This window comes from Candidatus Accumulibacter necessarius, from assembly GCF_036625085.1.
Map to the genome: position 1 here is coordinate 287,208 of NZ_JAZKUM010000002.1, position 55,189 is coordinate 342,396.

Here is a 55,189-nt window from a genome sequence, read left to right on the forward strand (position 1 = left end):
ACAGCGGTTTGACACGATCCTGCGTGTGGCGCAGGCTATTGTGGAACGTCAGCGGCAGTTCCTCGATCACGGTGAAGTCGCGATGAGGCCGCTGGTATTACGTGAAATTGCCGAAGTGCTTGGCCTCCACGAATCGACCATCTCGCGGGTGACCACCCAGAAGTACATGGCGACACCACGCGGGATTTTTGAATTGAAGTATTTTTTTGGCAGCCACGTCAGCACGGACGCTGGCGGAGCGTGTTCAGCAACGGCCATTCGTGCGCTGATCAGGCAAATGATCAGCGCGGAAGAGCCCAACAAGCCTCTCTCGGATAGCCAGATATCCGAGGTTCTTGGTCAGCAGGGCATTGTCGTCGCACGGCGAACAATTGCAAAATACCGTGAAGCGCTCAGTATCCCGCCGGTCAACTTACGCAAGTCCATTTAGAAAGAAGGAGCCACATCATGAACCTGCAAGTCAGTGGACACCACCTCGAGATCACGCCAGCGCTGCGCGATTACGTTACCGGCAAGCTAGAACGGATCACTCGTCATTTTGATAACGTGATAGACGTTAACGTGATTCTGTCGGTGGACAAGCTGAATCAGAAGGCCGAAGTGACGGTCCATCTCGCTGGCAAGGATGTCTATGTGGAGTCAGTCGATGAGGACCTCTACGCAGCTGTCGATGGTCTCGTAGACAAGCTTGAGCGCCAGGTGCAGAAGTACAAGCAGAAGTTGCAGGATCACCATCGCGGAAACAAGATCACTGACCACATCGTTGCCGAGTGATCCCGGTGTAGCCCGCCCGGCCGGGTCGGCAGTTGAGCCCGTCCGGGTGCTTCATTGCCTGAGTCCATTGATCCACGTCCCCCTTTCGGGTTTCACCGCATGAGCCAGATCACCCAGTTACTACCCCTTGAGAACATCATTCTTGATCTCGACGCGAGCAGCAAAAAACGCGTTTTTGAGCACGTGGGGCTGCTCTTCGAAAACTATCTTGGTATCGCTCGGAGCACGGTGTTCGACAGCCTGTTTGCCCGGGAAAAGCTCGGCTCGACCGGTCTCGGCCAAGGTGTTGCCATCCCGCATGGGCGCATCAAGGGGCTGCGAGACGCCACCGGTGCTTTCCTCCGCCTGGCGGCACCGGTACCGTTTGACTCCCCCGACGGCAAGCCGGTCTCGCTGCTGTTCGTCCTGCTCGTGCCAGAGGTGGCGACCGAACAACACCTGCAGATTCTTTCTGAGCTGGCGCAGCACTTCTCCAACCGAAGTTGTCGCGACGCGCTCTGCAAGGCCGCCGACGCGAACAGCATCCGCCAGATTTTTGCCAGCGGGGAATGAGCACCCAGCGCCAGTTCAGTGTGGCCCAACTTTACGAGGACCACCGCGACAAACTGAAGCTCTCGTGGGTCGTCGCCGTCGGCGTTGATCGACAGATCGAGCTCAAGGAGCAGGGCCATTTCGGCGCCGATGTCGTCGGTCACCTCAACCTGATCCATCCGGAGCGGCTACAGGTGATCGGCAGAGCGGAAAACGCCTGGGGCTGTCGGGTAACAGCAGATCGCTTGCGCTTTCAGATCAAGGAACTGATGGCCGCCAAGCCACCAGCCCTGATCATCGCCGATGACGTTGAAATCTTGCCGGCGATTCGTGAGGCATGCGAGACAACGTCAACCCCCCTCTTCGTTAGTCCCAAGCCCTGCTCGGCGGTAATTGAACTCTTGCGCATCTATCTTTCCCGTCGGCTGGCCGGTACCACCTCGGTACACGGTGTCCTGATGGATGTATTCGGCATGGGTGTTCTGATTACCGGTGACTCTGGAGTGGGCAAGAGCGAGTTGGCCCTGGAACTGATCTCGCGCGGCCACGGCCTGGTCGCCGACGACGTCGTCGAGCTGGCATGTATTGCGCCAACAACCATCGAGGGGCGCTGTCCGAGCATGTTGCGCGATTACCTCGAAGTGCGGGGGCTTGGGCTGCTCAACATTCGCACCATCTTCGGCGAAACTGCCTCGCGCCGGAAGATGCGGCTCAAGCTGATCGCTCATCTGCAAAGGCCGCTCAGTGGCACGGATGGTCCGCGGCTGCCTCTCGACGCGCAATCTCAGGACATCCTTGGCGTAGCCATACGCAAGGTTGTCATTCCAGTCGCCGCCGGAAGGAACATTGCAGTGCTCCTTGAGGCTGCCGTGCGCAACAGCATCCTCCAGCTACGCGGCATCGACAGTATGGGAGATTTCATCAACCGTCAGCAGCAGGCGCTTCTTGACGAAGACCTGTAGCAGTGGCCTAATCAGCACACTTCCCCAACCTCTAAAGGAGAAACCCAGATGAAAGCCGTAATCGCCATCGTCGCTCTTGCGTTTGCTGCCGGCGGCACCTTTGCCAGCGAAGAGAAGAAGGAACCCACAGCAGCTCAGAAGGCACAGCAGGAAAAGATGAAGGCCTGCAACGCACAGGCGGGCGAGAAGGGTTTCAAGGGCGACGAGCGCAAGCAGTTCATGAGTACGTGCCTCGGCGCAAAGCCAGCGAATGCGACTCAACAGGATAAAATGAAGCGCTGCAACAGCGAGGCCGGCAGCAAGCAGCTCAAAGGTGACGAGCGCAAGAAGTTCATGAGCGAGTGCCTCAAGGCCGACGCAACATAGGGGGCAAACTTTCGCCTGTCTGGCCGTCTGTCGTACCGGCGGGCGATTCCTCAAAAATGCGGGTGCCCTTTGGCGGCGTTTTGGAGGCTCTTCACTTCATACCACGAGCAGGGCATCCCAAGCGCGCTTCGCTTCCTGCAGCCAATGCCGTATGCCTGGTCGGAATACAGGCCACGTAGCCGTGGTGGTGGCGTCTGAGTACTTTGCTCAGGAATCGATCCGCCTCCTGATAGGTTTCGCAAGGATGGTTCAGGAAAGCGTTGCAAGCTGCCCAGCGCCCTTCCCGAGTGAGCAGCACGACGACTGGGCGACCGCCGTCAGTAGTGGCAATAAGGCAGTTCGGCTCACGATTTCCCCAGGAAGCGGCGACGAGGTCCATCGCTTCCTGACGTGGTATGCTCAACGCGACCAGCGCGTCGATTGGTGAATCGCATTCCATGCGAAGAATTGCCGGAAAATAGAGCTCGCAAGGCAGTCTGGCAAGTGCAGTCATGATGGTTAGCTTTTAACACCCTTCCCTTCGCGTGTAAATTCCTGGTCCGTCCAGGCATAAGTCTCACTTCCCTGAGTTCCAAGGCATGCAAGTCACGGAGTTTGATATCCTTATCGTTGGCGGCGGCCTCGCGGGTCTCGCGCTGGCCTCTGCCCTGGGCGATACGCGCTTCAGGATTGCCCTGGTCGAGCGGCGGCCACCACGTCCCGCACCTGACTGGGATGCGCGCATTTACGCAGTCTCCCCAGCCAACGCCGACTTCCTGCAGGCCATTGGCGCCTGGAAGCACATGGCGCCTGAGCGCATTGCGCCGATACATTCCATGAGAGTCTTTGGCGACGGCGGTGCACAGCTCGATTTCTCGGCTTACGAAGCGGGCGTGGAGGAGCTTGGCTGGATTCTTGAATCCTCGCTGATGGCCTGCGAACTCTGGGAAAGCGTCAAGCGTCAGGGGAACCTCACCTTGCACTGCCCGGCGGCCCCGCAAGCCCTTCAGGTGACCTCGGCAACCGCGGTGCTGACGCTGAACGACAACAACCATGTGTCAGCCAAACTGGTAGTCGGCGCCGACGGGCGAGACTCCTGGGTTCGAGAGGCACTTGGCTTGCGGGCGATCAGCACACCCTACGGCGAAATGGGCCTGGTCGCCAATTTCGAATGCCAACATCCTCACCGTGGCATTGCGCGGCAGTGGTTTCGCTGTGACGGGGTGCTGGCATGGCTGCCGATGGCGGGCAACCGCGTCTCCATCGTCTGGTCCACCCCCGACGAAAACGCCAGGGCAATGCTGGCCCTCTCGGCAGAAGAACTCTGCGCCAGAGTTGCAGCCGCCGGAAACAATGAGCTTGGCACCTTCAAGCTTCTCACTCCAGCGGCCGCTTTCCCGCTTCGCCTGACCTACCTGCCACGGATCATCGCGCCGCGGCTTGCCCTGCTTGGCGACGCCGCGCACGGCATTCACCCGCTTTCCGGACATGGCATCAACCTTGGCTACCAGGACGCAAAGGCTCTCGCTGCTCTGCTGGCTGCCTCGCCCGACTGGCAGGACATCGGCAGCGAGCGCCTCCTGCGTCGCTATCAGCGAGAACGGCGTGAGGAAACCCTGAGCATGCAAGCCGCTACGCATGCGCTCCACCACCTTTTCGCAAAGGACTTCCCCGGGCTCAAGCCTTTGCGCAATTTCGGAATGAACCTGACCAATCGTTTGCCACCCTTGAAGAGCTTTCTTGTGCGGTACGCAATCGGCGCCTTTTGAAGTACCCATACCACTCAACCGGAGAAACCACTGATGCATAGGAAACTGCTGCCGCTCGCGCTCGCCGCAACAATGAGTCTGCCGACCTTGGCGGACGAAGCTGCCGTCATCAAGAAGGCTGTTGAAACCAAGCTCGCGCGCACGGTGACCAGTGTCACCAAGACGCCCTATCTGGGCCTCTACGAAGTCTACGTCGATGGCCAGATCGTCTACACCGACGAAAAGGTGTCCGCGCTGCTCATTGGTGCGTTGGTCGATGGCAAGACGATGAAGAACGTGACTGATGAGCGGATGCAGAAACTCACCGCGATCAAGTTCGCGGACTTGCCGCTCGCACTTGCAGTCAAGCAGGTTCGTGGCGACGGTAAACGTGTTTTCGCAACCTTCGAAGACCCGAACTGTGGCTACTGCAAGAAACTGGCGAAGGACATCGCGAAACTCGAAAACGTGACCATCTACACCTTCCTCTACCCCATCCTGTCGCCGGATTCTCTGGAGAAGTCCAATCAGATCTGGTGTGCCACCGACAGGGCCAAGGCATGGAATGAGTGGATGATCGAAGGCAAGGCGCCTGGCGGTAAGGGTGATTGTGACACCACGGCGGTCAAGAAAACCATCGAGATGGGCCGCAAGTTGGCGATAACCGGGACACCGACGATCTTCTTTGCAGACGGGGAACGTATTCCTGGCGCAATTCCGATTGCCAAGATCGAGCAGAGGCTTGCCCAGACCAAGTAACTGGCTGGAGAAAGCGAGCCCCCTTGTTGTGCCAGGGTCGTTACGGAGAGATGTGAGGGTTTGCCCTGAAGGAGCGGGTGCTGCTTCGGGAATCGGTCAATCTCGGACAGGAAAGATCTGCCGCCTGTGGTTGATCGCTAGCGAACTGACCAGCGGATTCTCTGCCAGATACCGACCGATCGCCTGTTCAACCCCGCGGCCGGCAGCAGAGTCGCCGAAATCCTGCCGGGAAAGATAGACCTCGGCTTCCACCCGGCCACCCAAATAATGCAGGACCACTCGCTGAGGTTCAGGCAGCTGGGAGAGCACGGGGGCCAACTGTCTAATGAGGTCGCTTCGGTCTGGCGTGTTCTGGCTCTTGCTGTCATGGTCCAGATCATCCTCGACGTCGATATGGACAAGGACATCAGATACGGACGAGTGACTTTCGAGTACCCGTTTTCGCGTGACCTCGGCAATCCGATGACCTTCCGAGACGCTGATCCTCGGATCGACACAGACATGGGCGTCGACCAGTGAGCGATGCGCCATGCGACGGGTGCGCAACTCATGCAGACTGCTTACCCCGGGGGTGTCGACTATCACCTGACGGATGCCATCAACTTCCTCGACCGACAGCCCGGTATCGATCAGTTCCTGAAGAGCCTCCCAAGCGAACACCACCCCCATCCGGACAATCATGAAGCCAACGATCACTGCCGCCACCGAATCGGCAAAGCTGTAGCCCATCAAATTGCCCACGATGCCGAGAGCCACGACAAGGGACGATGCAGCGTCGGAGCGGGCATGCCAGGCGTTGGCTATCAGCATTGGCGAGCGCAAGCGCTCACCGACATGAAGCATATAGCGGAACAGCCCTTCCTTCGCAGCCAACGCCAGGATGGCCGTCCACAGCGCGAGCGGCGCTACCGGCGGCAGATTGTCTACGTCCTGCAGCTTAACCCCGGCGCTCCAGATAATGCCGGCACCGGTCGCGGCCAGAATCGCCCCCAGTGCAAACGACGCTGCGGTTTCGATGCGACCGTGCCCATAGGGATGGCTTTCGTCAGCAGGATCCTTGCTGTGATGGGCGGCAAAGAGGACCAGAAAGTCACAGACCAGGTCCGAGAGCGAATGCAATCCGTCAGCGATCAGACCCTGTGAGTGGGAGATGATACCCGCGACCACCTGCGCAGCAGTCAGGAAGATATTGACCACCACACTGACCCAGGTGACACGTTGGGTCATGGCGTGCCGTCCGGGGTCATCGTAAGAGACTTCCGGGGCGTCGTTATGTGTATTCATGGCTCGGTCTCTCTCGGTTCAGGCGTTTTTTATTCTACCGCGGCCAGTACGCAGCTACGACTGGGCCGTTCAGTTGGCATCGGCCTTGCTGACGAACCTGCCGGAAGGCGATGGCGATCTCATGACAACCGGGAATCGTGCAATCGCTTGCCCCCGACGCGGGCCAAAAAAAGCGGACGGGTCAGTGCTTGCCAGTGCGAGCTTTCATGCACCTGCCCGAAACGCCGGGAGCACGAAGCCCCCCAAGCTGGCTTCGTGGCTGAGACGCGCATCATCCTTCAGCATGATTAAGACAATCTTAATCCGGAAGGCCTTAGCCAGCTGACCAAGCCGGCGGGAGGTGAACCGCTAAGCCTGCGCGTGTTGAGTTGGCTCGGAGCGGTTCGCCGCTGCTCCGCTCAACCTTGGCGCGCAGCGTTAGCCTCGGAAAATCTCTTTAAGTATGCCCGTGAATACTTTGCCATCGACCACCTGGCGGACTATCGGAAGGAAGAAATTCCTGATACCAGACGCGTGGCTAACGCGGCTCGAAGAACCCTCGATGGCACCAGCGGCAGGCAAAGACGTCCGGCTTGCGTCCACGTGCCATATTCCGAATTGGGGGTGTGGTCTTCGGGGTGCCAATCCGTCGCGGCAAAGCCATCACATGACTGGCTGAGGGTGTAACCCACCGGACCATGGGGCACGCGCCGTATCGAGCCGTCGTCTACAAGCGGCCTGGAATCCGGCGGATTGACCGGATAGGTTCAGGCTGAGTTTCCTCGGCGCTGAACGTCGGTACTGCAAGCAGCGGGTAAGCAGCCCTCAGGAAAAACGACCCCGGGAACGCCATTTCTCATCGCGCACTCCCGCTTGCTGAAATGCTGTGCCGTATTCGACGGATGCAGACTTGGTTACTGTCACCAAAATCTCAATCGAGCTGTCAGGGTAGCTACCGTGGTGGCAGAGACATAGGCAGTCGGGTGACCCGCTTGCGCCACCTTTCCGCGAAGGAAGGGGATCGAACTCGCGAGCGATTCGACTGCCGATTCCCGGGCGCCGGAGCGCGCGCGCTGGCAGGAACTTCCTCCGGAGGACCGAGAGCAGCGGGGCGGTGGCATCGGCCGTGCCATCAGGCCAGACGACTGCGATCTCGAGCGGCGTGGCGGCCAGTAAGTCGAGGGGCAGGAGCGCCTCGGTCATGGCGGCCAGTCGCTGGCGCAGCACCGCGGCGTGGGCGAGCAGGCCGCGTTCGGCCGCTTGCCGCCAGCAATCCTCGCCAGTGAAAAGCCCGAGACGCAGGGCGTTCATCAGGGCGACTGATGTTCCCGACGGTTCGGCGCCGTCGTAGGCGGGTCTCGCGCGCGCGATCAGCGCCTCCTGCTCGTCGCTGCTCATGTACCAGCCGCCCGCCGGATCAGCAAGCAGACGCTCGGTTGCCTCGGTCAGAGCCAGCGCTTCGCGCAGGTGGCGCGGGTCGAAGGTCGCCTCGTAGAGATCGATCCGGCCGGCGGCGAGAAAAGCGTGATCTAGCACGGGGCACCCGCCAGCGCCGCCCAGGAGGCTTCTTCGGGCCGCAGAACCTTGAGGATGGTGCTCCCTTGCCAGTTGCCACTCGGGCGGAGGTCATAGTGGGCGAGGAAGTGGCGGTTTGTGTCGCTGCTTCCCAGTTCATTGAGCTCACGCCGATCTCGTCCTCGCTCCAGACGAAGAAGCGTCCTTCTTCGCCTTCCGAATCGGCGTCGGTCGCGAATGGAAGCCGCCCGCGGCATCCGTCATCTCGCGCAGGACGTAGTCGCAGGTTTCACGCGCGACGCGGGCAAAGTCGGCGCGGCCGGTGACCTGAAAGGCCTCGGCGTAGGCCACGACCAGCAAGGCGTTGTCGTAGAGCATCTTTTCGAAATGCGGCACCAGCCACTGCGCGTCGGTCGAGTAGCGATGAAAGCCGCCGGCAAGCTGATCGTAGAGTCCCGCCGCCGCCATCTTCTCCAGGGTCAAGGTCGCCATGCGCAGTGCGTCGGCGTCGCCGGTGCGCTGGTGATGCCGCAGGAGCAGCCGCACGGGCACGTGCGAAGGAAACTTCGGCGCCCGGCGCAGGCCGCCGTGCACAGGGTCGAAGGAGCGTTTGAATGGGCGACGGTGGCGTCGATCACCTCGCGGCATCCAGGCAAGTCGTTGGTCGCTGGCGCCGTGCAGCGGCGGTGCCCTGCATGTCCTGGCGAATCGCCTCCACCAGTGCCGCCGACGCCTGGCCGACGCGCTCGGGATCGCGCTGAAAGTGTCGGACAAGGCGCAGAGCAGTGACAGGAAGCCGCGCTGCGCGCCGCGAACGCCGTCGCGCGGCGGGAAAGTAGGTGCCAGCAAAGAACGGCTCGCGCGCGGCGGTCAGCCAGACGCTCATCGGCCAGCCGCCGGTACCGGTCAGTTGCTGCACGGCGCTCATGTAGACGGCGTCGATGTCGGGACGCTCCTCGCGATCGACCTTGACGGCGACGTAATGACGGTTCAGGAAGCGGGCGATTTCCTCGTCCTCGAAGGACTCGGCCTCCATGACGTGGCACCAGTGACAGGTCGAATAGCCGATCGACAGAAAGACCGGGCGACCGAGCCGCCGCGCTTCGGTGAACGCCTCGTCGCCCCAGGGAAACCAGTTGACCGGGTTGTGCGCGTGCTGCAGCAGGTAGGGGCTGCTCTCCAGGCCAGTCGGTTGGTGAAGCGCGGCCGGCCATCGCCGCGAGGTGATGGCTGCGGGGCACCCCGGTCGGACCGCGTAGGGCAATGGACAAGCAGCACCCATTCGTCTTGTTCCTGGTCGTACCAGAAATCGTCAGGCGAGGCGTGGCCGCGGGAGACGATACGTTCGATCCGGACGGCGTCGCTCCGGGCCAGGGTTTCGCAGAGTTCTTCGGGCAGGTCGCGAGGAATGTTGGCGAAGAGGTTGTTCACAGCGCGACGACTCAGGCGGCCATCGCCGGGTAATCGGTGTAGCCTTCCGGTCCCGGCGTGTAGAACGTCGCCGGATTCGGCTTGTTCAGCGCAGCGCTCGCCTTGATTCGCGCCGGCAGATCGGGATTGGCGAGGAAGCTGGTGCCAAAAGAAACCGCATCGAGCTTTCCTTCGTCAATGGCCTGCGCCGCTTCGCTGGCGGTATAGCCCATGTTGCCGATCAGCGTCCCCTTGTAGTTCGCCCGCACAGGCGTCAGCACGTCACCGCTCTGCTGCCGGAAGAAATCGGCGCGCATCACGTGCAGGTAGGCGAGGTCGAAGTCGTTGAGGCGCTCGGCAAGCCAGGTGGCGAGTCCGATCGGGTTGCTGTCGATCATGCTGTTGTAGCTGTTGAGCGGCGACAGGCGCAGGCCGACCCGGTCGGCGCCGCAGACGTCACTGACGGCTGCGATCACTTCGAACAGCAGGCGAGCCCGGTTTTCGAGCGAGCCGCCGTAGGGACCCGAGCGCTTGTTGGCGCCGTCACGCAGGAACTCGTCGAGCAGGTAACCGTTGGCGCCGTGGACTTCAACGCCATCGAAGCCGGCTGCCCGGGCATTTTCCGCCGCTTTCCTGAAGCCGGCGACAATGCCCGGCAGTTCATCGTCGCTCAGTTCGCGCGGGATGACGTAGGGCTGCTTGCCCTGCGGTGTGAGCACCTCGTCCCCGGTGATCGCAATCGCACTCGGGGCAACCGGCTGGGCGCCACCGTTCAGCAGCGGATGGCAAGCACGTCCGCCGTGCCAGATCTGCAGGAACATTCGGCCGCCGGCGGCGTGCACCGCATCGGTGGTCCGCCTCCAGCCGGCGACCTGGGCCGGGGAGTGGATTCCGGGCTCCATCCAGAATGCGGAGTGGTTCTCCATCGCCATGGTGGCTTCGGCAATGACCAACCCGGCTGTCGCTCGTTGGGCGTAGTATTCGCTCATCAATGTCGTCGGGACGTGCTCGGCATCGGCCCGGCAGCGGGTCAGCGGGGCCATGAAAATCCTGTTCGGCGCAGTCAGGGCTCCAAACTTGAGCGGACTGAAAAGCGTGGTCATGATCTCTAGTCTCCTGGGAAATGGGGTGACGAATACTAACCTTTCCTCACCGCCGCGTTTGCCCCCACGGTTATTCTTGAAAGGTTTAAGCATGCCAGACCCACGCGAAGCTCCGACGACAACCGAAATGGCGCTCCTGGCGCCATTCCCCGGCTTGCCGCTCGAAAGAATCCGCGTCCCCGAGACGGAGGCGGAGTTCGCCGCCGCTGCGGCTGATCTTGCGCAGCATCGCTTTCTTGGCTTTGACACGGAGTCCAGGCCGACCTTCAGGAAAGGCGAGGTCTCGCAAGGCCCGCACGTCGTCCAGCTCACGACGCTGCAAACGGCGTACATCTTCCAGTTGCATCGCGTCGACTGCCGCGAGGTGCTTGGCCAGTTGCTCGAGGCGCCCAACCTGGTCAAGGTCGGCTTCGGGCTCAAGTCCGATCGCGAGGGGCTGCAAAGGAAGCTTGGCATTACGGCAAGATCGGTGCTTGATCTGACCGCGGTCTTCCGTCTTGACGGTTATCGGAAGGCAGTAGGGGTGCGGGCGGCGGTGGCCATCATGTTCAATCAGCGGCTCAGAAAGTCGCGGAGCGTCACCACGTCAAACTGGGCCATGCCGAATCTGACGCCCAATCAACTCCTCTACGCAGCCAACGATGCCTATGCCGCGATCAAGGTTCTGCACGCATTGAACAAGCCGGAGTCGGAGCTGCCGATCGCGGATCATTCAAGCCAGCCCGGCTAAGTCATCCCTTGCGAACACCCGTGGCGAGCGTCCGGACAGACAGGCGATCCACCGCCCGCTCCTCGCCGGATGGGCAACGGCCTGACCGGGGGATACTCAGTTGCGATAGCCGGGATCTGCCCGGTCGAGCTTGCGCAGCAATGCCGGCCAGGCCAGACCACCGCCGGCACCGCGTGTCACCAGCTCCCACTGCGTCTGTGCGCCGTCCAGGATGTGCTGGCTGATGCGCCGCAAGGCTTGCCCGCCACCCATCGCGCGTACCTGGATCATGCACGTGGTCTCGAAGAAGTACATCGCCACGAAGGCTTCCGCCACCGATCGCCCGACCGTCAGCAAGCCGTGGTTGCGCAGCATGAGAAAGCGCTTGTCGCCGAGGTCGCGAACCAGCCGCGGCTTCTCGTCCTCCTCCAGCGCAACGCCTTCGTAGTCGTGGTAAGCAAGCGACGAAAGCACGAAGATCGAGTGCTGGGACAAAGGCAACACCCCATCCTGCTGTGCCGACACCGCGACGCCATTGACACTGTGCACGTGCAGGACACATTGCGCATCCTCGCGGGCGGCATGAACGGCGCTGTGAATGATGAACCCGGCCGGATTGATTTCGTATGGGCTGTCGACCACCTTCTTGCCGTCGAGATCGACCTTGACCAGACTGGACGCGGTGATCTCGCTGAACATCAAGCCGTACGGATTGATCAGAAAGTGATGCTCGGGCCCGGGAAGGCGGGCCGAGATATGGGTGAAGATCAGATCGTCCCAGCCGAACATGGCGACCAGTCGATAGCACGCCGCAAGGTCTACGCGCAGCCGCCATTCGGCATCGCCGACCTGCGAACGGATTTCGGAGGCACTCTCGTTCATCGCTTGCTCCTTTCACTGTAGACCTGTGGTATTATATAGACTGGTCTAGCTAAAGAGTCAACATGAACAGCAAGTCGGAACCCGGCAGCCGCGCCAGGATGGTCGAGGCGGCGATCACCCTGATGCGCGGTTCCGGACTGAGCGGCGCCGGCATCAACGAGATCGTCCGCGTCAGCGGCGCCCCGAAGGGGTCGGTCTACCACTTCTTTCCACAGGGCAAGTTGCAGATCACGACCGAAGCCCTCGCCGTCTATTCGACCCGGGTGGTGGCTTTCATCGATCAGGCGTTGGCGAGCGAGAACCAGCCGGGCGCCAGGGTCAGCGCGCTGTTCAGCGCCTTTGCCCGGCGTGTTGAGCAGGGCGATTTCCATCAGAGTTGCGCGGTGGGCACGGTGAGCCTGGATCTCGACGGGGATCTTCAGGCACTCCAGGATGTGCTGGGTAGAACATTCTCCGAATGGACGGCGCTGATCGCCGCGCACTTCGACCTTGGCGACAATGATCGCACCAGGTCGTTCGCGAGCCTGGTGCTGACGGCCATCGAGGGTGCTTACGTTCGCGCCAGAGCGGAGCGCTCGGCGCGGCCTTTCATCGAGGCCGGCGAGTGGCTGGCGATGCTTGCCGACCAGCAGACCCGGGCCGCTGGTCAATCCCCGGAATTAGAACTGTCAGGATAACGGGCCTGGTGCGCGTTGGGTAGGCCGGCCATCGGGGGGCATGGGCTACCTACCGAAGGCGACTGTCGAGGAGCATTACGGGGTGCCACCGCTCGATCGGCTGCGCATGTGGTGCACGAGGCTTGCATGCTGGATTCTGGGAAGGCAGGCGTATCTCACGCGGCCTGACAGGCGCAGGGCCTCATCGCCTTGCGTCATCGTGTGACCATCGGCCCCGGTTGCTTGTGGTGGACGGGATACGAGCCGAAGCAGTTTTCCGTATCGTGCCTGCCAGTTGCTGGCCCGCCGCTGCCCCAACCAAAAAAGAAAGCGGCCCCCATCGCTGGCGGCCGCTTGAAAACTTTGGTGGTGATGGGTGGAATTGAACCACCGACCTATGGGTTATGAATCCAAACTTCTAGGCATTTTTCCACATTAAAGGGTATGCACAAAAGATAGCAAAAACCATTGAAAACAAGCCACTTAGGCAAATAGGCATTGCTTGACGTTGAGCCGGATTACTGTAAAATGGCTACATGGTGGCTACACGGAATCGCCATGTAGCCACGGTGTAGCCAAACCCGGAGCCGACACCATGAACCGCGAACGCTTGACACCCGACCGAATCCGCCGCCTGGCCCTGCCCGAGGGCGCCGGGCAATCCTTCACCTGGGACACCGACGCGCCGCGGCTGGCCGTTCGCGCGACCGCTGGCGCCAAGTCGTTCATCTTTGAATCCAAGCTGAACCGGCAAACTGTCCGCGTAACCATTGGCGACACCCGAGTGTGGACGCTGGCCAAGGCCCGCGACGAGGCCCGACGCCTGCAAGCGATGACCGACCAAGGGATAGACCCGCGCCAAGAGAAGCGCGACCGCATCGAGGCCGCCGCTGCCAAGGCCGAAGAGGCGAAGCGCATCGCCGCGCCAACAATGGAGGCATGGCAGAAGTACATCGAAGCACGTTCCCCGCGGTGGAGTCAAAGCCATCTCGGTGACCATGCGACTGTGAGCAAGGAAGGCGGCGAACCGCGCACCCAAGGACGCCGGCCCGGCGAGAGTGACAAGACCCTGCCGGGCATCCTGCGCCCGCTGTTGGCTCTTCCTCTGGAACAGATCGACGCTGACCGAGTGCGCGTCTGGCTCCAGGATGAATCAGCCAAGCGCCCGACACATACCCGGCTTGCCTTTGGCCTGCTGCGCGCCTTCCTGAACTGGTGCGCCGACCGCCCCGAGTACCGCGACCAGGCGCACAAGGACGCCTGCATCGCCCGCATCGCCCGCGACGAACTGCCGAAAAAATCCGCCAAGGATGATTGTTTGCAGCGTGAGCAGTTGCCGGCGTGGTTCGCCGCCGTGCGCCAGATCGGGAACCCGGTCATTGCCGCCTATCTGCAAACTGCCCTGCTGACTGGCGCGCGCCGTGAAGAGGTGGCCGGCATCCGGTGGGAAGATGTCGACTTCCAGTGGAAGGCGATGACGATCCGCGACAAGGTAGAGGGCACGCGCACGATTCCGTTGACGCCCTACGTCGCTTCGCTGCTGGCCTGTCTGCCACGCCGCAATGAATGGGTATTCAGCAGCCCCGCCGCGGCATCCGGACGCCTTCAGGAGCCGCGCATTATGCACAACAAAGCCCTGACCGCCGCTGGCCTGCCTGCACTCTCGATTCACGGTCTGCGCCGCTCGTTTGGCACCTTGGCGGAGTGGGTAGAGTGTCCGGCTGGTGTCTCTGCGCAAATCATGGGGCACAAACCGAGTGCGACCGCCGAGAAGCATTACCGCGTTCGCCCGCTTGACCTGCTGCGCCAGTGGCATACCAAGATTGAGGCATGGATCTTGAACGAAGCCGGTATCGAGCAGCCTGCCGAAGATTCGCGGCCCGGACTCCGGGTTATCACCGCCGCCTGAAGGGTTCAGGCAAAGCGGGCGACGACGTGCGCAAACACCGCCACCCTGACCAAACCGACCTACCCGAGTGAGGTTATGATGATGATTTGCGCGGACGCGCGATTTTCTGGGGGGTTGGACATGATGCACCGGTTTCTGTTTGCGGCGGCCGTTGTGGCTGCTTTCGGTCTGCCGGCCGACGGCCAGGCGCAAACGATCTACTACAAGTGCCGGGCGCCGGGCGGCGGGGCGACGTCGTATAGCGACACGCCGTGCCGCCGGGGTGAATCCGAGGTGCGGGTAATTGCGGCACCGGCGGATAGCGGGCCGCCGGCGACGGCATCGGCGCCACCTAGTGGGCAGCCTTCGACGCAAGAGCGGCAGGCGCGGTTGCTCGACGCGAAGGTAGCCGAGGCGATCGGGTCGGGCGATCTGTCGCGCGCGAAGGGGCTGGCGCTGACGGCGGAGCACTGGCAGATGATCGCGGCGGCGGAGCGGGGGGCGGCGCCGGTGACGGGGCGAACCAGCGCGGATCTGCGGGCGGATGCGCGCAACAGCCGGGAGTGCAAGGAGGCGCAGTGGAGCTACGATGTCGACTCCAGCTCGAATCGCAAGGACGCGGCGGTGATCGGCGCGTCGAGGCGGCGGATGTATTCGGCGTGCGGGATGGACGAGCCGCAGCAGGTCAACAACCGGATCTACATCCAAAACGCGCCGCCTGTCTATCGACCGCGGTGAGCGGGTCGGATGGGATCGCAGATCGACGGCCTGCCGCCGATGCAGCGCAGGGAACAGACATGGAATGCCGTCGAGCGCGCCGAAGCCATCCTGCAGGCGGCCGGCCCGCGTCCTCTACGTCGAAGCGAACAGCCTTGAATCCGCCGTCCGCAAGATCGAGCAGCGCGAGTCCCGGCTGTGCTTTCAGGCCTGCATGGACTCCTGGCCTGGCCGTCTGGCCACCCGTGGTATATCGCGGTAGCACTCCGACCTGGCCCGGCTGATCGCGGTCAGAGGCCCACCAATGCCGCGCCTATCCCGACGGGGAGAAAACCGGGAACCCTTGCCCGGCTGGCGCGGCATCCTGAATCAAGGGCGAAGCGTGAAAGGGGCGCTATGCGTATTCAGTTGAAATGGCAATTCAAGAAGACACGGACTCGCCATACGTATCAATTAGCTGGTAATGGGCCGTTTTTCAAAAAGTCCGATCCCGCAGAAGTGCCGACGGCTGAAAACGACGATCCCATTCCGCTGGGCGCAGTTGCTCAATGTGCGGCGCGTGCGAAGGCCACCAAGGGCGGTGTTCCATTTGATCAGCTCACTTATCAGGACTTCACACGGCAAATGGTGCGAGGGCTTGTCGAAGCGGCTCGCGCCGGGCGAATTCATCTTGTTGACGAAATAGGTCTTCCTGGAACATTCGACGAGATACTGGAAAGAGCACGCGATGACGGATGGACATGTGACGCTTGGTCCAACCCTGGCGCAACAGAGACAGAAAAGAACTTTTCATACTGCCTCGTCCTATTCTCGACGCTTGATTCGATAAACGCTTGGGCGGCAACTGTGGGCGACGAGTTCTACATCGACGCGCCTGAGCAAGCCGCCGTCCCTTCTGGAGCGCCAGAGAAGGCCGCGCCAGAGGTAACGCCTACAGGCATACCCAAGGAGGAGATTCTAGCTGTCGATTGGCCGCTATTTGGACAGTTCAACCAAGAGAGCCTTTCTACTGCCCTGTCTGACGTGCCGGAATGGCTGAAGCCCGCCCGCACTGCAAGAGGCTCGCCCGGCAAGGCGTCTGCACTCTGGAATCCCGCCAAACTTGCGGATTGCATTGTCAGTAAGAAATATGCCAATCAGAAGGCGGCAGTCTCATTCATTGGCAAGTACTTTGCTGACTGGCTGCCCGAGTGGGAGAAGCTCCAAGAGTATCGGTAAACGCGCTGCCGGCATCAATACCGGCACAACATACCGGCATCAATACCGGCAAGCACGCCGGCAGCCCTTGCAATTGCTGGCTTTCAATACCGGCGGCAAAGCCTAGAGCACGTGCCGTAATTTGAACTGCATTCCATACCGTGCAAACGGGTTTCTTGGAGTACAGTTAAATGAAAGACGCCAATACAGCACCGAGCATTCGCCCGGGTGCGAAAATCACAACCGAAGAAGGCGCCGAGAGGATGCGGAATCAGCCGCAGACATGGCGCGCCGGGTATTGCCGCAACGGGCATTATCTCGGCATGGTTCCCGTCAAGCTCGCCAATAACCACTTGCTTTGGGACGAGGCTGAAGTCGACGCGCTGATCGCAGGCAAGGCCGTCAAGATTCCCGACGCCGCGCAGATCGACGCACACGCAGCACGCAAGGCTGCCAACGCATTGAAGGTGCCTGCGCATATCCGCGCCAAGGCCGAAGCGAAGGCCAAGCGCCTGGCCACCGGCGAGGGCGCCTAAATGAGAAACGCCCCCGACCGCCAAGCAATCGAGAGCGCCAAAGACAGGCCGAATTCTATCACCCCCGACGCGATCAAGGCCCGCATCATGGCCGGCGAGATCGTCGGAGCGCTCGATTACCCCGAAGCTGACAGGCCGCTGTTCTGGGCCGCAATCGCCCGTGTCCGCGACGATCTGCCAGCCGTCAAGCCGACCTGGCGCACCATCAACGAGCAGCACGTCGACGGCCTGCGGACTCGGCAGAAGTTGTTCCGGATTTGCCCGCGCCAGCGAGGTGTCATTGACGCGACACTGGCCGGACTTCTCGCCCTGGCCGTGACGTGCGCTGCGTTGCTTGCAGGAGGGCTGCCGGCATGAGCCGCGACCCTATCGCCGAAATCGAGCGCGCCCGCTCTGCGCTGATGTTCCTCGACGCCGGCACCGACCACAACGCCTGGGTGAAGACCGCCATGGGCGCCAAAGCTGCCGGGCTGGACTTCGAGGACTTCCACGACTGGAGCGCCAGAGCCCGCAACTACAGCAGCGAGGCCGAATGCCGCTCAGTCTGGCGAAGCATCAAGGAAGGCGCTATCGGCGCCGGTTCGCTGTTCCATGCTGCGCGCGCCGCCGGCTGGACTGATGGCGCCGAAGCGCCCGCCAAACGCCCACAATCGCACCAAGAGAGGCGCAAGGCGCCAGAGCAGCCCAAGCCCCCGCCGCATGACCCGCGCGCCTTGTGGAACGGCTGCGAGCCGGCCCCCATCGACCAGGAATACATCGAACGAAAGCGCGGATTGCCCGATGGCCTGCGCGTCTATCACGGCCCGCTGATGATTGCCGGGCAAGCCTGCGCCGGTTCGCTGGTGCTGCCGTGCTCGACACTGGCCGGCGAAGTGGTGAGCCTGCAATTCGTACCGACTGACGGCAAGAAGCTGTTCCTGCCGGGCTGCAAGTTGCCGCCCGACGCCTGCCTGATCGTCGGTGGCCCTTTCCGGGAAGGACACCCGATCTACATCGCTGAGGGCATCGGGCAGGCATGGAGCGCGCATCAGGCGACGCGTGCACCGGCTGTCTGCTGCTTTGGAGTCGCTCGCATGGCATCGGTGACCAAGGCCTTGCGCGAGCGATACCCTGGCGCCCGGCTGGTGGTGGTGTCGGACTCCGGCAAGGAAAACCAGTGTGCCGCAATCGCCAAGGAGGTATCTGGCGCATGGGTGGAACTGCCCGCAGGAAGCCCGCAAAACTTCGATCTGAACGACCTGCACCAAGCCGAGGGGCTGAAGGCTGTCACTGCCCTTCTGGAGCGCCCCAAGGAAGTGCAGCGACGATTCAACCTGGCGGAGCGCACCGCCGCCCGTCTGTTCATCGGCGAGCCGCCGCCCGTCAACTGGCTTGTTCGGGGAATCTTTCCGCTTGGTGTGTGCTGTCTTGTCGCATCGCCGCCAAACGTCGGCAAGAGCTTTCTTTCTCTCGACATGGCCGCGAAGGTGGCAGGCTACCCCGGCCCGCTCTGCCCGGGTTACTCCTTTGGTGCCGAGGTGGCCGCGCATGGCCGCGCCGTCTATGTCTCGGCAGAAGATGACGAGCCGGAGATTCACCGCCGCCTGTGGAGTCTCTGCGGTGGCGTCATGCCCGACCGCCTGCTTGTGCTGTCTCTGCCGGACGTGGGGCACTTCGGCATTATCGAGGCCGACCGCACCACGAAGGAATTCAAGCCTACCGAGGCATGGCGCGACCTCGTTGCGGAGATCCGCGAACTGCCCGACGTGAGGCTGATTCTGCTGGATACGCTCCAGGCATTGACGACCGGCGACACGAACACGGTAGAAGCAACACAACCGCTGATGAACGAGGCAACCGCCCTGGCATCGGCAACCGGCGCCTGTGTGCTGCTGGTGCATCACGTGGCGAAGGGTTCGACCCGGGAAATCCGGACGGCACTTGACGCTATGGAAGCCATCCGCGGGAGTGGTGCGATTGCCGGCACCGCCCGCGCCGCCTATGTCATGTGGCCGCCCGCCGACGGTGGCAAGAAAGAGTGCGACGTTCTCGGGGAGCGATACGAAGAGGGAAAAATTGCATTCGGCATCGTGGCGAAGAAATACGGCGACGCCCGACGCGACCGCACAGTGTTTGTGCGCGACGCCCGCGGCATCCTGCAAGACCGAACGCAGCAATTCAATATGCTGTCTGGCACCGACGACAGCGACACGCTACGCGCCGCCCTGCTGAATGCCATCCGGGAAAGGTGGCAGGATGGTGCTTCATTCGCTGCGAGCCACGGCGCCAACGGACTGCACACCCGCCGCTTTGAACTGCCGGAAATCTTCCACGAGAAGACGCGCCCATGGTTTGAAGAGCAGACGGGGAAAATGCTATCCGACGGCTGCATCAAGCGCTTGCCGTACCGCGGTGGTGGCGCCCGCCTGTGTCCGCCAGAGGCGACCTGTGCCGTACCGAAGCCCGCGCCAGAGGATGAAATCGATTCGCCAGAGGCCGAAGAATGCGCGCCAGAGGTGGCGGTATGATCGCCCGGATTATGACGTTTCACTGTGCGGATTTTCTTTCTGTGCGGCACAGTGCGGAGCTTGGCACAGTTCGCGCAAAAACAAGAATTGAGCAATGGCAAGGGTTTGCGTCCCGTTTTTATGCCATTGGAACTGTGCCAAAAGTAAACTGTGCCAAACCTTCGCACAGTTCCCAACCTATTGATTACAAATGGAAATCTGAACTGTGCAACTGTGCCCCCCTAAAGGGGGGTAGAGATTCCGGCACAGTACCGGAAATCTCACCCCCTTCGCGGGAGTCGGGGAAGGAAGAAAAACCGCTCTTCTCTGGCACGAAAAGGGATAGAGCATGAGCACCGAAACCTGCCCCGAGTGCGGCGACCGATTCGAGAAAGACGCTTCCTGGAAGAGAACTTGTCTGGCCTGCTGGAAGGAATCGAAGCGGGCCGAGCATGACGAGCTGCTGGAGTTGCGCGAGGAAGTCGCTGAGCACCGCCGCCTGCTGGCCGAGAGGAAAGCCGCCGCCATTGAATCCGACATGCTCGCCCGCCTGATTCGCCTCTGCCACCCGGACAAGCACGGCAACAGCCAAGCCGCCAACCAGGCGACACAATGGCTACTGGCACAACGGCATGAGTGATGCGCCGACAGGAAGAGCGGGTCCTCCTGGGGCATTTTGGACTGCGGGTAATGCGAAGCCCGGCCTGGCGCTAGGCCATCTGCCTAAAATATAGGCAACTGCATGCGAATAATTCTCATCTGGAGTTTTCCGCAATGACTGAGACACCCTCCGAATTCGCCAGACGGCTTGGCGTGAATAAATCAACTGTCTGCCGGGCGATTCAAGAAGGACGCTTGCTCGCATCAGGCGGAAAGCTAGACGTGGCAGACAATCTGCGCCGATGGGAAGCCACAAAACCGGGCACCCGCGCTGACGTAGCCGCCCGACACGCCGCGAAACGGGTAAAGGCAATACCCTTGGTACCTGGCGCAAAGACAACGCCCCAGAACGCGATTACAGCGGTCGAAGAAGTCCCCGGCATCGCCGACCTACCCGAGTGAGGTTATGATGATGATTTGCGCGGACGCGCGATTTTCTGGGGGGTTGGACATGATGCACCGGTTTCTGTTTGCGGCGGCCGTTGTGGCTGCTTTCGGTCTGCCGGCCGACGGCCAGGCGCAAACGATCTACTACAAGTGCCGGGCGCCGGGCGGCGGGGCGACGTCGTATAGCGACACGCCGTGCCGCCGGGGTGAATCCGAGGTGCGGGTAATTGCGGCACCGGCGGATAGCGGGCCGCCGGCGACGGCATCGGCGCCACCTAGTGGGCAGCCTTCGACGCAAGAGCGGCAGGCGCGGTTGCTCGACGCGAAGGTAGCCGAGGCGATCGGGTCGGGCGATCTGTCGCGCGCGAAGGGGCTGGCGCTGACGGCGGAGCACTGGCAGATGATCGCGGCGGCGGAGCGGGGGGCGGCGCCGGTGACGGGGCGAACCAGCGCGGATCTGCGGGCGGATGCGCGCAACAGCCGGGAGTGCAAGGAGGCGCAGTGGAGCTACGATGTCGACTCCAGCTCGAATCGCAAGGACGCGGCGGTGATCGGCGCGTCGAGGCGGCGGATGTATTCGGCGTGCGGGATGGACGAGCCGCAGCAGGTCAACAACCGGATCTACATCCAAAACGCGCCGCCTGTCTATCGACCGCGGTGAGCGGGTCGGATGGGATCGCAGATCGACGGCCTGCCGCCGATGCAGCGCAGGGAACAGACATGGAATGCCGTCGAGCGCGCCGAAGCCATCCTGCAGGCGGCCGGCCCGCGTCCTCTACGTCGAAGCGAACAGCCTTGAATCCGCCGTCCGCAAGATCGAGCAGCGCGAGTCCCGGCTGTGCTTTCAGGCCTGCATGGACTCCTGGCCTGGCCGTCTGGCCACCCGTGGTATATCGCGGTAGCACTCCGACCTGGCCCGGCTGATCGCGGTCAGAGGCCCACCAATGCCGCGCCTATCCCGACGGGGAGAAAACCGGGAACCCTTGCCCGGCTGGCGCGGCATCCTGAATCAAGGGCGAAGCGTGAAAGGGGCGCTATGCGTATTCAGTTGAAATGGCAATTCAAGAAGACACGGACTCGCCATACGTATCAATTAGCTGGTAATGGGCCGTTTTTCAAAAAGTCCGATCCCGCAGAAGTGCCGACGGCTGAAAACGACGATCCCATTCCGCTGGGCGCAGTTGCTCAATGTGCGGCGCGTGCGAAGGCCACCAAGGGCGGTGTTCCATTTGATCAGCTCACTTATCAGGACTTCACACGGCAAATGGTGCGAGGGCTTGTCGAAGCGGCTCGCGCCGGGCGAATTCATCTTGTTGACGAAATAGGTCTTCCTGGAACATTCGACGAGATACTGGAAAGAGCACGCGATGACGGATGGACATGTGACGCTTGGTCCAACCCTGGCGCAACAGAGACAGAAAAGAACTTTTCATACTGCCTCGTCCTATTCTCGACGCTTGATTCGATAAACGCTTGGGCGGCAACTGTGGGCGACGAGTTCTACATCGACGCGCCTGAGCAAGCCGCCGTCCCTTCTGGAGCGCCAGAGAAGGCCGCGCCAGAGGTAACGCCTACAGGCATACCCAAGGAGGAGATTCTAGCTGTCGATTGGCCGCTATTTGGACAGTTCAACCAAGAGAGCCTTTCTACTGCCCTGTCTGACGTGCCGGAATGGCTGAAGCCCGCCCGCACTGCAAGAGGCTCGCCCGGCAAGGCGTCTGCACTCTGGAATCCCGCCAAACTTGCGGATTGCATTGTCAGTAAGAAATATGCCAATCAGAAGGCGGCAGTCTCATTCATTGGCAAGTACTTTGCTGACTGGCTGCCCGAGTGGGAGAAGCTCCAAGAGTATCGGTAAACGCGCTGCCGGCATCAATACCGGCACAACATACCGGCATCAATACCGGCAAGCACGCCGGCAGCCCTTGCAATTGCTGGCTTTCAATACCGGCGGCAAAGCCTAGAGCACGTGCCGTAATTTGAACTGCATTCCATACCGTGCAAACGGGTTTCTTGGAGTACAGTTAAATGAAAGACGCCAATACAGCACCGAGCATTCGCCCGGGTGCGAAAATCACAACCGAAGAAGGCGCCGAGAGGATGCGGAATCAGCCGCAGACATGGCGCGCCGGGTATTGCCGCAACGGGCATTATCTCGGCATGGTTCCCGTCAAGCTCGCCAATAACCACTTGCTTTGGGACGAGGCTGAAGTCGACGCGCTGATCGCAGGCAAGGCCGTCAAGATTCCCGACGCCGCGCAGATCGACGCACACGCAGCACGCAAGGCTGCCAACGCATTGAAGGTGCCTGCGCATATCCGCGCCAAGGCCGAAGCGAAGGCCAAGCGCCTGGCCACCGGCGAGGGCGCCTAAATGAGAAACGCCCCCGACCGCCAAGCAATCGAGAGCGCCAAAGACAGGCCGAATTCTATCACCCCCGACGCGATCAAGGCCCGCATCATGGCCGGCGAGATCGTCGGAGCGCTCGATTACCCCGAAGCTGACAGGCCGCTGTTCTGGGCCGCAATCGCCCGTGTCCGCGACGATCTGCCAGCCGTCAAGCCGACCTGGCGCACCATCAACGAGCAGCACGTCGACGGCCTGCGGACTCGGCAGAAGTTGTTCCGGATTTGCCCGCGCCAGCGAGGTGTCATTGACGCGACACTGGCCGGACTTCTCGCCCTGGCCGTGACGTGCGCTGCGTTGCTTGCAGGAGGGCTGCCGGCATGAGCCGCGACCCTATCGCCGAAATCGAGCGCGCCCGCTCTGCGCTGATGTTCCTCGACGCCGGCACCGACCACAACGCCTGGGTGAAGACCGCCATGGGCGCCAAAGCTGCCGGGCTGGACTTCGAGGACTTCCACGACTGGAGCGCCAGAGCCCGCAACTACAGCAGCGAGGCCGAATGCCGCTCAGTCTGGCGAAGCATCAAGGAAGGCGCTATCGGCGCCGGTTCGCTGTTCCATGCTGCGCGCGCCGCCGGCTGGACTGATGGCGCCGAAGCGCCCGCCAAACGCCCACAATCGCACCAAGAGAGGCGCAAGGCGCCAGAGCAGCCCAAGCCCCCGCCGCATGACCCGCGCGCCTTGTGGAACGGCTGCGAGCCGGCCCCCATCGACCAGGAATACATCGAACGAAAGCGCGGATTGCCCGATGGCCTGCGCGTCTATCACGGCCCGCTGATGATTGCCGGGCAAGCCTGCGCCGGTTCGCTGGTGCTGCCGTGCTCGACACTGGCCGGCGAAGTGGTGAGCCTGCAATTCGTACCGACTGACGGCAAGAAGCTGTTCCTGCCGGGCTGCAAGTTGCCGCCCGACGCCTGCCTGATCGTCGGTGGCCCTTTCCGGGAAGGACACCCGATCTACATCGCTGAGGGCATCGGGCAGGCATGGAGCGCGCATCAGGCGACGCGTGCACCGGCTGTCTGCTGCTTTGGAGTCGCTCGCATGGCATCGGTGACCAAGGCCTTGCGCGAGCGATACCCTGGCGCCCGGCTGGTGGTGGTGTCGGACTCCGGCAAGGAAAACCAGTGTGCCGCAATCGCCAAGGAGGTATCTGGCGCATGGGTGGAACTGCCCGCAGGAAGCCCGCAAAACTTCGATCTGAACGACCTGCACCAAGCCGAGGGGCTGAAGGCTGTCACTGCCCTTCTGGAGCGCCCCAAGGAAGTGCAGCGACGATTCAACCTGGCGGAGCGCACCGCCGCCCGTCTGTTCATCGGCGAGCCGCCGCCCGTCAACTGGCTTGTTCGGGGAATCTTTCCGCTTGGTGTGTGCTGTCTTGTCGCATCGCCGCCAAACGTCGGCAAGAGCTTTCTTTCTCTCGACATGGCCGCGAAGGTGGCAGGCTACCCCGGCCCGCTCTGCCCGGGTTACTCCTTTGGTGCCGAGGTGGCCGCGCATGGCCGCGCCGTCTATGTCTCGGCAGAAGATGACGAGCCGGAGATTCACCGCCGCCTGTGGAGTCTCTGCGGTGGCGTCATGCCCGACCGCCTGCTTGTGCTGTCTCTGCCGGACGTGGGGCACTTCGGCATTATCGAGGCCGACCGCACCACGAAGGAATTCAAGCCTACCGAGGCATGGCGCGACCTCGTTGCGGAGATCCGCGAACTGCCCGACGTGAGGCTGATTCTGCTGGATACGCTCCAGGCATTGACGACCGGCGACACGAACACGGTAGAAGCAACACAACCGCTGATGAACGAGGCAACCGCCCTGGCATCGGCAACCGGCGCCTGTGTGCTGCTGGTGCATCACGTGGCGAAGGGTTCGACCCGGGAAATCCGGACGGCACTTGACGCTATGGAAGCCATCCGCGGGAGTGGTGCGATTGCCGGCACCGCCCGCGCCGCCTATGTCATGTGGCCGCCCGCCGACGGTGGCAAGAAAGAGTGCGACGTTCTCGGGGAGCGATACGAAGAGGGAAAAATTGCATTCGGCATCGTGGCGAAGAAATACGGCGACGCCCGACGCGACCGCACAGTGTTTGTGCGCGACGCCCGCGGCATCCTGCAAGACCGAACGCAGCAATTCAATATGCTGTCTGGCACCGACGACAGCGACACGCTACGCGCCGCCCTGCTGAATGCCATCCGGGAAAGGTGGCAGGATGGTGCTTCATTCGCTGCGAGCCACGGCGCCAACGGACTGCACACCCGCCGCTTTGAACTGCCGGAAATCTTCCACGAGAAGACGCGCCCATGGTTTGAAGAGCAGACGGGGAAAATGCTATCCGACGGCTGCATCAAGCGCTTGCCGTACCGCGGTGGTGGCGCCCGCCTGTGTCCGCCAGAGGCGACCTGTGCCGTACCGAAGCCCGCGCCAGAGGATGAAATCGATTCGCCAGAGGCCGAAGAATGCGCGCCAGAGGTGGCGGTATGATCGCCCGGATTATGACGTTTCACTGTGCGGATTTTCTTTCTGTGCGGCACAGTGCGGAGCTTGGCACAGTTCGCGCAAAAACAAGAATTGAGCAATGGCAAGGGTTTGCGTCCCGTTTTTATGCCATTGGAACTGTGCCAAAAGTAAACTGTGCCAAACCTTCGCACAGTTCCCAACCTATTGATTACAAATGGAAATCTGAACTGTGCAACTGTGCCCCCCTAAAGGGGGGGTAGAGATTCCGGCACAGTACCGGAAATCTCACCCCCTTCGCGGGAGTCGGGGAAGGAAGAAAAACCGCTCTTCTCTGGCACGAAAAGGGATAGAGCATGAGCACCGAAACCTGCCCCGAGTGCGGCGACCGATTCGAGAAAGACGCTTCCTGGAAGAGAACTTGTCTGGCCTGCTGGAAGGAATCGAAGCGGGCCGAGCATGACGAGCTGCTGGAGTTGCGCGAGGAAGTCGCTGAGCACCGCCGCCTGCTGGCCGAGAGGAAAGCCGCCGCCATTGAATCCGACATGCTCGCCCGCCTGATTCGCCTCTGCCACCCGGACAAGCACGGCAACAGCCAAGCCGCCAACCAGGCGACACAATGGCTACTGGCACAACGGCATGAGTGATGCGCCGACAGGAAGAGCGGGTCCTCCTGGGGCATTTTGGACTGCGGGTAATGCGAAGCCCGGCCTGGCGCTAGGCCATCTGCCTAAAATATAGGCAACTGCATGCGAATAATTCTCATCTGGAGTTTTCCGCAATGACTGAGACACCCTCCGAATTCGCCAGACGGCTTGGCGTGAATAAATCAACTGTCTGCCGGGCGATTCAAGAAGGACGCTTGCTCGCATCAGGCGGAAAGCTAGACGTGGCAGACAATCTGCGCCGATGGGAAGCCACAAAACCGGGCACCCGCGCTGACGTAGCCGCCCGACACGCCGCGAAACGGGTAAAGGCAATACCCTTGGTACCTGGCGCAAAGACAACGCCCCAGAACGCGATTACAGCGGTCGAAGAAGTCCCCGGCATCGCCGACTATCGCAAGGCCGAACTTATGGCGGCGATCAGCACGGCGAAACTTGAGATTGCACTGCGGACTGGCGAGCGTTTCCCGGTGGCGGACATCGGAAGCCATGCCGGAGCGCTTGGGGGCAACGCTGCGCGCGTCCCTCGAACGACTTGTCGACACGACGGCAGCCCGCCTGACGCTCGCCACCCACGAACGAGAGCCGCGTCGACCTGATACGGGCGGAAACCGCCAGCATCAAACGCCTGATGACGAAGCAACTCGTGCGCTCGTTTCGGGCATTGCGAGAAGGCGCCAAGACGAAATGAGGCGCGACGCCCTGCTGGCCGGCCGCGCGCCGCTCCTCGAAACTTTGGTGGTGATGGGTGGAATTGAACCACCGACCTATGGGTTATGAATCCATCGCTCTAACCGACTGAGCTACATCACCACAAGGCGGCCGATTATAGGACCCTCTCAATATCCTGGTCAAGTTGAAGCCTTGTCCAACAGCCCTGACGCATGACCCAGCCGAATCGAGGCTGTTGGCCGGTAGGGACCGCTTTCGTCACCTGCGCGGTCACATTGCGGGTAGCGAGCAGGCAAGCGGTGTGTCAGCGCGGATGGTGTAGGGTCAGTCAGGAGGCTGTTGAGAGGGCGTTGGCTCTCCGCGACGATCGGTAGGCGAGCCTTTCCCGGCGCGGAGAGCGCTCTGCTTGGGACGAGGTTTTGGGCAAGCCCGGGCCAGGTTATCGTTCAGCTTGAGATGCTGACGCCCGTTCGAACCGAAGACATAGTCGAGTCGTTGCCCCAGGTGAAGTGTTGTTGGCGCCTTCCCCAGTGCCGCTGCAGAGTCTGCGGTTTCAGGGAATGCAGGGCGTCGAACTTCCTGCCAGACTGTGGACAAGGCCTGGTCCCCGAGGACGATCATGAACTGCCAGTGGTAGCCACGGCCGCGCTGCATCACCGGTCCGTTGGCGTAGAGGCCATCGAGCAGGAGCGGGATCGGCAGACGCCGGTGGACCTTGCATGGATGCATGCGGGGGCAATGAGAAAATCGTGACTACCCTCGGCGCATCGAGCACGGACAACGGCATGCGCGAGAATCCCGCATTCGAGATACCGGCGGCTTCACGTTCAAGATGGGCTGGACCGGAAGCGTCCTGGCGGCGGAAAGAACGCTGCGCCGGCTCGGGCTGCGCTTCAGCTCGTCGCTGGCCCAGGCCACTGTCCTGGCATCCGCAGCCCGGCGACGTCGCGGTGTAAGGAATGGCGCCGTCGGCGCGACCAATGGCCCAGCATTGGCCGCCGCCCGCCCCGGATATCGTTCAGAATGGCCACCTGGACATCACCGGCCATGACAGGATGGCCGTCGACACCATCGCCAGAATTCTCGGAGACCTCGAACACCATGCAGCGCTTCTGCCGCCTTCTCGCCATACTCCTCACCACCCTGCTGGCAAACGGGACACTGGCTGCCGAGCCGCCGCTGAAGTTCGGCGTTGGCCTCTTTCAGCCCGACAAGGATAGAAATGATGCCACCTACCGCCCACTCGCCAATTACCTTTCAGCCCGGCTCGATCGCCCGGTCGAACTGCGCACTGTCGATAGCTGGGAGGGTCTCGCCAAGTCGCTCGCCAACGGTGAAACCGACATGGCCCTGATGGGACCGTGGGGCTACGTGCTCGCGAACAACGAGGCGGGCGCCCAGGTCGTCTCGACCATCCTCTACGACGGCAAGCCCGAGTATTTCGCGATCATGGTCACCCATCCGAATTCCGGCATCCACAGCGTCGCCGATCTCAAGGGCAGAACCTTTGCCTTCGGCGACAAGGGATCGACTTCGGGTTACCTGATTCCCCTGCATTACTTCATGACCCAGGGGATCAACCCGGACACCTATTTCGCCAAAACGCTGCACACCAGGCACCAGGCGATCGAAACGCAGGTCACGCAGGGGCTGCTGGATGCTGGCGCCGACTACAACCGCAACCGCAACGCGATGATCGAACAGGGCCTGATCAAGGCCGAGCAATCCCGGATTTTCTGGCAATCGGCGCCGTTGCCCAACGACGCCGTCGCCGTCAGCAAGGCGCTGTACGCTGACAAGGCCTTCGTGGCCCGCCTGCAGGCCGCACTGACCGACGTCGGCAATGCGCTGAAGACCAACCCCGCCCTGCTGCCGCCGCATTACACCGGCTTTGTCAGCCGTGACAACACCTTCTACAAGCCGATCCGCGACGCCGGCCTCGCAACCGGCAAGCTGCAGGCCAAGTGATGACGGTGCTCGCCCCGCCGGCTCGCCTGGGAGACCACTTCGGTGGTCGCCTCGGCTTCCTCGGGCTGGCGCTGGCCTATGCGCTGCTCGTAGCCGCCTGTGTCGTTTCGCTGCTGGCCGAAAACGAGTTGTCGCTGGGGCGCAATCCGCTGGCCAACCTGGTGAAGACGGCAGGGGAGTTCGCCCGACCGAGCTTCGTCGACGTCTGGTTCGGCAACCCGCAGCTGGAGTATCGCAGTGATGACGGCAACCTGCTGCGCGTCGAGAACCGCCAGGAAGTCGAGCGGAACCACCTGACCGCGCTCGCTGAGGCGACCTGGACGACCATCCGCATCGCCACACTGGGCTCCCTGCTGGGCGCCATCCTCGCCCTGCCGCTTGCCGTGCTCACCGCGCGCAACCTCTTGGCACCACGGCCGCTGGCCTGGCTGGCCAAGGGCCTGCTCGACGTGACGCGGTCGATTCACACGCTGGTTTTCGGGCTGGTGCTGGTCGGCATCGTCGGTCTCGGGCCGACGGCGGGCATTCTGGCCATTGCCCTGCATTCGCTGGGCAGCTACGGCAAGCTCTTCGCCGAGTCCATCGAGACCCTCGACATGGCGGCAATCAACGCTGTGCGCAGCGTAGGCGCCGGACCGGTGCAGGTATTCTTCAACGCCATCTGGCCGGCCGTCCTGCCACAGTTCGTTTCCAGCCACCTGTACATCTGGGAGTTCAATATCCGCGACTCGACGATCCTCGGCATCATCGGCGCCGGCGGACTCGGCCTGCTGATCTCCGAAGCCACATCGTTGTTTCAATGGGGAAGGCTATCGACCGTGCTGCTCGTCGTCTTCCTGCTGGTGACATCCTTCGACGCCATGAGCCGGCGCATCCGCAAGGCCCTGCTATGAATGCTGCGCCATCCACTGCCGCCGTCGCTCTGAAGTCGCTGGCCTGCCGCGCGGGCGGCCGCACGCTGCTGGCGATCGACGAGCTGGTCGTCGCCGAGGGCGAGCGCATCGCCGTCGTCGGTCACAATGGCGCCGGCAAGACGACTCTGCTGCGACTCCTGAGCGGCTTCATGCCACCGGCCCAAGGCACCGCCGAAGTGCTCGGCCGGGCGCTGGAAGAACCCTTGCCCGCTGCTGCATTGCGGGTGCTGCGGCAGGAAGTCGGCCAGGTCCTGCAGGGCCTGCACCTGGTTGCCCGGCTGTCGGCGCTGGAGAACGTGCTCATCGGCTCGCTTGGCCGGGTCACCGGCTGGCGCAGCTGGACACGCTGTTACCCGACGCAGGAAGTCGCCGAGGCCGAAACCTCCCTGCATGCGGTGGGCCTCCTGGCGCAGGCCAGGACGCGGGCCGACAGGCTCTCCGGCGGCGAGAAGCAGAAGGTGGCGATTGCCCGCCTCCTGATGCAGCGGCCCCGCCTGATTCTCGCCGACGAGCCGACCGCCGCCCTCGACCCGTCAGCCGCCGCCGAGGTCTGCCATCTGCTGGTCAAGGCGGCGCGACAGGCAACGCTGATCACCGTCGTGCATAACCCAGCCCTCCTGCCACTGCTGGCGGAACGGGTGATCGGCTTCAGGCAGGGGCGGATCGCGTTTGATCTGCCGCTGGCCAAGGTGAGCGATCAGGATCTGGCCGATCTGTACCGGCCGGACGGCGGCGCCGGGCGCCGCCCCGCGGCAGAAGCACGCCCTGCACGCGGCGGCGATACTGGCGAACGTCCCGGTAGACCTGGGAATTTCGCCCGATTCCGTGAACATCAAGGGCAAGACCAACGAGAAGCTCGGCTATCTCGGGCGCCAGAAAGCGATCGAGGCGCAGGCGGTGTCGTCGAACGTGCGCTCTGAGAGCGGCCAGCAACCTGGCGCGCGGCCCGAGCAGGCCCGTGTCTTCTTCGCCCTGTGGCCGCAGCCGGAAGTCGCGCGGTATCTGGCGGATGTCGCCGATTCCGTTGCCACGAGAGCCGGCGGGCGGGCGACACGTCAGGCAGCCATCCACCTGACCCTGGCCTTCATCGGCGACGTGCCGATCGAACGTCTGCCGGATCTGGAGCGCGCGGCGCGCGCGGTGCGCTGCGAAGCCTTCGACCTGACGCTGGACCGCTTCGGCCTCTGGCGCCATAACTGCATCTTCCAGGCCGGTTGCAGCGTTCCGCCAGCGGCGCTCGCCGCCCTGTCGGCCGCCCTCACCGTGGCATTGTCGGCCGCCGGATTCGCCGTGGCCGATGCCCGGCGAACCTTCATCCCGCATGTCACGCTGGTGCGCAAGCTAGTCGCCCTCGATGCCGAATTGCCGGAGTGCGAACCGGTGGCGTGGAGCAACCGGCAGTTCGTCCTGGTGCGCTCGACCCCGTCGGCGCACGGGTCATCCTATCGGACCATTGCCGAGTTCCCGCTGCTCGCCGGTTCCCGCTGAGCCCTGGCTGCGACCAACTCCTCGCTGACGCCGCCTACTTCATGAATTGCCAGGGGCCGCCATCCTGGGGTTTGAGGAAGCTAGAAAGGGACAGACCACGATTTCCCGCTCGCCACAGTCCACTCAAGCTGCGGCGCAAGCAGGGACGAGACGGTTTCATCGGGGAGCGGCTTGTGCATTGTCCGATATTGCCCGTCGACAGGTTTGCGGCTGACGAGCAACTCGCCGTTCATCAGGTCGAGCAGCCAGACTTCCGGAATGGCGTGACGCGCGTAGAGATCCAGCTTCACGCCACGGTCAAAGCTGATGGAGGAGTGGGCGACTTCGACAATCAACAGCACATCGCTGGCGCCGGGCAAGCTGTCCATGTAATTGCCCGGCTTGAGCAAGGCGATATCGGGTTGCGGCTCCGAGCAATTGTCGAGCCGGACAGGATTTTGGACGCTGACCAGATAATCATCGCGGGCAGCAAGGGTGAATAACCGGGCCAGACAGCTGACGACAAAAGCATGCTGGCTGCCAATCGGCGCCATATCGACGATCTCCCCGTCAATGAGTTCCACGCGGCTGTCTTCGCCAAAAATCCCCGCCTCGGCCATTTTGTGATAGTCGGCGACGCTAATCCTGTGGCGTGCCTGCGCCATCAGTTCGCTCATGTTTCCCATGTTCGCTGCCTCATGCGAAATGCTTGACTGTGATGATAGCGCAGATTTCGCGGGCAGCTCGGTCCTGGCGACTCAAATGGGGGCAATTGAAACTGTTGGTCGATGGATGTGGAAAGGTCGAACAGAGGGGTAAAGCCCTTGAGGGGTGAGCTGGAGGTGGATAGCATCGTACAGATCCGACAGCCGAACTTCCCCGTCCCCACCCGTCGCCTCTGCTTCCCTCGCGTCGCGGGCGAGATGGATGGCGCTCATGGCTTCCGCCCACTGTTCCTGCCACTGCGCCAGTTGCGTGCCACTTGCCAATACGGCGGCGTCGGCATGTTTCATCGCGGCGTCCGCGTTGGCCCGGTTGCTGGCCCTCAGCTGTCGCTGAGTGGCCTGCTCGGCGTGTCTTTTGGCGACGCCGCGAGCCCGCGCCAGGGTTTCGGAGAAGCCTTCACCCGGTGCGGGGCGGGGAGTTTCATCAGGCCATAGATTTCGCCGAGCCGGGTACGGATGTCCTGGGCAAGCTTGCGGCGCTGCTGCGCCTCCAGCCGCTTCGCCTGACTGGCATCGAACTTCTGCAGGAAGGCCTCGCGCCTGGCGGCCCAGGGCGCGGCGTCGGACGACCTGTCGATGGCAGCTGCCGGCATCGTCGATCGCTGTACGGCGGCAAGGGATGTCAGCTGCGACATGCTATTGGTCTGCAACTCGCTCGAAGCGGTCGGCGAACTGCTGACCAACTGGCACAGGTGCTTGACCCGCTGCGCGCACGTCGTGTCGATCGCCCTTTCCCTGCCACTACCGCCCTCGACTGGCCGAGCCGACAGCAGGACCCGACTTACCTCGCCCGCGTCGCGTCAGTACGTAGGGTGCAACAAGCGAAGCGAATTGCACCAGCGACCGAATGCCGGAGTCGACCTCACTCAGGCATCGGGCGAATTACGCGACTTTTGCAGCAGTCTTCCTGTCCTATTTCCGCGCTCCGGGTTCGGCAAAAACTTCCATCGGCACGTGAAAGCGCGCAGCCAGCGCGCACACTTGGCGAAGATTGAGCCGCCGCTTTCCGGTCAGCAGGTCAGAAATCACTGACTGCGTGCCGACTTCCGGCAGGTCGGATTGCTTGAGCCCGTGTTCTTCCATCAAGCAGGCAAGCATCCCCTCTGGAGAAAGTGTATCCGGCCAAGGGTGCACGCGACCTTCGTACTCTCGAATGCGATCGGCGACCAGGTCTACCAGGGCAAAGACGGGGTGATGCTCTTCGGCGCCAAAGCGGCCGAAGCATTCATCCACGAAGCCCAGAAGCGCTTCATAGTGAGCCTCATCTCGAACAGGCCCTGATAGTCCAAGCGCTGCATCGACTAACGCCCAAGGCGCCAGAATGTCGGTCACACTCATTTCCAGTCTCCTTTGTCGTACTCTCGATGCGTCAGAACGGCCTTCACATACAGTCGCTGCGCATCGAAATGAATTCCCGCGATCAGCCGGTACTTGTTGCCGCCAATGTTGAACACGAAATGCTCTCCCACCTTATCCACCCCTCTGAACGTGTCGCGCAACGCAGAGAAGTGATCGTATCGCCCCGTCTCGATCAGCCGCCGAAATGCCTGCAGCGGCGCGTCCGCCTCCGGGTGCAGTGCGGAGAAGTCGCGCAGGGCCTTGTTCGATATCAGCTTCATGCGGCAATCGTATAGCACTCTGCGATATTCCTCAATACGCATGGCCTGCACAATGCTTGGCGCTATAGGTGGCAGGCGAACCGGCCTGCCGGAATTCGGGCGCCTGTGAAGGGGAGAAAAGGGGAGAAAAGAAGGAGAAAAGAAGGAGAAAAGAAGGAGAAAAGGGGCCAGGCTCACACGTCAAGTGACACCTGGTCCTGTGGTCCCGTTCCTTCAAGCATTGCCTTCCGTGGCCGACCCCGCGGGCGAATTTCGCGCCGCTGTCCAGTCGCCCGTTCGATGCTGTCGATAAACCGCGCATCCCCGAGTGGCTGCCCCTGATCCAGGGCCATGCGGATGTCGCTGATTGCATCGGTATCGAGTTCCGGGCGGAACAAGGACCGATAGTTCGCCAGCCGCTCAGCCTCGTTTGCCCCGAGACTGGAATACACCACATGCGGAGTCAGCAATGAGTCAGGTTGCCCCAGTCCGTTCGCCCGATAACTGCTCCAGCGATAATGCGCCAGGTCATCGACCATCGCTGCGCGCACGGGATTGAGTTCGATATAGCGCTGACAGAGAAGCAGATAGGCATCGGCCTGCACCAGAGAAGACTTGTAGCGGCTGTCCCACAAGGTGCCGGTGCGATGGTACGTCTTGTTGATGTACTGCACGTAGCGCCGGCCCAGCGAAATCATCAGCCGGGAGACAGCCTCGGATTCCGGCGGAGACAGCAAGAGATGCACGTGGTTGGTCATCTGGACGTAGGCGTGCAGCGCGCAGCCGGCGGCTTTGCACGCCTCGCCCAGCCATTCGCGGTAGGCGAGGTAGTCTTCCTCAGCGAAGAAGCAGGCGTCGCGGTTATGTCCCCGCTGAACGACGTGCAGGGGAAGACCTGGGAGATGAATGCGGGGGCGACGGGGCATGTCGTTGAGGATAGCAGGTTTTGCCAGTTAAATTGAGCCTGGCCCCTTTCTGCCATTTCTGGTTAGTGAATCCGTTGGGGAAAGTGCCAAGGTCGGCCATGGTGCCCGACTGAAAGAGAAATGCGTGGGATGCGCCCTTCGTAGTGTCACTCCAACCCGTAATTTGTCCCGCGTCGTTGATCGCTGTTGCTTGGCTTCGACCCGAGCCATCAGGCAATATTCCTAGACTGGCTATATTCCCCGCCTCCCATAGAACTGCTCTGTCCCCATCGAAAGAAGAACTCCTTCCCACAACTTGACCGCTATTGTTTATACCTAACGCAACACTGTCGTTGCCACCCGGCAGGACTCCTAAATCAGTCATAGTTCCTGACTGCCACATAAATGCCCGAATGCCTGACGTACTTTGGCTGTACCCAACAACTTGACCAAAATCATTAGTGCCAAATCCGTAACTAGCCCCCCTCCTGGAAGCACACCTAAATCAGCGAATGAATAAGTAGGTGCCGCCTGCGCACTACCTATTATAAATGCCAAAGCTCCAAGCATCAGGGCGGGAATGAATTTCATTATAGCCCCTATATTATTGTTTATGGTTCATTATAAATTGCGGGTTGTTAGCTCAAGAGCAACCCCAAGAGGGATTCGAGAAGTCGGCTTCCGCGTTTTTAGGCGTTGTTAAAAAGGACACGGTTTCCAAAAAGGGAAGAAAAGAGGGAAGAAAGGGGGCCTGGCTCACACATCAAGTGACATCTGGTCCTGTGGCCCCGTTTCTTGCTTTACTCTACCCTTTGATTCACGTGGTTGGTCATTGACCAGGCCCCTTTGACCCTGATGACCCCGATCTTGTCTTATGCAGCCCGCAACAAAAACTCGACCTTAATGGCCTCAAATGGAAAGACAATGCGGCCGTCCTCAGTACGGTCGAGCACGCCAGCGTTGAGCAATGCGGTCACATCACCGTGAACGGCCTTCACATCTCGACCGACGCGGCGGGCGGCTTCACGGATTGAAACGGGGCCAGCCCCACGCAATGCCTTCAACAGTTCCCATCGCTTTTCGGTGAGTACCTTCCAGAGCAGTTCTGGCGTGGCGAAGCTGATGTGCGCGGACCGTTGGGGTTTATCGGTCCTCCACGCCTGGGTGAAGTCCTCCATCGCATCGGACGGCGAACGGACGTCAAGTGTCACTGTTTTCATAATTCCACCTCTCAATGTCGTGCTGGAAGTCGGCAATCAATTGGTCGGGGGTCGTGAAGCTGTAGTCGCTCTCGGCCTGACCGAAATGTCGATGGTCGCCTTTGCCAACTTCGTTGTCGTAGCGCAAGACACACTTGCCACGGACGACATACGCAAGCCGATACTTGAAACCATGAGCCGACCCCTCAACGGGTTTAGGAAGCCGCCACAACACCAGTTCCGCAAAGGCCGATTCGGAGTACGGAATACGCGTAGAGATGAGCAGGACGACTTTCATGATGGAGATCATGCCAACACATCGCCGTGTTGTCAATGGCTCCAACGCTTAGTGATGAGCCACCAGTAGTTCGTACTGGTGGCCGGTTTCCCACCCACGGCCATGGCTTTGTCAGACACCCCGGCTGATGAAAGCCATGACCGTTCCCCGACGCCGCAAGCGGGTGAGGGGAGATTCGTGAGTCGCTGGCGTGCCAATCACGTTGACAGATGATGCGCCTGGAAAGCGCCGGCACCAATCGAAGCTTCGGCGACCTCGAGCAGGTGTTCGTGGTGCGTCAGGAAAAGCACCTGCGTTCGTTGCGACAGGTCGGCCAGCACCTTGAAGGTCGCCGCCGCCGCTTCGTCGTCGAACTGGATCATGATGTCATCGACAATGACCGGCAGGGGTTCCCCGTTGTCCAGATGCCCCTCGATCGCCGCCAGCCGCAAGGCGAGGAAAAGCTGATCGCGGCGACCGGTGCTCAACTGCGCCATGGTCAGGCGTTCGCCGTCGCCGCGTCCCGCCTTGAGAATCTGCCGGTCTTCGTCGTAGTCGACCACGACACCGGTGTAGCGGCCGGCGGTGATGGTGGCAAAGCGCTTCGATGCCTGCTCGATCAGCGGTCCCTGGTTACGCTTCTGGTAAGTGTCGATGACCTGCGCCAGCACCGCCGAGGCAATCCGCGACGCCGCGTAGTCGGCACCGAGCTCGGCAATTCGTGCCGCGTTCTGTGCTGTCATTTGTTGCGCATCGGCAGCCACCGCGGATCCATCCATTTTCTCGAACGTCTGCCTGGCAGTGAGGTAAGCCGCATGCCGCTGCTGCACGTCGGCTGCGTTCTGTTCGCTGTGCTGCAGGTTGCGGGCCAGCGCCTCGGCAACGACATCGGGATCCTGGCCTGCGGCCTGCCTGAGCGCTTCTGCCAGCGGCAGGCCGGCGGACTGGACGAGCCGAGCTTCGATTTCCCGGACCTGGGTCACCAGTGCAGCCCGTTGCGCGCTCTGTCCTTCAACCAGTTCGAGGCTTTCGATCGTGCGGCAGTCGGCCTGGACCAGCAGCCTTGTCGATGATGCGCGTGGCTTCCTCGGCGGCCTGGCGACCTTCGGCGACGGCCTGCTGATCATCGGCGATCTGCTGGCTCAGCGTGTTCTTCTTCTCCTGCCTTGAGCGTGTCAAGGTGAGTTCGCGATACAGATCGCCGGCCAGGACATCCTGGCTGCGGCCATCGGCCGGCAGGCTCTCGCCCCGCACACGCTGCCAGGTCCTGGCCAGACGGGACTCGTAGTCGTCGATCTGTACCCGGGCGTTGCGTTGCTCGATCCTCGATCGGGCCAGTGTGCCGTACGCCTGCGTCAGCTCGGACCACTGTTGCAGTCGGGCACTCGCTTCCGCTTCGCTGGCGTCACCGGCGAGACGAATGGCGCCCATCGCTTCCGCCCACTCGGCCTCCCACTCTTCGAGCTGGGTGCCGCTGGCCGATGCGGCGGCATCGGCATGCTTCATCGCGGCGTCCGCCTGGGCCCGGTGGGTCGCCTTCACTTGTCGCTGGGTCAGCTGCTCGGCCTGGCGTTTGGCGATGCCACGAGCCCGCGCCAGGGTTTCGGAGATCCGCTCGGTCGCCGCCGGGGCGGGCAGGCTCATCAGGCCGTAGATTTCGCCGAGCCGGCTACGGATTTCCAGGACCCGCTCGCGGTGCTGCCGTGCCTCCTGTCGCTTCGCCTGGCTGGCATCGAACTTCTGCAGGAAGGCTTCCCGCCGGGCGACCCATGGCACGCTTCGGCAATCTTCAGGCAAGGCAGGCTGTGCGCCGCGAGCAAGGCGGCCCAGCGCTGATCGAGATCCTGCTGTTCCCTGGCGACCGACGCGCCACGTTCCCTGGCCAGACCAAGGGCGTTCTGCATCTGGGATTCACGCAGCCGAAACTCGGCGTAACGGGTGGCTCGTTCAGCATCGGCAAACAGTCCGTCGGCGGCGTCATCGGCGCTGCTGACGGCACGCTCGTAGCGCTCTGCCGGCGGCGGCGGGTCCGCCGGCACGGGCTCACCGGGGGTCGGCATGAAATGGCGGCGAATCCCCAGCCAGAGCGCGTTGCGCGTTGCTCGCTCGCCGACGACGGCCTCCCTGGTCGGGACGCTGCCGCGGACCTCCAGACCCTTGATGTCGCCCTGCAGGGCCGCGAGGTCGTTCTCGATCTTTTCGATCGCCTCACGGATCGAGCGCGTCCGGCGGCGCAGTTCATCGTCCTCCGATCTGCAGGACTGAAGCTCGCCATCGAGCGGCACCGTGCTCCGGGCCAGGGCTTCGGCCGAGGACATTTTCAATCCACGGGCTTCGGCATTGAGCCGGGCTTCCGCCGTCGTCGCCTCGTCCTCGAGCTGTTGCGCTCGCGCTTGCGGATCGCCATCATCGGCAATCGAGTCGAGATAGGCGCCCAGATCGTCGGCGCAATGCGCCTGCCCCAGGCTGCGGATTTCCGCTTCGAGCTGATCGACCTCGAGTTTCTTCTCGCGCCGAGTCTTGAGATTCGCCTGGTGCATGGCCTTGAGCGTCGCGCCAGCGGTAATCAAGGCGCGGATCTTCGCCGTCCGGATCGGATCCGGGATCCATTGCAGAGGATCGGCTGGCCTTTCGTCGCCGGCAATTTGTCTGAGGACGAAATCAAAGTCGCTCTGTGCCGCTTCGATCGCGGCATCGGCCCTGGCCGCCTGGATGTTCGCTTCGCGGTAGGCTCGTGGTGGCGTGGTGAATCGCCTCGACGGCTTCGGCATCGGCGAGCACGGCATCGTTGATCTCGATCGCCGCCAACTCAGCCTGGTGCTGCTGCAAGCGCTGCGCGGCGGTGCGTTCGGCGCTGAGCGCTTCGGTCCTTTTGGTGACCGCGGCCACCCGTTCGGTCGGCGCGGACGCCGGGAGCATCGGCACGCTGGTCAGCTCCGCGAGCTGCTGCTGCGCCAGTTCGAGCGCGGCCACGTCCGGCAGGATGGCCGCCAGTCGCTCCAGCCGGCGGGCTTCGTTCTGCAGGCGAACCTGCTCGGCCCGAGCATCCTCGTAGTGCTTGCTCGCCGCTTCCATCGCCGACCTCGCTCCGGTCCACTCGACCGGTCGCACCGAGGCATCTCTCGCCTGCCGCCGGGCTTCATCGTAGTCCGCCAGCGCCCGGTAGATCGCCGATTTCGATGCCCGCGGCTTGAACAGGGCTTCCGCCTCGCCATCGAGCCGGCTGCGCAATGCGCGGATCGAGGTCAGACCGGCGCCGGCTTCGAAGAGGCTTTCACCGGCATCGCCCCTGCCTTGCGCCAGCGCTTCACCGCCGCGCACCAGGGCGTCATGGTCGAGGCTGAACATGGCGAGGAACAGCCCCTGACCGAGGCCGCCGAGCCAGTCGCGCAGCCGGTCTTCCGGCACGGCTTCCGGGAGCTCGGCGCCAGTGTCCGGGTCGTACCTGAGCAGGGTATTGACGCGACCCTTGCGGCGCATCACCGCCAGCCGGTCGCCTGCCCGCGACGACAAGGCGAGCCCCACCCGCAGTTTCGGGTTCGTGTGCAGATGGCCATCGCGGGTGGTCTCGGGGATCCCGAACAGGGCACCGTTGATCGCCCGCCAGAGCGTCGTCTTGCCGGCCTCGTTCGGCCCGCAGACGATGTGGAGAGGGGCGCCACCGTCCAGCAGCAGGCGCCGGTTGGTGAAATGGCCATACGCCTTGAGGTCGATCTGTTCGATCTTCATGGCGTGTCCTCGGCGGCGATCGCCGCCAGCAGGCGCTCCCTGGCGTGGGCCAGGGCGTCGGCCAGGGCTTCAGGGGAATCCAGGGCCCAGGCGCTGTCGGACCCGCGCAGTTCGGCCGGAAGCTTTTGCCCGAGATCGGACAGCACCGACTCGGCCAGCGCCTGGAGCATGACCGGATCGGCTTCGAGGGATTCGATCGAGCGGATCAGCAAGCCGATGGGATCGTCGCGCTCGGCCAGCCGCGGGAGATCGAGTGGCGCCGTCACCTTGATCCGGACTTTTTCGAGCCAGGCCCTGCCGGCCGATGCTTCGCCGATCGAGGCAGCAAGCTGCGCCCGTACCGCTTCCCGGTTCGACACGATCGCGTGATGCAACGGCCCACGCCCCGCCAGGGTCAAGCGCAGGGCAAGGATTCGCTCTTCGGCCGAGACCTGCACGGCACGTACTGCGGCCTGCACGGCGGCGTGGAGTTCATCCCCGGACGCCAGCGCGGCAATGTCGATGGCGAGGTGATGCCAGCGGGCGACGTCAGTCGCAACGAACTCGACCGAGCGGATGCCGACGCCGACCTCCGCTTCGACGACCATGCAGCCCTTGGCTCCGGTCTCCCGCGCGTGGCGCCCCTGCGTGTTGCCGGGGAAAACGATCCAGGGCGACTGACGGACGATTTCCCGATTGTGAACATGTCCCAGCGCCCAGTAATCGTAGCCCTTGTCGCTCAAGCGATCGGCCGTTGTCGGCGCGTAGGGCTGATGTCCTTCGCGGCCCGACAGGGCGGTGTGCAGAACGCCGATGTTCAACAGGCCAGCGCGCGGTGCGGGATAGGCGGCAGACAGGTCCGTCGTCACGGCCTCGGTGGCAAAGCTTTGTCCGTGGATCGCGACCCCCAGGGATTCGATGACTTCAGTGGCCGGTCGATTCGCCGGAAAGCTGAAGACGTTTTTCGGCAGCGGGACCGATCGGGTCAACTTGCTGACCGCGTCATGGTTGCCATAGCTCAGGAAGACGCGGATGTCCGCGCCGGCAAGGCGGCGCAACTGCGACGCGAAATACAGGCCGGTGTTGAAGTCCGGCCAGTCGCCGTCGAAGATGTCGCCGGCGATCAGCACGAAATCGGCCGAGCGCTCGATGGCAAGGTCGACGACGTTGGCGAAGGCTCGGCGGGTAGCGTGGCGCATCTCTTCGGCGGGAGCGCCGTCGTAGAGTTCGAGGCCGCGCAGCGGGCTGTCGAGGTGAATATCGGCGCAGTGGATGAAGCGCATGGCCCTCCCGTCGGGTCGATGAATGGCTGCAGCCCGCTTTTGCCGGGCCCGGCTGCACGAAGACGCTGAACCCGGGATGCTATCGAAGTGCTGACCAGGACGAAAGGGCTGTCGGCCCGCGTGCGGTTCGCTGGTGCTTCAATTCCCGAATCGGCGTCTGCACACCGATCGCACGATCACCCCTACCGCACAGGATACTCGCGGGCAACCGACACGGCACGAGAAAGGCTGCGGGCCTTCGGGCAACTGCGTCTGACCGTGGCCATTGTAAGATTCAGGCCATGCCCGACGACCAATGGTCAAATGCAGGGAGTCGGCAGCCGCCCGGCCTCCCCATCCACGAGGAATACCCCCATGCAGATGCGAAAATGGTTGCTGGTCCTGGCACTGGCCTCAGTCGTCGGTTTGTACGTCGCACTCGACCTGGGCCAGTACCTCAACCTGCAGACACTCAAGGCGCAGCAGCAGGCCATCGAGGCCTTCCGGACAGATAATCCCGGCCTCAGTGTTGCCCTCTACTTTTCCGCATACGTCGTCATGGCGGCGCTGTCGCTGCCCGGCGCCGCCTTGCTGACGCTGGCCGGTGGCGCCGTCTTCGGCCTCCTGTGGGGCGTGGTGATCGTCTCCTTCGCATCGTCGATCGGCGCCACGCTGGCTTTCCTGATCTCGCGCTTCCTGCTCCGTGACTGGGTCCAGCAGCGCTTCGGCCAGCGCCTGCAGGCGATCGACGAAGGGGTGAAGCGGGAGGGCGCCTTCTATCTGTTCACCCTGCGCCTGGTGCCGGTCTTTCCCTTCTTTCTCGTCAATCTGCTCTCCGGACTGACCGGCATGAAGGCCCGCACCTTCTACTGGGTCAGCCAGCTGGGCATGCTGGCGGGCACGGTGGTCTATGTGAATGCAGGCACACAACTGGCAAAGATCGACTCGCTGTCCGGCATTCTTTCACCCGGCCTCCTGGGTTCGTTTGCCCTGCTCGGGGTCTTTCCGCTGCTGGCGCGCAAGATCGTCGACATCGGTCGCACGAACAAGGTCTTCGCCGCGTGGAAGAAGCCGCGACGCTTCGACCGCAACCTGATCGTCATCGGCGCCGGCAGCGCCGGCCTGGTCACTTCGTATATCGCCGCTGCCGTCAGGGCCAGTGTGACGTTGGTCGAGAAGCACCGCATGGGCGGCGACTGCCTGAACACCGGATGCGTCCCGTCGAAGGCGCTGATTCGCTCGGCCAAGCTGCTGTCGCACATGGCACGATCGAAGGAATTCGGCATCGCCTCGGCACGCGCCGAGTTCGATTTCGCGACCATCATGGAACGGGTGCAAAGCGTCATCCGGACGGTCGAACCGCACGACTCGGTGGCGCGTTACACCGAACTGGGCGTCGAGGTGCTCGAGGGTACGGCAAGGCTCGTTTCGCCATGGGAGGTCGAGATCACCGGCCACGATGGCGCGACGCAGCGGCTGAGTACGCGCAGCATCGTGATCGCGACCGGCGCGCGTCCGTTTGTGCCGCCCATCCCGGGCATCGAGGCGGTCGGCTACCTGACCTCCGATACGCTGTGGAACCTGCGTCAGCTGCCCCGCCGGCTGGTCGTCCTCGGCGGCGGGCCGATCGGTTCGGAAATGACCCAGGCCTTTGCCCGCCTCGGCTCGCAGGTCACGCAGGTGGAAATGGGTCCGCGCCTGATGATCCGGGAAGACCCGGAAGTATCCAAACTGGTCGCGCGCCGCTTCGTGGCCGAAGGGATCTCGGTCCTGCTCAATCACCGCGCCAAGCAGTTCCTGGTTGAAGACGGAGAAAGGATCCTGGTCGTCGAACACGCCGGCGGCGACTTGCGCATTCCCTTCGATGCCGTGCTCGTCGCCGTCGGTCGCACCGCCAACCTGACGGGCTACGGCCTCGAGGAACTCGGCATTCCCACCGGCCGGACGGTCGAAACCAACGAGTTTCTGCAGACCCGGTATCCGAACATCTACGCTGCCGGCGACGTCGCGGGTCCCTTCCAGTTCACCCACACCGCGGCCCACCAGGCCTGGTACGCGGCAGTCAATGCGCTCTTTGCGCCGTTCAAGAAGTTCAAGGCTGATTACTCGGTGATCCCCTGGTCGACCTTCGTCGAACCGGAAGTGGCACGGGTTGGCCTGAACGAACAGGAAGCCAGGGAGAAAGGCATTCCCTGCGAAGTCTCGGTCTATCACCTCGACGACCTCGACCGGGCGATCGCCGATGGCGAGGCGCACGGCTTCATCAAGGTGCTGACCGTCCCCGGCAAGGATCGCATCCTCGGCGTGACCATCGTCGGCGAACACGCCGGCGACCTGATCGCCGAATATGTCCTGGCGATGAAGCAGGGGATCGGGCTGAACAAGATTCTCGGCACGATTCACATCTATCCGACGCTCGCCGAAGCCAACAAGTACGTCGCCGGCGTCTGGAAGAAAGCGCATGCGCCGCAGCGCCTGCTGGCCTGGGTCGAACGTTTCCACGCCTGGCGCAGGGGGTGATCACAATGCTCAAAGTGAAGATCCCTGCTGGTCGTCTGCCTGCTCAGCCTGTTGGGTTCCTGGGCGCTGGCCTATGACCACACGCATGGCGACTGGAGCACCCTGCTTGCCCAGCACGTCAGACTGGCAGCGGACGGCAAGGCCAGCCGCGTCGACTACGCCGGCATGGCGGCCGACAGGGCGGCACTGAATCGCTATCTGGCCTCACTGTCCGCCGTGTCGGCACAGGAATATGCCGGCTGGCCAAAACCGCAGCGCCTGGCATTCCTGATCAATGCCTACAACGCTTTCACGATCGACCTCGTCCTGAGCAGGTATCCGGATGTGAAGTCGATCAAGGATCTGGGCAGCACCTTTCGTTCGCCGTGGAAAAGGAAGTTCATTCTCCTGCTCGGGCAGGAGCGCAGCCTGGACGACATCGAGCACGGTCTGATCCGGGCACCGGGCGCTTTTGACGAGCCGCGCATCCATGTCGCCGTCGTCTGCGCCTCGATCGGCTGCCCGATGTTGCCGAAGGAGGCCTTTACGGCGGACCAGCTCGATAGTCAGTTTGAAAACGCGATGCGCCGGTTCCTGTCGGATGCGACCCGAAACCGCTTTGACGCCGCCGCGAAGCGCCTGTCGGTGTCGAGAATCTTTGACTGGTACGGCAAGGATTTCGAGCAAGGCCACCAGGGCTTCGATTCCCTCCGGACCACCTTCCGGCGCTACGCCGAGCAACTGGCGTCGACGCCTGAAGCGCGCGCGCTGCTGGTAGCTGGCGATTACCGGATCGAGTTTCTCGATTACGACTGGCGCCTGAACGATGTCGCGCGGAACGGCAAGCCTTGAGAACGAGCGTCCCGAAGCTTGTGGTTCGTTAAGATCCTGTCTCTGGCCATCTTGGCGATCGACGGCTTTCAGGAATCCATGCTGTGCCGGGTTGGGTCGAGCGAAGGCTTAGGCGTCGACGTATCCCGCAGCGACCGGGGTTGAATATGAATCCCTGCGGTCCGGTTGATTGACTTGTAGGCATCGCTGCGCGTTGCCCCGCGAACGGCCCAAGCCCTCGCCCTGAGTGAGATGACCCCGCCCGTTGCTGGTGGCAATGCAGACTTCAGCTTGGCCCTCAGCGCGGCCCGTTGTCCTTCGGGAAGAGACATAGCATAGGCGGGCGCGGGGCCCTGTCCCCCGAGAAATGGCTGCCAGTACTCGTCGAAGTCTGCGAAATCCGCTATCACGTCTAGTGGTGTAGTCCCCACCTCAGCGAGTCCGGCGTCCTCGAAAGCCGCTTTCAGCGCGGCTGGATTGCACACCAGGAAGCGATTCCCCTCGTGGAGTTGAGCAGCCGAAGAATCGAGGGAAGCCGCCGCCTCCCAGAAGTACTTGATGATCTCCATTCCATCGCCGTAGTCCCAGACATACGCGGCGATGATTCCGCCTTCGACAGTGACGCGCATCATCTCCACGATGGCTGCCGGCAAAGCTGGAACGAAGTTCAGTACAAGACCCGAGACAACGACGTCGCATGCTCCGCCCTCAAGCGGGAGCGCAGCCGCATTGCCGGCAAGGAAGCTTGCCTGGCCGGCGAGGTTCTGGACCGCCACCTTGAGGAATGCCTCAGAAGGTTCGACCCCCACCAGACTGCTCGGGGTGCAGTGATCAAGGATTGCTCCGGACAGCGCCCCAGTGCCGCAGCCAACATCCAACCACCGCTGGCCAACGGGCTGATCCAGCCATGCCAGGAAGAGCGGGGCAATCTTGCGACTCCAGCGGCCAACGTACTGCTCGTAAGGGCTACCGCATTCCCACGTATCGGAAACATGAGTCGTTTTCATCGCTGGCCTCCTCCGCGGAAACGATTTGCGATGCGTAACGTTTGACATGAGGGGCGTCCGACAGCTGGCGAAGCCAGATGTCGGACGAAGCCGCTACGCGCAGAAAGCACACCTCACGGCTCCATAAGCCATTCTGCACGATCACGCCTTCGCTTGTGGGGGATTGATTTTGCACAACTTCGTGAGGATAAACCAGCATAAACGCTGCCCACGTCTTGCGCAAGCCATGGCTCGCGCCCGGTCTGATCAAGGCGCTCCGGACTCAGCATTTGCCGGGTGTCGTCACAGTTGAGGAAGCCCAGCAGCTGTTTGCAGCCACCCGCGTGATCAGCTACCGCGTGTTCTACTGCATGCCCCCGTCCTGTTGTTCCCGCAATCGACACAGCGGCTTCAAAGGGCATCAGGCGCTACGACGCCGATGGACCACGGCGGCGTGCAGACCACCCTGCACAAGGTGATCCAAACCTGCGGGGGGAACTACATATCTTTTCCAGTTTCACCTGCTGTTCAGGAATGAGCTACTTGTCCGCCACAACAAGCAGCAGATTGATTGACCGGAAGGGAATTTTGTGCTCGACACAAATCCAAAATTGCGTCACCAAAGCACCATTCCCCACTACAATGGCTGCACATCGCCGGTCTGTCTAGTTCTACTTTGTCAGATTGTCTTTCAATCTAATGCTGAGAGCATGGCGGCTTGCTTTCTGTAGGCGGATTCCATGGCTTTGTGCCGCCGTCGATGCCTATCGATGATGGATGCCGCGAGGTCTTCGTCGGTGACGATCTTGGTAGGCAGCCGATGGCGCATGATCTCTATCAAGTCACGGCAGGAGAGCAGTTCAGCCGTCTCGCGATGGGCCAGGCGCTCCTTGGCCAGGAACATGGTGGCGATCATGACCAGGGCCATGTGATGGTGCCACGCCTGCCAGCGGCGGACCTGATACTCGGCCATGCCGCAGGCGCTCTTGGCCTCTCGGAAGGACTGCTCGACGAAATGGCGCGCTCCCTGCATTTCCGCCAAGCGGCGCAAAGACGCCCTGGGCTTGGCATTGGACAGGCCGAATTTGAGTTTCGTCCCATCGAGTTCCCGTCGTACCAGGAGATGCCAACGGCTCGCCAACGGCGCCTCGCCGTCCCAGACCCACACCCGCTGGGTGAGATAGTCGGCCATCACCTCGCCCTTCTCGCCGTCACGGATCGACAGACGCCCCCAGGCGGATGCCGACTGCGTGGCTGCCCACGCGGCCACCGTCATGGGCACCGCCGTGGTCCGCAGCCGACGGGGCGCTCGACCCTTCGACGAACGACGAGCCGCCACCGCGGGTGCGGGATCCTGGAGATAGATCGCCTGATCCGAATGCACCTCAGCGAAGAAGATCTCTCCCTCGACATCCAGTTCCCCGAGCAGCCAGGGCAAGTGCCCGTAGCCGCCATCAAAGGCGACGAAAGAGAAGTGCAAGCCTTCCCGCCTCAGGCGAATTACCATGTCCAGAGCGATCTCGCCCTTGGTGCGGAACGTCTGCGCCTCCTCAGGCACCCCCACCGCCTCGCAACGTGTCGTATCTTTGGCCCACTTCTCCGGCAGATACAAGTCGGCATCCACCACGCTTGCTACGCCATCGCGCGTCCAATTGGATTCGGTTCACAGGCTGCTCGCCGCCTGAACCCGAAGAAAGCTGCTGCTCAGCAAGTGGACGGCGTGCGAGTTCCCCGTATGACAAGGAGAAGCACTTCATGGTTACCGGGGTGATTCAGCCCGAGCACAGGAAGGCCGGCCACACGCATTGAGACCATCGAACTGGAAGCCGTGTATTCTCGGCGGGTGTTTTCGCTGTCCTGGCGTGATCTAAGCGATGGCCGGCAGTGGCTGCAAGGCTGGCAATGACTTGTGCCGGGAAGAATCCACGCAGGGCGGCTCGTCCGACCGATGATTGACACAAGAACCATGAATCCGACTCCCCATCTTGCGCTGATCGGTGCCGGTATCGCCGGCCTGTCCTGCGCCACGCGCACTGCAACGGGCCGGCCTCGAAGTCAGTCTGTTCGACAAGAGTCGCGGCCCCGGCGGACGCATGAGCACGCGTCGAGGCGACGACTGGCAATGCGATCACGGTGCCCAGTATTTCACCGCTCGCCACCCCGCCTTTCCGCGCCGAAGTGGCGCGCTGGCAGCAGGCCGGGGTTGCGGGCGTTGTGGGATCCCAGGCTATGGCTGTTTGATGGAGATTCTCCGCAAGGACGCGAGTCGACCGTCGAGCGCTTTGTCGGCATGCCTGCCATGACGGCGCCTGCCCGTTATCTGGCCAGCACGCTGGCCGTGCACGCATCAACGAACATCCGAGCAACTCAGGCAGCAGACGCACGGCTGGCAGATTTTTCGGCTGAACAAGGCTGGCTGGAGACGCGCTTCGCGGCCGTCCTGCTGGCCGTACCTGCGCCGCAGGCGGTACCACTATTGCAGCAACCGGCCCCCGAGCTGGCGGCACTGGCCGGCAGCGCCGTGATGCGCGGCTGTTGGGCGCTGATGCTGCGCTTTGCCGCGCCGGTCGACCTGCCGTTCGATGCCGCCTTCGTCAATCAGGGCCCACTGCGCTGGATCGCCCGCAACAGCAGCAAGCCGGGCCGCAGCGGCGAGGAAACCTGGCTGCTGCACGCATGCGCAGACTGGAGCTGAGGCGCATCTGGAAGAAGATTCCCGAGAGCGTCGCCGCAGCCCTGCTGGATCCGCCTTTGGCCAACTCGGCGGTCCGGCCCCACAGGACTGGACTGTGCACCGCTGGCGTTACGCCGACACCGAACCGGCCCTCCACGAGGGTTGCGCCTGGCGTCCAGACATTGGACTGGGCCTTTGCGGAGACTGGCTCAACGGCGGCAAAGTGGAGGGTGCCTGGCTCAGCGGACGGCGCTGGCCGAACAGGCGTTGCGGTCGTTCGCGCGATGCTGACGGCCGGACCTGGTCAGGTATGCGGCGCGGCGCGGCCAGCCGACAACCTTTCCCTCCGAGGCGCAGCTTGCCGCAACGCCAGCGCAGCGGGCTTTGGCCAGGAAACCGCATGAGTCCCGGCACAACCCTGCGGCTGATTCTCGGGGACCAGCTCAATCCACGGCACACCTGGTTCGAGCAGCCGCGCGACGACGTGCTGTACGTGTTCATGGAAATGCGCCAGGAAACCGACTACGTGCTGCACCACGCACAGAAAATCATCGCCATCTTTGCCGCGATGCGCGAGTTGGCGCGGCAGTTGCGCACGGCCGGACACTGCGTGCACTACCTGACGATCGACGATCCGGACAACCGGCAAGCGCTGCCGGACAACCTCGATGCGCTGATCGTTCGGTTAGGCGTTCGGGCCTTCGAATACCAGGCCCCCGACGAATGGCGACTCGACGCGCAACTGGCCGACTATGCGCGGCGTCAATCCATCCCCTGCCGAATGGTGGACAGCGAGCATTTCTATACCCTGCGCGACGAGGCGGCGCGGCTGTTTTCGGGACGCAGGCAATGGCTGATGGAGCACTTCTACCGCCATATGCGGGTGCAGCATCGGGTGCTGATCAATGACGCTGGCCAACCTGTCGGCGGCCAATGGAACTTCGACCACGACAACCGCAAGTCCTGGCCAGGGCTACCGTCCGAACCCGCCGACTTTCGGGCTTCTCACGACCATTCAGCGCTCTGGCAGACGATCGTCGCCGCCGGCGTCAACAGCTTCGGCGACGCCCACGCGGCACAGCTCGCCTGGCCGCTCAATCGCGCCGAAGCCTTGCAGCAGCTCGACGCCTTCGTCGAGAAGGCCCTGCCGCACTTCGGCGACTTTCAGGACGCGATGAGCCATCGCGCCTGGCGAATGTTTCACTCGCTCCTGTCTTTTGCGCTCAACACCAAGCTGCTCGACCCGCGCGAGGTCGTTGCCAGGGCCGACGCCGCCTGGCGCGCGGGATCGGTCTCCCTGGCCACTGCGGAGGGCTTCATCCGGCAGGTCATCGGCTGGCGCGAGTACATTCGCGGCTTCTACTGGGCGCACATGCCGGCGTATGTCGAGCAGAACGTGTTCGGCCACACCCGGTCGCTGCCGGGATGGTTCTGGAACGGTCAGACCAGGATGCGCTGTCTTGCCCACGCCATCGGCCAGTCCCTCGAACAGGCCTACGCCCACCACATCCAGCGACTGATGGTGATCGGCAACTTTGCGCTGCTGGCCGGACTGGACCCAGTTGCGGTGCATCGCTGGTATCTCGGCGTCTATGTCGACGCGTTCGAATGGGTCGAACTCCCCAACACCCTCGGCATGAGCCAGTTCGCCGATGGCGGACTTCTGGCCACCAAGCCTTACGTATCCAGCGCCGCCTACATCGATCGCATGAGTGACTACTGCAAGGGCTGTCATTACGACAAGAAGCTGCGCACCGGCGAGCGAGCCTGCCCCTACAATTCGCTCTACTGGGACTTTTTTGCGCGCAACGCCGGAAAACTCTCGACGAATCCGCGCCTGGGCCTGGTCTATCGGCAGTTGGCGAAAATGGACGAGGCGGCGCGGCGTTCGTTACGGGAGCAGGCAGACGAGCTACGCAACTCGCTCGATCGCCTGTGAGCGGCTTGTCCGGATGGTCGGCTAGCCTGGCAAGGAGATCGCTCAACGGTTGGCTCGGCCGGGCACCGTGATTCCCGCGCGGCCGGCCTTCATCGGCCTGGAAACCACCGGGGCCAATCCGGTGCGGGACCGCATCACCAGGATAGATGGTTGTCGACCTCGACGCGGCGCCAGCCAGGCGGTTCCCCGTAGTCGAGGCTGATCTTGAGGCGCAGTCGGCTGGCAAGCCGGGCACTCCAGCAAACCCCTTGCTCCTCAGGGATCGGCCACGGTCCGGGCTCTCCCTTGCGGCACCCCATTCGGGTTCATGCTGATTGGCAAAGAGACTACTATTGGCGTGTTACTCAAGGAGGCTGCCCGACCCAGCACGCAAAGGAACCCTGTCCTCCCGATCGTCGAAGAATGTGCCGACAACCTTGACGATCCACGACGGTCAAAGCTGAAAGGCCCCAGGAAAGCACCGCCATGAGTTCCTCTGCCGCACAACCGAACCAGGCGACGGCCGGACCACAGCCGACCGGCGCCGCTCTGCGGCTGGTCCTCATCTACGCGATCTTTGCCGGCCTCTGGATAGTGCTCTCCGACAAGGCGGTGGCGTGGCTTTTGCAGGATCCGGGCCACATCCTTCTCGCCAGCACCCTGAAAGGCTGGCTGTTCGTCGCCGTAACGTCACTGCTGCTCTATGGCCTGGTGCGGCGCCTCCTCCAGCAGGCGCTGGACTGGTCGCGGCGCGAGCAGGAGGCGCGGGCGGAGGGACTTCGCAACCAGCAACTGCTCGCCGCTATCGTCGACGCGTCGAGCGACGCCATCTTCGCCAAGGATCTCGAAGGTCGTTACCTGGCCTTCAGCCGGGGAGCGGCCCGACTGATCGACAAGCGGGCCGAGGAGATTGCGGGCTACGACGACACGGTGCTCTTTCCGCCGGAGCAGGCTGCGATGATTCGTGCCAACGACCTCCGGGTAATTGCCGATAACACGACCAGCACCTTCGAAGAGACGTTGGCCACCGCCGAGGGGGAGCGCACGTTCCTGGCGACCAAGGGGCCGTTGCGCAATGGCCAGGGAAGGGTGATCGGTCTGTTCGGGATTTCCCGAGACATCACGGAACGTAAGCGAGCCGAGAACACGCTGCGCGAACAGCAACGATTGCTCGCCGATTCGCAGGCCATCGCGCATGTCGGTAGCTGGCTGGTCGACCTCGCGTCCGGTCAGGTCACCTGGAGCGAGGAAGCCTTCCGACTCTATGGGCTGCCGCCGCGGCCAGGCGAGTCGCTGGGTTTCGAGCGGTTTATCGACCTGCTGCATCCCGACGACCGGCCGCGAATGCATGACTGGTCCGCCGCCTGCCAGGCCGGGCAGCCCATGCCGGGCCTGGAATTTCGCACACGCCCGATCGACGGGGTGAGCCGCTGGCTGCTCGGCCATGGCGCCCTCGAACGGGATGCCGACGGCAAGCCCTGGCGCATGATCGGCACGGTGCAGGACATCACCGAGCGCAAACACGCCGAAGCCGAGATGCTGGCGTCGAAAAGCAAGCTCGAGGCGACCCTGCATGCCATCCCCGACCTGTTGTTCGAGCTTGACCTGGATGGCCGCTACTACGACTACCATTCCGCCCGTCCCGAGTTGCTGGCCGCCCCTCCCGAAATACTCATCGGCAACACCGTCGTTGATGTCCTTCCCCCGGAGGAGGCGGCGATCTGCCTGTCGGCGCTCAGGGAAGCTCTGGAAACCGGCTCTTCGTCCGGCAAGGTCATCGCGCTGAATCTGCCGCAGGGCGAGCGCTGGTTCGAACTCTCGGTGGCGCCCAAGGCCCCGGCCGCTGCCACGGAGATGCGTTTCGTCGTCCTGTCACGAGACATCACCGAGAAGAAACGAATGAGCGACGAACTCGCTCGCCATCGCCATCGCCTCGAAGAACTGGTCGCCGAACGGACTGCCGAACTGGCCGAGGCCAACCGCGCGCTGGCGCAACGCGCCGCGGAAATCGCCGACCTGTACGATCGCGCACCCTGCGGCTATCACTCGCTGGCCGCCGACGGAACGATCATCGCGGTCAACCAGACTGAACTCGACCTGCTCGGCTACTCCCGGGAAGAGTATGTCGGCCACAAGGTCGGCGAATTCATGACCGCCGAAAGCCGCGCCCTGTTCCGTCAGCGCTTTGCCGACTTCAGCCGCAGCGGCCACGTACGCGATCTGGCTTTTGACTGGCTGCGCAAGGACGGCAGCATCCTGGCGGTGCTGATCAGCGCCGACCTGATGCGCAATGCCGCAGGGGAGTTCCTCTTCAGCCGGTCGACGATGGTCGACAACAGCGAGCGCAGCCGGCGCGAGCGTGAGATCGCCGAGATGCAGGCGGAGCTTGCCCGTCGCGCCGAGGCGGCCGAGGCCGCCAACCTCGCCAAGAGTGCTTTCCTGGCCAACATGAGCCACGAGATCCGTACGCCGATGAACGCCATCATCGGCCTGACGCATCTCCTGCGGCGTGCCGGAGCGACGGCGGCACAGGCCGAGCGACTCGACAAGATCGACGGCGCCGCGCAGCACCTCCTCGCCCTCATCAGCGATGTCCTCGACCTGTCCAAGATCGAAGCCGGCCGGCTGCAGATGGAGAGCACGGATTTCCATCTCTCGGCGATTCTCGACAACGTCGCTTCAATCATCGGCGAATCGGCACGCCGCAAGGGATTGCGGCTAGACCTCGATCGTGATGCCGTACCGCTGTGGTTGCGCGGTGACCCGACGCGGCTGCGCCAGGCACTGCTCAATTACGGCGGCAACGCGGTCAAGTTCACCGACCAGGGCTCGATTGCCCTGCGCGCCAGGCTGCTCGACGAGCAGGGTGACGAATTGCTGGTGCGCTTCGAGGTCGAGGACACCGGGATCGGTATCGCCGTCGACCAGATGACCCGACTGTTTCAGGCCTTCGAACAGGCCGACGCCTCGACAACGCGCAAGTACGGCGGGACAGGCCTCGGGCTCGCCATCACCGCGCACCTCGCACGCCTGATGGGTGGCGAAGTCGGCGTTGACAGCACGCCGGGCGTCGGCAGCACCTTCTGGCTGACCGCTCGGCTGCTACGCGGTCGTGGCATCATGCCCGTCAGTCGAGCCCTTGAGATTGCCGATGCCGAGGTCAGGCTGCGCCAGCGTTGCGCCGGGAATCGCATCCTGCTGGCGGAAGACAACGCCATCAACCGGGAGGTGGCACAGGAACTGTTGCATGCCGTCGGCCTGGCGGTGGACACGGCAGCCGACGGAGAACAGGCGCTCGCGATGGTACAGGGCGCCGACTACGACCTGATCCTGATGGATATGCAGATGCCGAACATGGACGGCGTGGAGGCTACCCGCGCCATCCGCGCACTGCCCGGCTGGCAGACCAGACCGATCGTGGCAATGACCGCCAACGCCTTCGACGAGGACCGCCGCACCTGCGAGCAGGCAGGCATGAACGACTTCGTCAGCAAGCCCATGGCTCCTGGCCTGCTCTATGCGGCATTGCTGAAATGGCTGCCCGGCGCGATGGTGAATGTCCCCGAGCGCACGGACAGCGGGCCGGCGCGAGCGCCGGCGGCGGCACGGCCGGCAACCCCGGCGCCGGAAGCGGTGGCCGAAGCCGCCATGGCACGCCTGTCCGCCTTGCCCGGCGTTGACACCGCGCAAATCCTCGTTACCTTGCGCGGTAATACCGGGAAGTATCTGGCCCTGATCGACAACTTTCTCACCTCGCACGGCGACGACATGTCGCTGCTGGCGGCGAGCCTGGCCGAAGGGGATCACGTCACCGCGGTACGCGTGGCGCACACACTGAAAGGCACCGGCGGCCTCATGGGAGCCAAGCGGCTGGCAGAATTGGCGGCACGCCTGGAGCAGATGCTGCGCGCCAACGCAGACCTGCGGGTTCCCGACGCCGCACTTGGCGCCGCAATGGCGGCTGTCGGCGGCGAACTCGAGTCTCTGGCCAGGACACTGGCTGGAGGACCGGCAGCGATTACCGCAGCCACCGGCCAGGTCACACCGGAGTGACGAGCGGGATCGCGGGTGGACCGCCGGCGCTACGCGAAGGTGTCGACGTCGTTGCCGAGATGCGGCGGGTTGCTGGGGATGACCTGCGAGGCCGCCTCAATAAGCTGCAGGGCGCCCTGTTCCTGAATGTCGAGCGCCTTCTTCAACACCGCCACCTGCAACGATTCCGCCGTCCTTGCCTGACTCATCTCGGTCGCCATGCTGGCGATGGCCGATACGTCCATGATTTCCAAGCTCCCGTGATCTGTTGACCGTGAACCTGCTTCTACGGCAGATCCGCCGGATTCTTGAGGTCAATCCCGCGCTGGCACCATAAGCGATGATCGACGGGAGATGGGAGCTCATCTTGCTTCAGTGTGGACCTTTGCGCATGGCTACTTCCAAGCCACACTTACCAGGTAATACGCGGGTCGAATTCGTGGTCAGGCGCAGATCGAAGCCGACCTCCGACGGCTGCGCGACATGAACCCTTGGGCGCGCAAAGCACGCGTCCAGCGTACCGATCGCCTATGCCGACGTGCGACCGTTCAGTCGGGGCGCACTTTGCGCGTCAGTGCAACCATCAATTCGGTGGCCGCAGTAACCACCGGCCCTCCCATCGGATCGTTCTGGAGATCAGCCATCGGGCCTTGCCCGAAGTAGAGCCCGTCGCTGACCAGGAAAGTGAGCCGCATGGCCCCGCTCGGCGGCGGTGCGAGTCGCGGCTTCTCCCAGGGACCAAGTTTGTCCACCGCCACCTGAGAGGCACGGAACAGCTGCCTGATCTTGCTATCCACGTCTGGCGCCGTGGCCTCCCAGACGACCATCTTTCCGGATTGATTGATGTATCGAGCGCGGCCGTCCTGGTATGCAGCCAGCGTGTCGAGCCCGCCGTCGAGCCCCACTTCGACGATCACGCCCAGCAGTTCTTTCCGTTGAGTCGGCACGGACAGTTTTCGAAGGGCGTTGCTGGCGAGAATGCGAAGGCGGGCTTCCTCTGTCGCATTCGCTGCCAGCGCCTGGAGCCCTTCCCGATCTGCTGGTTGGGCGAAGAGAGTTTTCCAAGGCCCTTCGACGGCTCCCTGGTGACTGGCCTTGAAAAGCGCCAGGTCGTCGCAGAAAAGCAGGTTGTAGATCGTGTTAGTCGACGAATCGCGATACGGCGTGTAAGCGGTCGTTGGCGCAGCCACTCCCGCCGCGACGCCGAGGCCGACGAGCGTGGCAAGTTTCTTCAGCATGCAACCTCTCCTTTCCAAAGGGCAATTGCTTCGACTTCTGCATCGGCTCGTATTCCCGTGCCGAAATCACCCAAGGCGCGGCCAAAGGCCGAAACCGCGCTGCCCCTGACATGGACAAGGATAGGAAATCCAACCGCGCCACGGTGAGTATATGAGCACCCACCAAACGGCGTCAATTCTCCAGGTTTGTTCCACGAGCCCCTGAAAAGTCCTCTGAATTCCGCCCGCTCAGCGCCTGTACGCTCCCCAACACCTACCAGGCAACGCGGC

The 55,189-nt window shown here is 62.8% G+C and carries 58 protein-coding genes, 1 tRNA gene and 1 pseudogene (1 of these 60 running past the window's edge); 35 read left to right on the forward strand and 25 right to left on the reverse strand.

The window, feature by feature from the left end; genetic code table 11:
- The 5 genes from V5B44_RS05600 to V5B44_RS05620 all read left to right on the forward strand — a co-directional run.
- Positions 1-430: the 3' portion of an RNA polymerase factor sigma-54 gene (locus V5B44_RS05600; protein WP_332358119.1), read on the forward strand. It extends 992 nt beyond the left edge of the window; only the last 430 of its 1,422 coding nucleotides appear in the window; its start codon lies off the left edge, out of view; it ends in the stop codon at positions 428-430.
- Between the two features lie 17 nt (positions 431-447).
- On the forward strand, positions 448-774 hold the full coding sequence (gene hpf / locus V5B44_RS05605) for a ribosome hibernation-promoting factor, HPF/YfiA family (protein ID WP_332358120.1): 327 nt from the start codon (positions 448-450) through the stop codon (positions 772-774).
- Positions 775-873: 99 nt separating this feature from the next.
- Entirely contained in the window at positions 874-1,326 is a 453-nt protein-coding gene (gene ptsN, locus V5B44_RS05610; protein ID WP_332358121.1) for a PTS IIA-like nitrogen regulatory protein PtsN, read from the forward strand.
- On the forward strand, positions 1,323-2,267 hold the full coding sequence (hprK, locus tag V5B44_RS05615) for an HPr(Ser) kinase/phosphatase (RefSeq protein ID WP_332358122.1): 945 nt from the start codon (positions 1,323-1,325) through the stop codon (positions 2,265-2,267). Before ptsN ends, hprK begins: the two co-directional genes overlap by 4 nt.
- A 48-nt stretch (positions 2,268-2,315) precedes the next feature.
- A complete protein-coding gene (locus V5B44_RS05620) occupies positions 2,316-2,633 on the forward strand; it encodes a PsiF family protein (protein WP_332358123.1) in 318 nt (105 codons plus the stop codon).
- 91 nt (positions 2,634-2,724) lie between these two features.
- On the opposite strand, the gene V5B44_RS05625 is transcribed toward V5B44_RS05620, so the two are convergent.
- Entirely contained in the window at positions 2,725-3,126 is a 402-nt protein-coding gene (locus tag V5B44_RS05625; protein ID WP_332358124.1) for a hypothetical protein, read from the reverse strand.
- An 85-nt stretch (positions 3,127-3,211) separates the two neighbouring features.
- Here V5B44_RS05625 and V5B44_RS05630 point away from each other — a divergent pair, with 85 nt between their 5' ends.
- Together V5B44_RS05630 and V5B44_RS05635 are read left to right on the forward strand one after the other, a co-directional pair.
- Positions 3,212-4,381, forward strand: a complete 1,170-nt coding sequence (locus V5B44_RS05630) for a UbiH/UbiF family hydroxylase (protein ID WP_332358125.1) — start codon at positions 3,212-3,214, stop codon at positions 4,379-4,381.
- Positions 4,382-4,414: 33 nt separating this feature from the next.
- Complete coding sequence (locus V5B44_RS05635; protein ID WP_332358126.1) at positions 4,415-5,119, forward strand: DsbC family protein; 705 nt, start codon at positions 4,415-4,417, stop codon at positions 5,117-5,119.
- A gap of 96 nt (positions 5,120-5,215) precedes the next feature.
- Here the strand turns inward: V5B44_RS05635 and V5B44_RS05640 are convergent, their stop codons facing one another.
- From V5B44_RS05640 to V5B44_RS05665, 5 genes are all read right to left on the reverse strand, one after another.
- Entirely contained in the window at positions 5,216-6,403 is a 1,188-nt protein-coding gene (locus V5B44_RS05640) for a cation diffusion facilitator family transporter (RefSeq protein ID WP_332358127.1), read from the reverse strand.
- An 804-nt stretch (positions 6,404-7,207) separates the two neighbouring features.
- On the reverse strand, positions 7,208-7,918 hold the full coding sequence (locus tag V5B44_RS05645; RefSeq protein WP_332358128.1) for a hypothetical protein: 711 nt from the start codon (positions 7,916-7,918) through the stop codon (positions 7,208-7,210).
- 144 nt (positions 7,919-8,062) lie between these two features.
- Positions 8,063-8,443, reverse strand: coding sequence for a hypothetical protein (locus tag V5B44_RS05650; RefSeq protein ID WP_332358129.1), 381 nt, complete (start codon positions 8,441-8,443; stop codon positions 8,063-8,065).
- 88 nt (positions 8,444-8,531) lie between these two features.
- Entirely contained in the window at positions 8,532-9,179 is a 648-nt protein-coding gene (locus V5B44_RS05655; RefSeq protein ID WP_332358130.1) for a thioredoxin domain-containing protein, read from the reverse strand.
- Between the two features lie 160 nt (positions 9,180-9,339).
- Positions 9,340-10,410: an alkene reductase gene (locus V5B44_RS05665; protein WP_332358131.1), complete on the reverse strand. Its 1,071-nt coding sequence runs from the start codon at positions 10,408-10,410 to the stop codon at positions 9,340-9,342.
- A gap of 91 nt (positions 10,411-10,501) precedes the next feature.
- Here V5B44_RS05665 and V5B44_RS05670 point away from each other — a divergent pair, with 91 nt between their 5' ends.
- Positions 10,502-11,140, forward strand: a complete 639-nt coding sequence (locus tag V5B44_RS05670; protein WP_332358132.1) for a 3'-5' exonuclease — start codon at positions 10,502-10,504, stop codon at positions 11,138-11,140.
- A gap of 96 nt (positions 11,141-11,236) precedes the next feature.
- Here V5B44_RS05670 and V5B44_RS05675 read toward each other — a convergent pair whose 3' ends face one another.
- On the reverse strand, positions 11,237-12,001 hold the full coding sequence (locus V5B44_RS05675; RefSeq protein WP_332358133.1) for a class II aldolase/adducin family protein: 765 nt from the start codon (positions 11,999-12,001) through the stop codon (positions 11,237-11,239).
- A gap of 62 nt (positions 12,002-12,063) precedes the next feature.
- On the opposite strand from V5B44_RS05675, the gene V5B44_RS05680 reads away from it, so the two are divergent.
- The 16 genes from V5B44_RS05680 (at position 12,064) to V5B44_RS05755 (ending at position 26,028) form a co-directional block, all read left to right on the forward strand.
- On the forward strand, positions 12,064-12,678 hold the full coding sequence (locus tag V5B44_RS05680; RefSeq protein WP_332358134.1) for a TetR/AcrR family transcriptional regulator: 615 nt from the start codon (positions 12,064-12,066) through the stop codon (positions 12,676-12,678).
- A gap of 574 nt (positions 12,679-13,252) precedes the next feature.
- On the forward strand, positions 13,253-14,566 hold the full coding sequence (locus tag V5B44_RS05685; RefSeq protein ID WP_332358135.1) for a tyrosine-type recombinase/integrase: 1,314 nt from the start codon (positions 13,253-13,255) through the stop codon (positions 14,564-14,566).
- A 75-nt stretch (positions 14,567-14,641) separates the two neighbouring features.
- Complete coding sequence (locus V5B44_RS05690; protein WP_332358136.1) at positions 14,642-15,283, forward strand: DUF4124 domain-containing protein; 642 nt, start codon at positions 14,642-14,644, stop codon at positions 15,281-15,283.
- 9 nt (positions 15,284-15,292) lie between these two features.
- Entirely contained in the window at positions 15,293-15,421 is a 129-nt protein-coding gene (locus V5B44_RS05695; RefSeq protein ID WP_332358137.1) for a hypothetical protein, read from the forward strand.
- Between the two features lie 237 nt (positions 15,422-15,658).
- Complete coding sequence (locus V5B44_RS05700) at positions 15,659-16,480, forward strand: hypothetical protein (protein WP_332358138.1); 822 nt, start codon at positions 15,659-15,661, stop codon at positions 16,478-16,480.
- Between the two features lie 170 nt (positions 16,481-16,650).
- The gene (locus tag V5B44_RS05705) at positions 16,651-16,995 is read left to right on the forward strand and encodes a hypothetical protein (protein ID WP_332358139.1); all 345 of its coding nucleotides are present in this window, start codon (positions 16,651-16,653) and stop codon (positions 16,993-16,995) included.
- Positions 16,996-17,352: a hypothetical protein gene (locus V5B44_RS05710; RefSeq protein WP_332358140.1), complete on the forward strand. Its 357-nt coding sequence runs from the start codon at positions 16,996-16,998 to the stop codon at positions 17,350-17,352.
- Positions 17,349-19,502 (forward strand): AAA family ATPase, encoded by a 2,154-nt coding sequence (locus V5B44_RS05715; protein ID WP_332358141.1) that lies wholly within the window; start codon positions 17,349-17,351, stop codon positions 19,500-19,502. Before V5B44_RS05710 ends, V5B44_RS05715 begins: the two co-directional genes overlap by 4 nt.
- Positions 19,503-19,830: 328 nt before the next feature.
- The gene (locus V5B44_RS05720) at positions 19,831-20,121 is read left to right on the forward strand and encodes a hypothetical protein (protein WP_332358142.1); all 291 of its coding nucleotides are present in this window, start codon (positions 19,831-19,833) and stop codon (positions 20,119-20,121) included.
- Between the two features lie 426 nt (positions 20,122-20,547).
- Positions 20,548-21,189 carry a DUF4124 domain-containing protein gene (locus V5B44_RS05725; RefSeq protein WP_332358136.1) on the forward strand — a complete coding sequence of 214 codons (642 nt, stop codon included), beginning with the start codon at positions 20,548-20,550 and terminating at the stop codon, positions 21,187-21,189.
- A gap of 9 nt (positions 21,190-21,198) precedes the next feature.
- Entirely contained in the window at positions 21,199-21,327 is a 129-nt protein-coding gene (locus tag V5B44_RS05730) for a hypothetical protein (protein ID WP_332358137.1), read from the forward strand.
- Between the two features lie 237 nt (positions 21,328-21,564).
- Positions 21,565-22,386, forward strand: a complete 822-nt coding sequence (locus tag V5B44_RS05735) for a hypothetical protein (protein WP_332358138.1) — start codon at positions 21,565-21,567, stop codon at positions 22,384-22,386.
- Positions 22,387-22,556: 170 nt separating this feature from the next.
- On the forward strand, positions 22,557-22,901 hold the full coding sequence (locus V5B44_RS05740) for a hypothetical protein (RefSeq protein ID WP_332358139.1): 345 nt from the start codon (positions 22,557-22,559) through the stop codon (positions 22,899-22,901).
- Positions 22,902-23,258, forward strand: a complete 357-nt coding sequence (locus V5B44_RS05745; protein ID WP_332358140.1) for a hypothetical protein — start codon at positions 22,902-22,904, stop codon at positions 23,256-23,258.
- Positions 23,255-25,408 (forward strand): AAA family ATPase, encoded by a 2,154-nt coding sequence (locus tag V5B44_RS05750; RefSeq protein WP_332358141.1) that lies wholly within the window; start codon positions 23,255-23,257, stop codon positions 25,406-25,408. Before V5B44_RS05745 ends, V5B44_RS05750 begins: the two co-directional genes overlap by 4 nt.
- 329 nt (positions 25,409-25,737) lie before the next feature.
- Positions 25,738-26,028 carry a hypothetical protein gene (locus tag V5B44_RS05755; protein ID WP_332358142.1) on the forward strand — a complete coding sequence of 97 codons (291 nt, stop codon included), beginning with the start codon at positions 25,738-25,740 and terminating at the stop codon, positions 26,026-26,028.
- A gap of 754 nt (positions 26,029-26,782) precedes the next feature.
- On the opposite strand, the gene V5B44_RS05760 is transcribed toward V5B44_RS05755, so the two are convergent.
- Positions 26,783-26,859, reverse strand: a tRNA-Met gene (locus tag V5B44_RS05760).
- 960 nt (positions 26,860-27,819) lie between these two features.
- On the opposite strand from V5B44_RS05760, the gene V5B44_RS05765 reads away from it, so the two are divergent.
- From V5B44_RS05765 to thpR, 4 genes are read left to right on the forward strand one after another with little or no spacing between them, the layout of a single operon-like run.
- Entirely contained in the window at positions 27,820-28,686 is an 867-nt protein-coding gene (locus V5B44_RS05765) for a phosphate/phosphite/phosphonate ABC transporter substrate-binding protein (RefSeq protein WP_332358143.1), read from the forward strand.
- Positions 28,686-29,579: a phosphonate ABC transporter, permease protein PhnE gene (gene phnE, locus V5B44_RS05770; RefSeq protein ID WP_332358144.1), complete on the forward strand. Its 894-nt coding sequence runs from the start codon at positions 28,686-28,688 to the stop codon at positions 29,577-29,579. Before V5B44_RS05765 ends, phnE begins: the two co-directional genes overlap by 1 nt.
- Positions 29,576-30,520 (forward strand): phosphonate ABC transporter ATP-binding protein, encoded by a 945-nt coding sequence (locus V5B44_RS05775; protein WP_332358145.1) that lies wholly within the window; start codon positions 29,576-29,578, stop codon positions 30,518-30,520. The genes phnE and V5B44_RS05775 overlap by 4 nt, the downstream gene beginning before the upstream one ends.
- Entirely contained in the window at positions 30,411-31,088 is a 678-nt protein-coding gene (gene thpR / locus V5B44_RS05780; RefSeq protein WP_332358561.1) for an RNA 2',3'-cyclic phosphodiesterase, read from the forward strand. Before V5B44_RS05775 ends, thpR begins: the two co-directional genes overlap by 110 nt.
- 80 nt (positions 31,089-31,168) lie before the next feature.
- Here thpR and V5B44_RS05785 read toward each other — a convergent pair whose 3' ends face one another.
- The 13 genes from V5B44_RS05785 to V5B44_RS05845 form a co-directional block, all read right to left on the reverse strand.
- On the reverse strand, positions 31,169-31,744 hold the full coding sequence (locus V5B44_RS05785; RefSeq protein ID WP_332358146.1) for a Uma2 family endonuclease: 576 nt from the start codon (positions 31,742-31,744) through the stop codon (positions 31,169-31,171).
- Positions 31,745-31,825: 81 nt separating this feature from the next.
- On the reverse strand, positions 31,826-32,080 hold the full coding sequence (locus V5B44_RS05790) for a hypothetical protein (protein WP_332358147.1): 255 nt from the start codon (positions 32,078-32,080) through the stop codon (positions 31,826-31,828).
- A gap of 32 nt (positions 32,081-32,112) precedes the next feature.
- Positions 32,113-32,427, reverse strand: a complete 315-nt coding sequence (locus V5B44_RS05795) for a hypothetical protein (RefSeq protein WP_332358148.1) — start codon at positions 32,425-32,427, stop codon at positions 32,113-32,115.
- A 277-nt stretch (positions 32,428-32,704) separates the two neighbouring features.
- Positions 32,705-33,130: a helix-turn-helix domain-containing protein gene (locus tag V5B44_RS05800; protein WP_332358149.1), complete on the reverse strand. Its 426-nt coding sequence runs from the start codon at positions 33,128-33,130 to the stop codon at positions 32,705-32,707.
- Positions 33,127-33,411, reverse strand: a complete 285-nt coding sequence (locus tag V5B44_RS05805) for a type II toxin-antitoxin system HigB family toxin (protein WP_332358150.1) — start codon at positions 33,409-33,411, stop codon at positions 33,127-33,129. The genes V5B44_RS05800 and V5B44_RS05805 overlap by 4 nt, the downstream gene beginning before the upstream one ends.
- A 173-nt stretch (positions 33,412-33,584) precedes the next feature.
- On the reverse strand, positions 33,585-34,316 hold the full coding sequence (locus V5B44_RS05810) for a transposase (protein ID WP_332358151.1): 732 nt from the start codon (positions 34,314-34,316) through the stop codon (positions 33,585-33,587).
- Positions 34,252-34,698: a hypothetical protein gene (locus tag V5B44_RS26585; protein WP_434735409.1), complete on the reverse strand. Its 447-nt coding sequence runs from the start codon at positions 34,696-34,698 to the stop codon at positions 34,252-34,254. Before V5B44_RS26585 ends, V5B44_RS05810 begins: the two co-directional genes overlap by 65 nt.
- Positions 34,699-35,167: 469 nt before the next feature.
- The gene (locus tag V5B44_RS05820) at positions 35,168-35,515 is read right to left on the reverse strand and encodes a DNA-binding protein (RefSeq protein WP_332358153.1); all 348 of its coding nucleotides are present in this window, start codon (positions 35,513-35,515) and stop codon (positions 35,168-35,170) included.
- Positions 35,496-35,792, reverse strand: a complete 297-nt coding sequence (locus tag V5B44_RS05825; protein WP_332358154.1) for a toxin-antitoxin system TumE family protein — start codon at positions 35,790-35,792, stop codon at positions 35,496-35,498. The genes V5B44_RS05820 and V5B44_RS05825 overlap by 20 nt, the downstream gene beginning before the upstream one ends.
- 197 nt (positions 35,793-35,989) lie before the next feature.
- On the reverse strand, positions 35,990-36,898 hold the full coding sequence (locus V5B44_RS05830) for an ATP-binding protein (protein WP_332358155.1): 909 nt from the start codon (positions 36,896-36,898) through the stop codon (positions 35,990-35,992).
- Entirely contained in the window at positions 36,783-37,415 is a 633-nt protein-coding gene (locus V5B44_RS05835; RefSeq protein WP_332358156.1) for a hypothetical protein, read from the reverse strand. Before V5B44_RS05835 ends, V5B44_RS05830 begins: the two co-directional genes overlap by 116 nt.
- A 1,017-nt stretch (positions 37,416-38,432) precedes the next feature.
- Positions 38,433-39,500: a YhaN family protein gene (locus tag V5B44_RS05840; protein WP_332358157.1), complete on the reverse strand. Its 1,068-nt coding sequence runs from the start codon at positions 39,498-39,500 to the stop codon at positions 38,433-38,435.
- On the reverse strand, positions 39,497-40,762 hold the full coding sequence (locus V5B44_RS05845; protein WP_332358158.1) for a metallophosphoesterase family protein: 1,266 nt from the start codon (positions 40,760-40,762) through the stop codon (positions 39,497-39,499). Before V5B44_RS05845 ends, V5B44_RS05840 begins: the two co-directional genes overlap by 4 nt.
- Positions 40,763-41,122: 360 nt before the next feature.
- Between V5B44_RS05845 and V5B44_RS05850 the strand changes: the two genes are divergently transcribed.
- Together V5B44_RS05850 and V5B44_RS05855 are read left to right on the forward strand one after the other, a co-directional pair.
- On the forward strand, positions 41,123-43,261 hold the full coding sequence (locus V5B44_RS05850; protein WP_434735417.1) for an FAD-dependent oxidoreductase: 2,139 nt from the start codon (positions 41,123-41,125) through the stop codon (positions 43,259-43,261).
- A gap of 51 nt (positions 43,262-43,312) precedes the next feature.
- Positions 43,313-44,092, forward strand: a complete 780-nt coding sequence (locus V5B44_RS05855; RefSeq protein ID WP_332358160.1) for a DUF547 domain-containing protein — start codon at positions 43,313-43,315, stop codon at positions 44,090-44,092.
- Positions 44,093-44,160: 68 nt separating this feature from the next.
- On the opposite strand, the gene V5B44_RS05860 is transcribed toward V5B44_RS05855, so the two are convergent.
- Both V5B44_RS05860 and V5B44_RS05865 read right to left on the reverse strand, forming a co-directional pair.
- Entirely contained in the window at positions 44,161-45,078 is a 918-nt protein-coding gene (locus V5B44_RS05860; protein WP_332358161.1) for a class I SAM-dependent methyltransferase, read from the reverse strand.
- A gap of 670 nt (positions 45,079-45,748) precedes the next feature.
- Positions 45,749-46,699, reverse strand: a pseudogene (locus V5B44_RS05865) (IS701 family transposase); the annotation flags it as partial.
- Between the two features lie 201 nt (positions 46,700-46,900).
- Here V5B44_RS05865 and V5B44_RS05870 point away from each other — a divergent pair.
- From V5B44_RS05870 to V5B44_RS05890, 5 genes are all read left to right on the forward strand, one after another.
- Positions 46,901-46,963, forward strand: a complete 63-nt coding sequence (locus V5B44_RS05870; protein ID WP_332358562.1) for a hypothetical protein — start codon at positions 46,901-46,903, stop codon at positions 46,961-46,963.
- A gap of 91 nt (positions 46,964-47,054) precedes the next feature.
- Positions 47,055-47,360: an NAD(P)-binding protein gene (locus V5B44_RS05875; RefSeq protein ID WP_332358162.1), complete on the forward strand. Its 306-nt coding sequence runs from the start codon at positions 47,055-47,057 to the stop codon at positions 47,358-47,360.
- Positions 47,357-47,752, forward strand: a complete 396-nt coding sequence (locus V5B44_RS05880) for a hypothetical protein (protein WP_332358163.1) — start codon at positions 47,357-47,359, stop codon at positions 47,750-47,752. Before V5B44_RS05875 ends, V5B44_RS05880 begins: the two co-directional genes overlap by 4 nt.
- A 379-nt stretch (positions 47,753-48,131) precedes the next feature.
- Positions 48,132-49,670 carry a cryptochrome/photolyase family protein gene (locus tag V5B44_RS05885; protein WP_332358164.1) on the forward strand — a complete coding sequence of 513 codons (1,539 nt, stop codon included), beginning with the start codon at positions 48,132-48,134 and terminating at the stop codon, positions 49,668-49,670.
- Positions 49,671-50,135: 465 nt separating this feature from the next.
- On the forward strand, positions 50,136-53,702 hold the full coding sequence (locus V5B44_RS05890) for a PAS domain-containing hybrid sensor histidine kinase/response regulator (RefSeq protein ID WP_332358165.1): 3,567 nt from the start codon (positions 50,136-50,138) through the stop codon (positions 53,700-53,702).
- 29 nt (positions 53,703-53,731) lie between these two features.
- Here the strand turns inward: V5B44_RS05890 and V5B44_RS05895 are convergent, their stop codons facing one another.
- A complete protein-coding gene (locus V5B44_RS05895; RefSeq protein ID WP_332358563.1) occupies positions 53,732-53,926 on the reverse strand; it encodes a YjfB family protein in 195 nt (64 codons plus the stop codon).
- A gap of 303 nt (positions 53,927-54,229) precedes the next feature.
- The gene (locus tag V5B44_RS05900) at positions 54,230-54,919 is read right to left on the reverse strand and encodes a hypothetical protein (protein ID WP_332344166.1); all 690 of its coding nucleotides are present in this window, start codon (positions 54,917-54,919) and stop codon (positions 54,230-54,232) included.
- Between the last annotated feature and the right edge of the window lie 270 nt (positions 54,920-55,189).

What these genes read in the sequence shown, in the direction of transcription:
- V5B44_RS05710 (WP_332358140.1), top strand. Translation starts at nt 16,996, where the DNA reads ATGAGAAACGCCCCCGACCGCCAAGCAATCGAGAGCGCCAAAGACAGG.
- phnE (WP_332358144.1), top strand. Translation starts at nt 28,686, where the DNA reads ATGACGGTGCTCGCCCCGCCGGCTCGCCTGGGAGACCACTTCGGTGGT.
- V5B44_RS05705 (WP_332358139.1), top strand. Translation starts at nt 16,651, where the DNA reads ATGAAAGACGCCAATACAGCACCGAGCATTCGCCCGGGTGCGAAAATC.
- V5B44_RS05835 (WP_332358156.1), bottom strand. Translation starts at nt 37,415, where the DNA reads ATGAGCCTGCCCGCCCCGGCGGCGACCGAGCGGATCTCCGAAACCCTG.
- V5B44_RS05750 (WP_332358141.1), top strand. Translation starts at nt 23,255, where the DNA reads ATGAGCCGCGACCCTATCGCCGAAATCGAGCGCGCCCGCTCTGCGCTG.
- V5B44_RS05725 (WP_332358136.1), top strand. Translation starts at nt 20,548, where the DNA reads ATGATGATGATTTGCGCGGACGCGCGATTTTCTGGGGGGTTGGACATG.
- V5B44_RS05765 (WP_332358143.1), top strand. Translation starts at nt 27,820, where the DNA reads ATGCAGCGCTTCTGCCGCCTTCTCGCCATACTCCTCACCACCCTGCTG.
- V5B44_RS05630 (WP_332358125.1), top strand. Translation starts at nt 3,212, where the DNA reads ATGCAAGTCACGGAGTTTGATATCCTTATCGTTGGCGGCGGCCTCGCG.
- V5B44_RS05675 (WP_332358133.1), bottom strand. Translation starts at nt 12,001, where the DNA reads ATGAACGAGAGTGCCTCCGAAATCCGTTCGCAGGTCGGCGATGCCGAA.
- V5B44_RS05625 (WP_332358124.1), bottom strand. Translation starts at nt 3,126, where the DNA reads ATGACTGCACTTGCCAGACTGCCTTGCGAGCTCTATTTTCCGGCAATT.
- ptsN (WP_332358121.1), top strand. Translation starts at nt 874, where the DNA reads ATGAGCCAGATCACCCAGTTACTACCCCTTGAGAACATCATTCTTGAT.
- hpf (WP_332358120.1), top strand. Translation starts at nt 448, where the DNA reads ATGAACCTGCAAGTCAGTGGACACCACCTCGAGATCACGCCAGCGCTG.
- V5B44_RS05755 (WP_332358142.1), top strand. Translation starts at nt 25,738, where the DNA reads ATGAGCACCGAAACCTGCCCCGAGTGCGGCGACCGATTCGAGAAAGAC.
- V5B44_RS05695 (WP_332358137.1), top strand. Translation starts at nt 15,293, where the DNA reads ATGGGATCGCAGATCGACGGCCTGCCGCCGATGCAGCGCAGGGAACAG.
- V5B44_RS05715 (WP_332358141.1), top strand. Translation starts at nt 17,349, where the DNA reads ATGAGCCGCGACCCTATCGCCGAAATCGAGCGCGCCCGCTCTGCGCTG.
- V5B44_RS05795 (WP_332358148.1), bottom strand. Translation starts at nt 32,427, where the DNA reads ATGTCGCAGCTGACATCCCTTGCCGCCGTACAGCGATCGACGATGCCG.
- V5B44_RS05720 (WP_332358142.1), top strand. Translation starts at nt 19,831, where the DNA reads ATGAGCACCGAAACCTGCCCCGAGTGCGGCGACCGATTCGAGAAAGAC.
- hprK (WP_332358122.1), top strand. Translation starts at nt 1,323, where the DNA reads ATGAGCACCCAGCGCCAGTTCAGTGTGGCCCAACTTTACGAGGACCAC.
- V5B44_RS05775 (WP_332358145.1), top strand. Translation starts at nt 29,576, where the DNA reads ATGAATGCTGCGCCATCCACTGCCGCCGTCGCTCTGAAGTCGCTGGCC.
- V5B44_RS05890 (WP_332358165.1), top strand. Translation starts at nt 50,136, where the DNA reads ATGAGTTCCTCTGCCGCACAACCGAACCAGGCGACGGCCGGACCACAG.
- V5B44_RS05800 (WP_332358149.1), bottom strand. Translation starts at nt 33,130, where the DNA reads ATGAGTGTGACCGACATTCTGGCGCCTTGGGCGTTAGTCGATGCAGCG.
- V5B44_RS26585 (WP_434735409.1), bottom strand. Translation starts at nt 34,698, where the DNA reads ATGTGGCAGTCAGGAACTATGACTGATTTAGGAGTCCTGCCGGGTGGC.
- V5B44_RS05885 (WP_332358164.1), top strand. Translation starts at nt 48,132, where the DNA reads ATGAGTCCCGGCACAACCCTGCGGCTGATTCTCGGGGACCAGCTCAAT.
- V5B44_RS05850 (WP_434735417.1), top strand. Translation starts at nt 41,123, where the DNA reads ATGCGAAAATGGTTGCTGGTCCTGGCACTGGCCTCAGTCGTCGGTTTG.
- V5B44_RS05880 (WP_332358163.1), top strand. Translation starts at nt 47,357, where the DNA reads ATGACGGCGCCTGCCCGTTATCTGGCCAGCACGCTGGCCGTGCACGCA.
- V5B44_RS05810 (WP_332358151.1), bottom strand. Translation starts at nt 34,316, where the DNA reads ATGCCCCGTCGCCCCCGCATTCATCTCCCAGGTCTTCCCCTGCACGTC.
- V5B44_RS05895 (WP_332358563.1), bottom strand. Translation starts at nt 53,926, where the DNA reads ATGGACGTATCGGCCATCGCCAGCATGGCGACCGAGATGAGTCAGGCA.
- V5B44_RS05655 (WP_332358130.1), bottom strand. Translation starts at nt 9,179, where the DNA reads ATGGGTGCTGCTTGTCCATTGCCCTACGCGGTCCGACCGGGGTGCCCC.
- V5B44_RS05745 (WP_332358140.1), top strand. Translation starts at nt 22,902, where the DNA reads ATGAGAAACGCCCCCGACCGCCAAGCAATCGAGAGCGCCAAAGACAGG.
- V5B44_RS05670 (WP_332358132.1), top strand. Translation starts at nt 10,502, where the DNA reads ATGCCAGACCCACGCGAAGCTCCGACGACAACCGAAATGGCGCTCCTG.
- V5B44_RS05805 (WP_332358150.1), bottom strand. Translation starts at nt 33,411, where the DNA reads ATGAAGCTGATATCGAACAAGGCCCTGCGCGACTTCTCCGCACTGCAC.
- V5B44_RS05685 (WP_332358135.1), top strand. Translation starts at nt 13,253, where the DNA reads ATGAACCGCGAACGCTTGACACCCGACCGAATCCGCCGCCTGGCCCTG.
- V5B44_RS05820 (WP_332358153.1), bottom strand. Translation starts at nt 35,515, where the DNA reads ATGAAAACAGTGACACTTGACGTCCGTTCGCCGTCCGATGCGATGGAG.
- V5B44_RS05665 (WP_332358131.1), bottom strand. Translation starts at nt 10,410, where the DNA reads ATGACCACGCTTTTCAGTCCGCTCAAGTTTGGAGCCCTGACTGCGCCG.
- V5B44_RS05845 (WP_332358158.1), bottom strand. Translation starts at nt 40,762, where the DNA reads ATGCGCTTCATCCACTGCGCCGATATTCACCTCGACAGCCCGCTGCGC.
- V5B44_RS05830 (WP_332358155.1), bottom strand. Translation starts at nt 36,898, where the DNA reads ATGATCAGCAGGCCGTCGCCGAAGGTCGCCAGGCCGCCGAGGAAGCCA.
- V5B44_RS05640 (WP_332358127.1), bottom strand. Translation starts at nt 6,403, where the DNA reads ATGAATACACATAACGACGCCCCGGAAGTCTCTTACGATGACCCCGGA.
- V5B44_RS05825 (WP_332358154.1), bottom strand. Translation starts at nt 35,792, where the DNA reads ATGAAAGTCGTCCTGCTCATCTCTACGCGTATTCCGTACTCCGAATCG.
- V5B44_RS05740 (WP_332358139.1), top strand. Translation starts at nt 22,557, where the DNA reads ATGAAAGACGCCAATACAGCACCGAGCATTCGCCCGGGTGCGAAAATC.
- V5B44_RS05730 (WP_332358137.1), top strand. Translation starts at nt 21,199, where the DNA reads ATGGGATCGCAGATCGACGGCCTGCCGCCGATGCAGCGCAGGGAACAG.
- V5B44_RS05785 (WP_332358146.1), bottom strand. Translation starts at nt 31,744, where the DNA reads ATGAGCGAACTGATGGCGCAGGCACGCCACAGGATTAGCGTCGCCGAC.
- V5B44_RS05900 (WP_332344166.1), bottom strand. Translation starts at nt 54,919, where the DNA reads ATGCTGAAGAAACTTGCCACGCTCGTCGGCCTCGGCGTCGCGGCGGGA.
- V5B44_RS05700 (WP_332358138.1), top strand. Translation starts at nt 15,659, where the DNA reads ATGCGTATTCAGTTGAAATGGCAATTCAAGAAGACACGGACTCGCCAT.
- V5B44_RS05635 (WP_332358126.1), top strand. Translation starts at nt 4,415, where the DNA reads ATGCATAGGAAACTGCTGCCGCTCGCGCTCGCCGCAACAATGAGTCTG.
- V5B44_RS05735 (WP_332358138.1), top strand. Translation starts at nt 21,565, where the DNA reads ATGCGTATTCAGTTGAAATGGCAATTCAAGAAGACACGGACTCGCCAT.
- V5B44_RS05860 (WP_332358161.1), bottom strand. Translation starts at nt 45,078, where the DNA reads ATGAAAACGACTCATGTTTCCGATACGTGGGAATGCGGTAGCCCTTAC.
- V5B44_RS05620 (WP_332358123.1), top strand. Translation starts at nt 2,316, where the DNA reads ATGAAAGCCGTAATCGCCATCGTCGCTCTTGCGTTTGCTGCCGGCGGC.
- V5B44_RS05840 (WP_332358157.1), bottom strand. Translation starts at nt 39,500, where the DNA reads ATGAAGATCGAACAGATCGACCTCAAGGCGTATGGCCATTTCACCAAC.
- V5B44_RS05680 (WP_332358134.1), top strand. Translation starts at nt 12,064, where the DNA reads ATGAACAGCAAGTCGGAACCCGGCAGCCGCGCCAGGATGGTCGAGGCG.
- V5B44_RS05790 (WP_332358147.1), bottom strand. Translation starts at nt 32,080, where the DNA reads ATGAAACATGCCGACGCCGCCGTATTGGCAAGTGGCACGCAACTGGCG.
- V5B44_RS05690 (WP_332358136.1), top strand. Translation starts at nt 14,642, where the DNA reads ATGATGATGATTTGCGCGGACGCGCGATTTTCTGGGGGGTTGGACATG.